Here is a 40433-nt window from a genome sequence, read left to right as displayed (position 1 = left end):
CCGGCGGGGCCGGCGGCCACGGCGGCTGGCTCTACGGGGTCGGCGGCACCGGGGGCACCGGCGGAGTCGACGGCGCGGGCGGCCCCGGCGGCGCGGGCGGCCTGTTCGGCCGGCACGGCGCCGACGGGTCCGCCGGCGGTCCGGCCGCCGTCCCGATGCGGCTCGACCAGAACCATCAACTGGAGGTCGACATCTCCATCGGCGGCGGAGCGAGTGCGCCCGTGCTGGTCGACACCGGATCGGTTGGCATCATCGTGACACCACAGAACGTCGTCGGCTCGACTCTCGGCGCGCCCACCGGAACGGGAACCGCCTCATACGGCAGCAGCGTCGAGGAGATCACCCTCGACTACACGACGTATTCGACGACGGTGAGTTTCGGCAAGGGAATAATCACCGCGCCCACGACGGTCGGTGTTGTCACGTCAGCGACGGACCTGAACGGTCACGCAATTCCCCTGTCGGACATACCCAACATCCTGGGGATCGGGGTGAACGCCGGGGGTCCGCTGTCCGCCGGACCCGTGCCGACGCTCCCCGGCACCCTGGCTCAGGGCGTGCTCATCGACGAACCCGCCGGCGAGCTGGAGTTCGGCGCCAACCCATTCACTCCCATCGCCTCGGTTCCCGGCGCGCCGCTCGCCAACCTGGTGGTGAAGGTCACGGGCAACGGGACAACCATCGCCGGGTCATTCACCGGCGCGACGATCGATTCCGGCGGCGTGAACGGATTCATTCCCAATGATTTCGTGCCGGACAACACCGGCCAGGTCGGCGTACCGGTGCCGGCGGGAGATGTCATCTCGGTCTACACCGGCGACGGGCAGACGTTACTGTATTCGCAGACAGTCGGTACGGGTTTCGACGCCCCTACCATCGTGACCCCCCAAGACGGGTTCAACACCGGGAACTTTCCGTACTCGCAGAGGCCGATCTACCTCTTGTACGGCGGTGACGGGACGTTGGTCTTCGACAACTGAGCACGCCTTAGCCGGTTTTCGGCAGCCCGCCTAGCTCGTCGAACGCCTGCGCCCAGCCCAGCAGGCGGTCGGTGGCCCCCACCAGGTCCGCGCGGTAGCGCTGCTGGGAGGCCGTCAGGCCGTCACCGCTGGCCGACGACACCAATTGCGCTGCGGCGGTGACCATCTCGTTGTACTGACGAACGCCGGCGCTCAGCTGCGCGGTGAACGCGTTGATCGTGGGAACCAGGTACGACCGCGACGACTCACTTGACTGCGCCGCGCGCTCCATCGACACCACCTCGGCGGCGGTGGCCGCCATGGCGGCCGAGCTCTTGGTGGCAGCCGCCGACAGGTCACGGATCTCGTCGGCCGGCAGCATCGAGCCCCGCTCGATCACCCCCAGCAGCGAGACGAAGCCGCGCTCGGAGGCCCCCAGCGCGTACATCGAGGGCCGGGCCGCGGAACCGGGCGGCGGCAGCCGGCGAGTGCCGGCGGGCCGCTGCGCCGGCAGCGGCTCGGAGCGCAACCAGCGGTAGCGGATGAGCAGGAGCGTGGCGGGGATCGCCATCAGGACGGCGACCGCGCCGGTGATCTCGAGCAGCAACGCGAACCAGCCCCACGCGGCCAGCAGGATCGTCACAGCCGCCCAGAACACGCACCCGGCGCCGAAGATGAGGCCCCAGCGCAGGGCGCGGCGGCGGCGCCGCAGCAGCCGCGCCCGCGGGTCCGCGGCGGCACTGACCCGCGCGGCCACCACGTCGAAAACGTCGGCCGCGGTGTCCAACCCCCGCTGCAGCACCGCGCGAAAGAGCCCGCGCTGCGTCGACTTGACCGCCATGGGAAGGTCGTCTTGCTACTGGCCGTAAGGCTTTTCGGTGATCGCGCCGCCGGCGGGCTCGGCGGGCGCCGGGCTGGCCCCCGCGGCGGGTGTGCCACCGGCCGGCAGGGCCTCGCCCCGCATCGAGGCGCGGATCTGCTCGAGCCGGGAATGACCGGCCATCTGCACGCTGGCCTGCTGCACCTCCAGCATGCGGCCCTGCACCGAGCCCTGCGCGAGCTCGGCCGCGCCGACCGCGTTGGCGTAGCGGCGCTCGATCTTGTCGCGCACCTCGTCGAGGCTGGGCGTGTTGCCCGGCGCGGCGATCTCGCTCATCGACCGCAGCGAGGCGCTGACCTGCTCCTGCATCTTGGCCTGCTCGAGCTGGCTGAGAAGCTTGGTGCGCTCGGCGATCTTCTGCTGCAACACCATCGCGTTTTGCTCGACCGCCTTCTTGGCCTGCGCGGCCGCCTGCAGGGCCTGGTCGTGCAGCGCCTTGAGGTCCTCGACGCCCTGCTCGGCCGTCACCAGCTGCGCGGCGAACGCCTCGGCGGCGTTGTTGTATTCGGTGGCCTTGGCGGCGTCCCCGGCGGCGGTGGCCTGGTCGGCCAGCGTCAGCGCCTGACGGACGTTGACCTGGAGCTTCTCGATGTCGGCCAGTTGCCGGTTGAGCCGCATCTCCAGCTGGCGCTGGTTGCCGATGACCTGAGCGGCCTGCTGGGTCAGCGCCTGGTGGGTGCGCTGCGCCTCCTCGATGGCCTGCTGGATCTGCACCTTGGGGTCGGCGTGCTCGTCGATCTTCGAGTTGAACAGCGCCATCAGGTACTTCCACGCCTTGACGAACGGATTGGCCATGACTTAGCTCCGCCTTCGCTTGTGTGTATGCCGGACTAGCGCCCTGTCGCTCAATTTATCGGGTCGGCGCCGATCGCCCCACCCCTACGGCCGATCGGCCGCGTGCTCAGGCCACCGCGAGAGGGGCAACGGGCGGGATGACGACCTTCGTGCTGACGTCGATGCTGGCACCGCCGGTCCGCGCGGTCTGGGCCGCGCGCTCCTCGTCGGCCATCCGTTCGCCGGCGTCGGTGAGGACCGACGACAGCGGGACCTCGAGCGCGTCGCAGATCGCGTTGAGCAACTCGCTGGACGGCTCCTTGCGGCCCCGCTCGACCTCGGAGAGGTACCCGAGGCTCACCCGCGCCGAATCGGAAATCTCGCGCAGCGTCCGGCCCTGCGACACCCGCGCCCGGCGCAGCACGTCGCCGATCACCTCGCGCACCAATGGCGCCATCCCGCTCTCCTTCGTCCCGTCGGCCCTGCTCAGCACGTGATGATTCGAATTCGCCCAAGGCCTACACGGGTTGAACGCCGGTGGCCCCAGGTTGGTTCCCGATCGGCCGGGGCAATTCGGCGGATTTCGGCTCAGCCGCGCGCCGTGCGGCGCACTTCCCTGACCGTCGAGGCCACGTAGTCGATGCCGGTGACGACCGTCAGCACGATCGCGGCGCCCATGACCACCGACGCCGCCACCAGAAACGGCCCGGTGGGGTGCAGGATGAACAGCCCGATCGCGGAGGCCTGCACCACCGTCTTGAGCTTGCCGCCCCAACTGGCGGGGATGACCCCGCGGCGGATGACGGCCAGGCGCAACAGGGTCACGCCCACCTCGCGGGCCATGATCACCACCGTGACCCACCACGGCAGCTCGCCGAGCATCGACAGCCCGATCAGCGCCGAGCCGATCAGCGTCTTGTCGGCGATCGGGTCGACGAACGCGCCGAACTCGGTGGCCATGCCGTAATTGCGGGCGAGCAGGCCGTCCAGCCGGTCGGTGATCACCGCGACCGTGAAGATTACGAAAGCCAGGACGCGAAAGGCGGTTTGGTGGCCGTCGCTCGCAAACAGCGCGAGCAGGAAGATCGGAACCAGCACCAGCCTGGACAGCGTCAGGGCATTGGCGAGATTGGCGATGCGGGCGCGCCCTGTCGGTCCCGTTAGCGGACCCGTCTGCGGCTGACCCGACACGGCATCAGAATAACGGTTGACCAGCACGGCCGTTCCCTCGCCGGCGACGACGCCGATACTGTTACCCGTGACCGAAAGCCCACCGGTGGTCCGCCGCGCGCGAACGTCCGACGTGCCGGCGATCAAGCAGCTCGTCGACACCTACGCGGGAAAGATCCTGCTGGAAAAGAACCTCGTGACGCTCTACGAGGCCGTGCAGGAGTTCTGGGTGGCCGAGTTTGACGGCAAGGTGGTCGGCTGCGGAGCGCTGCACGTGCTGTGGTCGGACCTCGGCGAGATCCGCACCGTCGCCGTCGATCCGGCGATGACGGGCCGCGGCATCGGGCACGCGATCGTCAACCGGCTCCTGGAGGTGGCCCGCGAACTGCAGCTGGAGCGGCTGTTCGTGCTGACCTTCGAGACCGAGTTCTTCGCCCGGCACGGGTTCACCGAGATCGAGGGCACGCCGGTCACCGCCGAGGTGTTCGAGGAGATGTGCCGCTCCTACGACCTCGGCGTGGCCGAGTTCCTCGACCTGAGCTACGTGAAGCCCAACATCCTGGGAAACTCCCGGATGCTGCTGGTGCTCTAGTCGATGACGGCGGACGCTATTCGGGCTCGCCGCCGTCGGCGTCGCTGCCGCCGCGGATCAGCGCCAGCGTCCCGGCCAGCTCGTCGGGCTTGACGAGCACCTCGCGCGCCTTGGAGCCCTCGCTCGGCCCCACGATGCCGCGGGTTTCCATCAGGTCCATCAGCCGGCCGGCCTTGGCGAACCCGACCCGCAGCTTGCGCTGCAGCATCGAGGTGGAGCCGAACTGGCTCGACACCACCAGCTCCACGGCCTGCAGGAACACATCCATGTCGTCGCCGATGTCGGGGTCGACGTCGGCGCGCTCACCGGTGGGCTTGGCGGTGGTGACGCCCTCGGTGTACTCGGGCTCGGCCTGGTCCTTGCAGGCGGCGACGACGGCCTGGATCTCCTCGTCGGTGATGTAGGCGCCCTGCAGCCGGATCGGCTTGCTGGCGCCCATCGGCAGGAACAGCCCGTCGCCCATGCCGATCAGCTTCTCGGCGCCGGCCTGGTCCAGGATGACGCGGCTGTCGGTGAGCGACGACGTGGCGAACGCCAGCCGGGAGGGCACGTTCGTCTTGATCAGTCCGGTCACGACGTCCACCGACGGGCGCTGGGTGGCCAGCACCAGGTGAATGCCCGCGGCGCGGGCCTTCTGGGTGATCCGCACGATCGCGTCCTCGACGTCGCGCGGCGCGGTCATCATCAGGTCGGCCAGCTCGTCGACGATCGCGACGACGTACGGGTAGGGCCGGTACTCGCGCTGGCTGCCCAGCGGCGCGGTGATGGCCCCCGAGCGCACCTTGTCGTTGAAGTCGTCGATGTGGCGCACCCGCGAGGCCTGCATGTCCTGGTAGCGCTGCTCCATCTCCTCGACGAGCCACGCCAGCGCGGCCGCCGCCTTCTTCGGCTGGGTGATGATCGGGGTGATGAGGTGCGGAATGCCTTCGTACGGCGTGAGTTCCACCATCTTCGGGTCGATCAGGATCATCCTGACCTCCTCCGGGGTGGCGCGCGTGAGCAGCGACACCAGCATGGAGTTGACGAAGCTGGACTTGCCGGAGCCGGTGGAGCCCGCGACCAGCAGGTGGGGCATCTTCGCCAGGTTGGCCGAGATGAAGTCGCCCTCGATGTCCTTGCCCAGGCCGATGACCAGCGGGTGGTGGTCGCGACGCGTGGTGGGCGCGGTCAGCACGTCGGCCAGCCGCACCATCTCGCGGTCGGTGTTGGGCACCTCGATGCCCACGGCCGACTTGCCGGGGATGGGCGCCAGCATGCGGACGCTCTCGGTGGCCACCGCATAGGCGATGTTCTTCTGCAGCGCGGTGATCTTTTCCACCTTGACCCCGGGCCCCAGCTCCACCTCGTAGCGGGTGACGGTCGGCCCGCGGGTGCAGCCGGTGACGGCGGCGTCGACCTTGAACTGGTTGAGCACCTCGCTGATGGCGTCGGCCATGACGGTGTTGGCGGCGCTGCGCTTCTTGGGTGGGTCGCCGGCCACCAGCAGGCTCAGCGGCGGCAGGGTGTACGGGCCCTCGACGACGCGGTCGAGCGGTGGTTCGCTCTTGCGCGACGAGCGGCGGCGCTTGGGCTCGGGGACCGTGGGCAGGTCGTCGACCAGTGGGGCGTCGGACTGCGAGGGCCAGGCGGCCGGTTGGTCGTCGACGGCCGCGTCGTAGTAGCCGTCGGAGAAGTCCTCTGCGGGGGTCCTGACGCCCTCGACCTCCTCGGTGTCCGCGTCGTCACCGGCGAAGTCGTAGGCCTCGTCGTGGTAGTCGTCATCCTGCCCGAACAGCCGGGTGCCGAACATGGAACGCACGACGTCGGGCACCTCGCGGATCGTGGTGCCGGTCAGCAACAGCAGGCCGAACATGAAGCCGATGAACAGCAGCGGAGCCGCGATCCACGGGGTCAGCCCGTCGGACAGCGGCCCACCGATCGCGAACCCGACGAAACCCGCGGCGCGGCGCCGCGCCTCGGGGTCCTCGGGCGAGCCGGACCACAGGTGGCGCAGCCCCAGCACGGACAGCGCCACCAGGCTGGCGCCCAGGATCAGGCGGGGCCGGGCGTCGGGATCGGGCTCGGTGCGCATCAACGCCACCGCGATCCCGGCTGCGACCAGGGGCAGCGCCAGCACCCCGGCGCCGATGAACGTCCGCAGCACGGTGTCGACCCACGCGCCGACCGGCCGGGCGGCGTGAAACCAGGAGCTCGCGGCGACGATCACCGAGACGCCGAGCAGCGCGAGCGCGATCCCGTCGCGGCGATGCCCGGGGTCGATGTCGTGCGCGCGCCCGATCGAGCGGGCGGCTCCCCCGGTTCCGCGGGCCGCCATCAGCCAGGCGGCGCGCGCGCCGCGAGCGCAGGTCAGGCCGGTCGCCACCAGCAGCGACCGCCTGCGCCGGCTGACGGGCCTGCCGGCCTTCCGGCGCGGGGGGGCCGGCCGCGCTTTCCGCGCCCCGGCCCGCGGAGTGGCCTTTGACCTGTTTGTTCGGGTTTTCGAGCGGGCGGCCGTCTTGTTAGCCATGTCGGCAAGCGTAGTCGCAACCGCCTCTTCGGCACCATCCGCCACACTGGTAACGCGCCGATATCGCGGGTCCACCCTCCCCGAGGCGTGAGTAGGGTGACAGGCGGTGACGAAAGTCATGCGCGTCACCCACCCCGAAACCCCAGGAGGCCCCAGCATGCCCGTCGTCGTCGTCGCCACCATGACCGTCAAGCCCGAATCGGTCGACACCGTCCGCGACATCCTGACCACCGCGGTGCAAGAGGTGCACGACGAGCCCGGCTGCCAGCTGTACTCGCTGCACCAGACGGGTGAGACCTTCGTGTTCGTCGAGCAGTGGGCCGACGAGGAGGCCCTCAAGGCCCACAGCACAGCCCCGGCGATCGGCAAGATGTTCAGCGCGGCAGGCGAGCACCTGGCGGGGGCGCCGGACATCAAGATGCTGCAGCCGGTCCCGGCCGGCGACCCCGACAAGGGCCAGCTGCGCCCGTGACGGGGGGGCCGCTCGAGGGCCGGGTCGCGTTCATCACGGGGGCCGCGCGCGGCCAGGGCCGCGCGCACGCCGTTCGTCTTGCCTCCGATGGCGCCGACATCATCGCGGTCGACCTGTGCGAACAGATCGCCAGCGTGCCGTACCCCTTGGCCACCGCTGACGACCTGGCCGCCACCGTCAAGCTGGTCGAGGACACGGGCGCCCGGATCGTCGCCAAGCAGGGCGACGTCCGCGACCGGGGATCGCTGTCCGCCGCGCTGAAGGCGGGCCTCGACGAGTTCGGCCGGCTGGACATCGTGGTGGCCAACGCCGGCATCGCTCCCATGCAGTCCGGCGACGACGGCTGGCGCGACGTCATCGACGTCAACCTGACCGGTGTCTACAACACGATCAAGGCCTCGATACCGACCATGGTCAAACAGGGCACCGGCGGATCGATCGTGCTGATCAGCTCGGCCGCCGGGCTCGCCGGCGTGGGCAGCCCGGACGCCGGTTCGGTCGGCTACGCCGCCGCCAAGCACGGGGTGGTCGGGTTGATGCGGGTATACGCCAATCTGCTTGCCGGTCAGAACATCCGGGTCAACTCGATTCATCCGACGGGCGTGGAAACGCCGATGATCAACAACGAGTTCACCCGGGAGTGGCTGGCCAAGATGGCCGCGTCGACGGACACGCCGGGGGCCATGGGCAACGCCCTGCCGGTGGAGGTGTTGCAGGCCGAGGACATCGCCAACGCGGTGGCGTGGCTGGTGTCTGACCAGGCCCGCTATATCACCGGCGTCACGCTGCCCGTCGACGCCGGCTTCCTGAACAAGTAGCCATTCATGGCGCGAAACCTTGTGGCGCAGACCGCCTTCGGCCCGATCGTGCTGACGGCCGTCGAGCAGAACGAGCCGCCCGACCGCCGGTTGCTGGACGACGACCTCGCCGCGTTGTTCCTGCCGACCCCGCTGCGGTGGCTCGTCACCGCCACCCGCTCGGGGCCCCTGCGCCGGTTGATGATCCGGGGATCGGAGTGGTCCGGCCGCGGGCTGTGGGTCAACCTGGCCTGCCGCAAGCGGTTCATCGGCGACAAGCTCGCCGGCGCGCTCGGTGACGTCGACGCCGTCGTCATCCTCGGCGCCGGCCTGGACACCCGCCCCTACCTGCTGACGCGGCAGGTCCGCATCCCCGTCTTCGAGGTCGACCTGCCCGTCAACATCGCGCGCAAGCTGCAGACGGTCCGCCGGGTGCTGGGCGGGCCGCCGCTGTCGGTGCGCCTGGTGGCCCTGGACCTGGAGCGCGACGACCTGCTCACGGCGCTGGCGGAGCACGGTTACCACACCGACTACCGGGCCTTCTTCATCTGCGAGGGCGTGACCCAGTACCTCAGCGAGCAGACCGTCCGCCGAACGCTGGAGGGCCTGCGCGCCGCCGCGCCGGGCAGCCGGCTGGTGTTCACCTACGTGCGCCGGGATTTCATCGACGGCACCAATCGGTACGGCACCCGGACGCTGTACCGCAGCGTCCGGCAGCGCCGCCAGCTGTGGCACTTCGGCCTGCAGCCCGACGAGGTGGCGGATTTCCTCGCCCCGTACGGCTGGCGGCTGGTGGAACAGGCGGGGCCCGACGACCTGGTCCGGCGCTACGTCGAGCCGACCGGCCGCAGGCTCAAGGCGTCACAGATCGAGTGGTCGGCCTACGCGGAGAAGGTATAGCGGCGGGGCACCGGGCCTCGCCGCCACGACACGTAAACGGTTGCGGCGACACGCCGAAAAACTCCGCAGCAGTTCACGTTTCGCGATGGCGAGCCGCCGAAGCGCTAGACCTCGATGACCGTCGGCACGATCATCGGCTGGCGGCGGTAGGTCTCCCCCACCCACTTGCCCACCGTGCGGCGCACCGCCTGCGCGATGCGGGCCGGGTCGGTGATGTGCTCGGCCAGCAGCGCTTCCAGTTCCGCCTCCACCTTGCGCACCGCCGGCTCGAGCGCCTTGGGATCTTCGGAGAACCCACGGGAGTACAGGTGTGGCACCGCGACCGGGCGTCCCGTGCCGCGGCCGACGACGACGGTCACCGCGACGAAGCCCGACGACAGGATGAGGCGCTCCCCCAGCGTGATGTCACCGACGTCGCCGGTGATCAGCCCGTCGACGAACATCTTGCCGACCGGCACCGCGCCCGCGATGGCGGCCCGTCCGGCCATCAGGTCGACGCTGACGCCGTTCTCGGCCAGCACGATCGACTCCTCGGGCACCCCGGCGCGGGCCGCGAGCTTGGCGTTGGCCCGCAGCATCCGCCAGGTTCCGTGCACTGGCATCACGTTGCGCGGCCGCACCCCGTTGTAGAGGAACAGCAGCTCACCGGCGTACGCGTGACCCGAGACATGAACGCGCACTTGTTGATTGGTGACCACTCGGGCCCCGATCTTCGCCAGCGAGTCGATGACGCCGTACACCGCCTCCTCGTTGCCGGGTATCAGCGACGACGAGAGGACCACCAGGTCGTTCGCGGTGAGCGTGATACTGCGGTGCTCGCCGCGCGACATCCGCGACAGCGCCGACATCGGCTCACCCTGGGTGCCGGTGGTGATCAGCACCACCCGCTCGGGCGCCATCATCTCGGCCGCGGCGATGTCGATCACGTCGGAGTCGTCGACCCGCAGGAAGCCCAGCTCCCGGGCGATCGCCATGTTGCGCACCATGGACCGCCCCACGAACGACACGCGCCGCCCCAATGCGACTGCCGCATCGATGATCTGCTGAACGCGGTCCACGTTGGAGGCGAAGCACGCGACGATGACGCGGCCGTCGGCGCCGCGGATCAGCCGGTGCAGGGTGGGCCCCACCTCGCTCTCCGACGGGCCGACGCCGGGGATCTCGGCGTTGGTGGAGTCGCACAGGAACAGGTCGACGCCGGCGTCGCCGAGCCGCGACATGCCGGGCAGGTCGGTGGGCCGGCCGTCGGGCGGGAGCTGGTCGAGCTTGATGTCGCCGGTGTGCAGGACGGTGCCCGCCCCGGTGTGCACCGCGATGGCCAGCGCGTCGGGGATCGAGTGGTTGACGGCGAAGTATTCGCACTGGAAGACGCCGTGGGTGCTGCGCTGTCCCTCGGCGACCTCGACGAACGCCGGCTTGATGCGGTGCTCGCGGCATTTCGCGGCGACCAGCGCGAGCGTGAACTTCGAGCCGACGACCGGGATGTCGGGCCGCAGCTTGAGCAGGAACGGAATCGCGCCGATGTGGTCCTCGTGTGCGTGCGTCAGGACCAGCGCCTCGATGTCCTCGAGCCGATCTTCGATGTGGCGCAGGTCGGGCAGGATCAGGTCGACGCCGGGCTCGTCGTGGGTGGGGAACATCACCCCGCAGTCGATGATGAGCAAGCGGCCGAGGTGCTCGAAAACGGTCATGTTGCGGCCGATTTCGTTGATGCCACCCAACGCGGTGACCCGCAACCCACCCGGGGACAAGGGACCTGGTGGGGTGAGGTCTTCGTTCACGCGCGGCTCACCGGAGCACTGACGCGGCGCGCATGTCGGCGGCAAGCTCGTCGAGTTGTTCTGCGGTGGCCGGCATTTGGGGCAGGCGCGGTTCGCCCGCGTCGAAGCCCTGCAGGCGCAGCCCTGCCTTGGACAGCGTCACCCCGCCGAGCCGGGCCATCGCGTTGCAGAGCGGGGCGAGGTTGTGATTGATCTTGCGGGCGGTGTCGACGTCTCCGGAACCGAACGCGGACAACAGCTCTCGCAGCTGACTCGCCGCCAGGTGGGAGATCACGCTGATGAAGCCGGTGGCGCCCATGGCGAGCCAGGGCAGGTTCAGCGCGTCGTCGCCCGAGTAGAAGGCCAGCCCCGTTTCGGCCATCAACTGCCCCCCGGCGTGCAGGTCGCCCTTGGCGTCCTTGATCCCGACGATGTTGGGGTGCACGGCCAGCGCCCGGACGGTCTCGGACTGGATCGGGATCACCGATCGCGGCGGGATGTCGTAGAGGAGGATGGGCAGCTCGGTCGCGTCGGCGACGGCCGTGAAGTGCGCGAGCAGCCCGGACTGCGGGGGCTTCGAGTAGTACGGCGTTACCACCAGGAGCCCGTGGGCTCCCTCGGCGGCGGCGGCCTTGGCCAGCCGAACGCTGTGAGCGGTGTCATAGGTGCCGGCGCCCGCCACGATCCGGGCCCGGTCCCCCACGGCCTCGAGTACGGCGCGCAACAGGTCGCGCTTCTCGTCGTCGGTGGTGGTCGGCGATTCGCCGGTGGTTCCCGAGATGACCAGCCCGTCGCAGCCGGCGTCCACCAGGTGGTTCGCCAACCGCGCCGCCGCGCCGGTGTCGAGGGTGCCGTCGGGTCGGAAGGGCGTCACCATCGCGGTGAGGAGGGTCCCCAGCCGTGCCGGGGCGTCGAATCCGACGGTGCTCACGGTCTTCAGGTTACCTGGCCACGGCAAGGCCATTTGTCAGCGGCGCGAAGGTGCGTGTTTGTCCGCGACACGCCGCGGCGAAGCGTACAACCGCGCACCCTCACGGCTCAGGCTCAGGCTTCGGTGGCGAGCGGGCTCGTGGCGACCTCGGTGCCGTCGGCCAGGGTGACCACCTCGAAGTCGGCGAACACCGCAGGTGCCACGCCGGCCAGCTGGCGCAGGCACTCGATGGCCAGCCGGCGGATCTCGACGTCGGCGTGCTCACTGGCCCGCATCGCGATGAAATGCCGCCACGCCCGGTAATTCCCGGTCACGACGATGCGGGTCTCGGTGGCGTTGGGCAGGACGGCGCGGGCGGCCTGGCGGGCCTGCTTGCGCCGCAGGATCGCGTTCGGCTGGTCGGCGAATTTGGCTTCCAGCCTGGCCAGTAGGTCGGTGTAGGTGGCGCGGCTGGCGTCGGCGGCCGCGGCCAGGATCTGCCGCAGCTCGGGATCGTCGTCCATGCCGGGCGGGACGACGATGTGCGAGTCGTCCTCCGGTACGTACCGCTGCGAAAGCTGCGAGTAGGAGAAGTGCCGGTGCCGGATCAGCTCGTGTGTGCACGACCGCGAGATGCCGGTGATGTAAAACGACACGCTCGCATGCTCGAGCACCGAGAAGTGGCCGACGTCGATGATGTGCTTGATGTAGCCGGCATTGGTCGCGGTCCTGGGGTTGGGCTTCGACCAGCTCTGGTAGCAGGCGCGGCCGGCGAACTCGACCAGCGCGGAACCGCCGTCGGCGTCGGTGGCCCACGGGACCTCCGGCGGGGCCAGAAACTCGGTCCTGGCGATCATTTGGACGCGCAGCGGCGCGGTCTGGGCCACGGCGCTCACCTTAGCCCGGCGACGATGCGCGCCACGCAGTGGCGCGAGGAGGAGGCGGGCAATCGGCCTAGCCCGGCGACGATGCGCGCCACGCAGTGGCGCGAGGAGGAGGCGGGCAATCGGCCTAGCCCGGCGACGATGCGCGCCACGCAGTGGCGCGAGGAGGAGGCGGGCAATCGGCCTAGCCCGGCGATCGTGGGGCCGCGGCCAGCTCCCCGGCCAGATCGCCACGGTCCGACACATCGATCCGGCCGAGTCCCAGCCATCCCGCCATCGACTCGAGCTGCGTGTTCAGCGCCGCGGCGACCGTAGCCCGCGGCACGTCCGGCTCGGCGAAGGCGCCGACCACCCGAAGCGTGCCGGCCGCCCGGTCCGCCTTGAGGTCCACCCGCGCGACCAGGTTGCCGTCGAGCAGGAACGGCCACACGTAGTACCCGTACCGCCGCTGGGCGGCCGGGGTGTAGATCTCGATGCGGTAGTGGAACCCGAACAGCCGCTCGACGCGGGGCCGGAAGAAGATCAGCGGATCGAACGGGCACAGCAGCGCGGTCCCGCCGTCGCGGCGCGGCACGGCGCGGCCGGCGTGCAGGTACGCCGGCGCGGGCCAGCCGTCCACCTCGACCCGCTCGATCTCACCGTCGGCCACCAGACGGGCGAGCGCCGGCTTGACCTGGGCGGCCGCGAGCCGGAAGTAATCGCGGATGTCGGCCTCCGTGGCGACGCCCAGGGCGGTGGCGGCGCGCAGCGCGAGCTCGCGGACGGCATCGTCGTCGTCGACCTCCCGGGCGAGCACGCTCGCCGGCAGCACGCGTTCCACCAGGTCGTAGTGCCGCGCGAAGCCCACCCGGGTGGCGGTGGTGAGCACCCCAGCCGCGAAGAGCGCCTCGGCCACCCACTTGGTGTCGGTGCGGTTCCACCAGGCGCCCTTGCGGCGGGGCGACCCCCTCTCGAGGTACGCCTCGATCTGGCCGGCCGTGCTGGGCCCCAACTCGGCGACGGCCGCGCCGACGTCCTCGGCGAGCCGGGGGTTCTCCTTGACGACGTGGGTGCGCCAGCGGCCGTGCCGGTACTGGCGCATGCGCCACCGCAGCAGGGGCCAGTCGTCGACGGACATCAGCGCGGCCTCGTGCGCCCAATATTCGGCCAACAGCCGCGACGGGCGCGGCCCCCAGGCGGCACGGTCCAGCACGTCGCGGTCGTAGGGCCCGAGCCGGCTGAACACCGGCGCGTAGTGGGCGCGCACCGCGACCGACACCGAATCCAGTTGCAGCACATGGACTCTGGAGATCAGCCTGCTCAGGTGCGCGCGGGTGACCGGGCCGCGCGGCCGCGGTTCGGTAAAGCCTTGTGCCGCAACGGCTATTCGCCGCGCCTGCGCGGCGGATAGCCGACGGCTGGGGAGCGACACGGCGCCGAGAATACCGGGCGCCGGGCCACCTTCCGCGGGCTTACCCGGTGCTGACCTTTTCCCCGAGCGGCACCACGACGTCGGCCTCGGGCGAGTTGCGGTGTTCCCGGTACGCCGCCTCGAGGGCGTCGGGAACCGGTTCCAGGTCGCGGTACACCCCCGTCAGCTGCTCGAGGATCCGGATGCGCTGCTCGCTGGCCTCGTCGGCCGCACGCCGCGCCTGCGCCCGGTAGTGGTCGGCCTCGCGCTTGGCGTCGCGCCACGACTCGTCGATCGCCGCCTCGGTTTCCGCGCGCATGCGGGCCAGCTCGGCCTCGAGGCGCTTCTTCTTCTCCTCGAATTCGGCCTCCACGGCTTCGCGCCGCGCGGCCAGATCGGCCATCTGCTCTTCGTGTTTCTGCCGGGCGGCCTCCGCCTCGGCCTCGGCCTCGGCGATCAGCGCCTCTGCTTCGGCGCGCGCCTCGGCCTGCATGGCCGACACCTCGTCGACCGCGCGCCGCAGCATCTTGGCCATCCGCTGTTGCATCGCGTGGGGCGCGGGCGAGGTGTCGGTGAGGACCGCAACCTCCTTGCGCAGCGCGGCCGCTTCGTCGCCGGCCGCCTTCAAGCGGGCCCGCAGACTCTCGACGTCGTCGATGAGCAGCTGCTGTTTGGTCGTCAACACCTCGATGTGGGCGTCGACCGCCGCTGGTTCGTAGCCCCTGAACGTGCGCGAAAACGTCTTCGCGGGTTCGGTTATCCCTGTCAATTTTCCCCCCTTCTTGCAAACGCCTGGTAGACCCGGTGTGACCGACCCCCCGCGTCCGAGTATGTCAGCTTGGGGGCAAGGCGCTCACGGCCGAACGTAGCTGTGGAAGCGATACCGCAGGCCAGAGCGGCTGATCTGCCACTCGCCCGTCTCGCCGATCCACGTCTCGTCGAGGACCGGCGCCAGCGCGTCGTCGTCGTCGCGCGGCAGGTCGATCTCGACCTCGGTGACCTCGCACCGGGTGGCGTGCGGCAGCCCGAGCGCGTAGACCTGCTCGCCGCCGATGATCCACGTGTCCGGGTCGGTCAGGGCGTCCTCGAGCGAGCCCATCACCTCGGCCCCGTCGGCCGCGAAGTCGGGCCGCCGGGACAGGACGACGTTGCGGCGGCCCGGCAGCGGCCGCACCGGCGCCGGCAACGACTCCCAGGTGCGCCGGCCCATCACGACCGTGTGTCCCATGGTCACCTGCTTGAAGCGGACCAGGTCCTCGGGCACCCGCCACGGGATGTCACCGCCGCGACCGATGACACCGGAGGTCGACTGAGCCCAGACCAGGCCCACGGACGAAGAAGACGTCATACAGCGACGGGCGCTTTGATGGCCGGGTGCGGGTCGTAATTCTTGACGACGACATCTTCGTACGTGTAGTCGAAGATCGAATCCCGCTGCGCCAGAACGAGTTCGGGGTACGGCCGGGCCTCGCGGGCCAGCTGCAGGCGCACCTGCTCGACGTGGTTGTCGTAGATGTGGCAGTCGCCTCCGGTCCACACGAACTCGCCGACCCCGAGGCCCGCCTGGTCGGCCATCATGTGGGTGAGCAGCGCGTAGCTGGCGATGTTGAACGGCACGCCGAGGAACAGGTCGGCGCTGCGCTGATAGAGCTGGCAGCTCAGGCGCCCGTCGGCGACATAGAACTGGAAGAACGCGTGGCACGGCGGCAGCGCCATCCGAGGAATGTCGCCGACGTTCCACGCCGAGACGATGATGCGCCGCGAGTCCGGGTCGGTGCGCAGCAACTCCAGTGCCGCGCTGATCTGGTCGACATGCTCGCCCGAGGGCGTGGGCCACGACCGCCATTGCACTCCGTAGACCGGGCCGAGATCGCCTGTGGGACTTGCCCATTCGTCCCAGATGGTGACGCCGTGCTCGTGCAGCCAGCCGACGTTGGAGTCGCCACGCAGAAACCACAGCAACTCGTAGACCACCGATTTGAAGTGCACCTTCTTGGTGGTCAGCAGCGGAAAGCCGGCCGACAGATCGTAGCGGATCTGCTGGCCGAACAGGCTGCGGGTGCCGGTGCCGGTGCGATCGGATTTGGCGGTGCCGCGCTCGAGCACCAGGCGCAGCAGGTCCTCGTAGGGGGTGGCGATCGGCACGCGGTCAGCTTAGCTTTTCAGGGCGGGAGTAGAACGGGTGCCATGCCGAAGATCACCGACACCATCACCACCCCCGACGGCACCTGCCCCGTCGGCCTGTTCACCCCCGAGGGGTCCGGGCCGTGGCCCGGGGTAGTCATGTACGTCGACGCCGGCGGGACGCGCGACACGTTCGACCAGATGGCCGCCAAGCTGGCCGGATTCGGGTACGCGGTGTTGCTTCCCGACGTGTACTACCGCAGCGGCGACTGGGCGCCCTTCGACATGGCGACCGTGTTCGGCGACGCCAAGGAGCGCAACCGGCTGTTCTCGATGATCGGCAGCATCACGCCGGACAAGATGGCGTCCGACGCGGGCGCGTTCTTCGACTATCTGGCGTCGCGGCCCGAGGTCTCGGGGGACCGTTTCGGCGTCTGCGGCTACTGCATGGGCGGCCGCACGTCGGTGGTGGTCGCGGGCCGCGTGCCGGAGCGCGTCGCCGCCGCGGCGTCGTTCCACGGCGGGGGCCTGGTGACCGACACCGACGACAGCCCGCACCTGCTCGCCGACCGCATGCGCGCCACGGTCTACGTGGGGGGCGCCGAGAACGACGCGTCGTTCACGGCCGACGACGCCGAGCAGCTCGAGAAGGCGCTGACCGCGGCCGGCGTGACCCACACGATCGAGTGGTACTCGGCCGGCCACGGGTTCGCGGTGCCGGACAACGGCCCCTACAACCCGGCCGCCGCCGAGCGGCACTGGGCGGCGATGAGGGACCTGTTCGGCGCCGCGTTACCGCGCTGACACCGGACCGGCGTCGGCTAGCTCGGCGGCAAGCCGACCAGCTCGCCCAGCCGCGAGCGGTGGCGGTAGGCGCTGCCCAGCGCCAGCTGGTCGCTCTTGGCGCGCTTGAGGTACAGGTGCGCCGGATACTCCCACGTCATCCCGATGCCGCCGTGCAGCTGCACGCATTCCTCGGCGGCGTGCACCGCGGCCCCGCTGCAGTACGCCTGGGCGGTGGCCGCCGCGACGCCTACGTCCTCACCGCGGGCGCACGCGTCGGCGGCGTACCGGGCGGCGGCGGTGGCCGCGCCGACCTCGAACCACAGGTCGGCGAGTCGGTGCTTGATCGCCTGGTAGGAGCCGATCAGCCGGCCGAACTGCTTGCGCTGCTTGGCATATGACAGTGTGGCGTCGAAGCACCAGCGGGCCACCCCGAGCTGCTCCGAGGCGAGCAGGGCCGCCCCGGTTTCGAGCGCCTCGTCGATGGCGGCGCCGGCGGGCCCCACCCGCGCGGACGCCGCACCCGAAAAGCTGACGTCGGCAAGGGGTCTCGTCATGTCCAGCGCGACCCGCGGCGAAATCTCCACGCCGGCCCCGTCGGCGGCGACCGTGTGCAGTTCGAGCCCGCCCGCTCCCGCGACGGGCACCACCAGGACGTCGGCCTGCGCGGCGCCGGCAACGCTGGTGACCGTTCCGGCGAGCCCGTCGGCGCTAATTGCCACGGCCGCAACGGAATCCCCCGGCGCGGCGGACAGCGGCACCACCAGCGCCGCCGTCAACTCTCCGCGCGCCAGCGCGGGCACGGTCTCGGTGTCACCGGCCCGCAGCAACGCGACGGTCGCGAGGACGGCGCTGGACAGGAAGGGCACCGGCGCGACCGCCCGCCCGATCTCCTCCATGACGACCGCCGTCTCGCGCGGCCCCGCACCGGCGCCGCCGAGGCCCTCGGGAACGAGCAGGCCGGCTACGCCCAATTCGGCGGCGAGCGTCCGCCAGAGCGCCGAAAAGTCTTGCGGCTCCGGGTCGTAGGCCCGTGCCACGGTCTCCGGCGGGCAGCGGTCGGCGAACAGTTCGCGAACGCTGTCGCGCAGCGCGTCCTCGGTGTCGGAGTACAGCAGGTCGGTCATCGGTTCAGGTCCTTCAGATCCTTCCACGCGACGTCCTTGTCGACGCGGTGTTCGCCCGGCAGGCCGAGGATCCGCTCGGAGATCGTGTTGCGCAGGATCTCCGAGGTGCCGCCCTCGATCGAGTTGCCGCGCGCCCGCAGGTAGCGATAGCCGGGCCCGCGCCCGACCAGGTCGACCACCTCGGTGCGCCGCATGGTCCAGTCGTCGTAGGCCAGCCCCGCTTCACCGTGCAGCTCGATCTCAAAACCCGAAATGGCCTGCGCCAGGCGGGCGAACGCCACCTTCATGCCGGCGCCCTCGGGCCCCGGTTGGCCTGCGCTGGCCTGCTGTCGCAGGCGCTCCCCCGCCAGGCGCAGCACCTCGGCGTCCACCCACAACCGCATCAGCTCGTCGTGCATCGCGGGATTGCGCAGCCCCGGATCGTCGCGCCAGGCGTCGGCGACCTTGCCGATGTGCCCACTCTCCCGCGGGGCGCCCGAGCGCGAGCCGATCGCGACGCGCTCGTTGTTGAGCGTGGTGGTCGCGACGCGCCAGCCGCCGCCCTCGGGGCCCAGCCGGTTGGCGTCGGGCACCCGGACGTCGGTGAGGAACACCTCGTTGAACTCCGCCTCGCCGGTGATCTGGCGCAGCGGGCGCACCTCGACGCCCGGTTGGGTCATGTCGCACAGGAAATACGTCAGCCCGGCGTGTTTCGGCACGGTCGGGTCGGTGCGGGCGACCAGGATGGCCATCTGCGCGTGCTGCGCCATCGAGGTCCACACCTTCTGCCCGTTGACGATCCAGTCGTCACCGTCGCGCACGGCGCGGGTGGCGACCCCGGCGAGGTCGGATCCGGCGCCCGGCTCGCTGAACAGCTGGCAATACACCTGCTCGCCGGTGAACAAGGGGCGCAGGAACTTTCGCTTCTGCTCGTCGGTCCCGAACGCCGCGATGGTCGGTGCCGCCATGCCCATCCCGATGAAGTTCTTGACGGTCCCGCGCACCGGGGCGCCCGCCGCGGCGAGGTGCGCGTCGACCGGCTCCTGGGCGCTGCGGGGCAGGCCGAGGCCGCCGAAGCCCCCGGGCAGGTGCACCCAGGCCAGGCCCGCGTCGTATTGCGCCCCAAGGAATTCGCGCGGGTCGCTGGTGGCCGGGTCGTGCTCGTCGAGCAGGGCCTTGACGCGGTCGTCCAGGTCGTCGGGGGTCATTGGGAGCCCCCGGGTTGCGACTGGAAGCCTTGCGCGGCGCCGAGCACCGTGCCGCCGTCGATCACCAGCGTCTCGCCGGTGATCCAGCTGGCGGCGTCGGAAACCAGGAAAGCGACCGCGTTCGCCACGTCGATCGGCTCGCCGATGCGGCCGAGCGCGATCGTCGACGCGAGCGGGTCCTCGTGGTCCTTCCACAGCGCCTCGGCCAGCCTGGTGCGGACCACCCCGGGGGCGATCGCGTTCACCCGGATCTTCGGCGAAAGTTCCAGGGCCAGTTGCTTGGTGACGTGGATCAGCGCGGCCTTGGTGGCGTTGTACATGCCCATGCCCGGCGACTGGTGCATGCCGCCGATGGAGGCGGTGTTGACCACCGAGCCGCCGTGCTCGCCCATCCACGACTTGACGGCGAGCGACGTCCACATCAGCGGCGCCCACAGGTTGACGTCGAAGATTTTGGTGAAACGCGCGTGGTCCTGGTCGATCAGCGGACCGAAGGCCGGGTTGGTTCCGGCGTTGTTGATCAGGATGTCGATGCGGCCGAAGGTCTCGAGGGTGAGGTCGACGCAGCGCCGCGCGGCGTCCTCGTCGACGGCGTGCGCACCCACGCCGAGCGCCTTCTGCCCGACCTGCGCAGCGGCCGCTTCCGCGGCCTCCTGCTTGCGGGCGGTGAGCACCACGTCCGCGCCGGCGGCCGCCAGTTGCTGCGCGATCGCCAGCCCGATGCCGCGCGAGGCGCCGGTGATGATGGCGGTCCGTCCGGTCAGGTCCAGTGGGGTCTTCGATGTGGTCACTGTGGGCGTCTCTTTCGTTGGGTGGGCGGCGAGATGTTTTGGACTGTCGATGCGTGGTACGCGGCGCCTATGTCGAAGAAATTAACCCTCATGAAATCGATCATGGTGAGCGGGGCGGTTGCCGCGGCGGTCGCCGCCGCGCCGGCCGACGCCTTCGCGGCCGCACCGGGCGCGGGCGCGCCGACGCATGTCATCGTCAAGGACGACCCGGGCGGCGGCGGCTGCGACGGGAACGGCAACTGCGGCTCCGGCGGCCAGAACAACGGCCCCGGCGGCGGCCCGGGCGGTCAGGGCTGCGTCCCGGGTGTCGGCTGCGGCTCCGGGGGCCAGAACGCGGGACCCGGCGGCGTGCCGGGCGGCCAGGCCTGCCTGCCCGGCGTCGGCTGCGGCGGCGGCCACGGTTAGCCGCCCGATCCCCCGGCGAGCCTGGTGATCCAGGCCCGGGAGTCGGCCGGGTCGATGACGTCGTCGAGCTCGAACGTCGTGGCGGATCGCAGCGCCTTGCCGTGCTCGTAGGCCGCCGCTACCAGCTTGTCGAACAGTTCCTGTCGCTCGGCCGGGTCGGCGACGGCGGCCAGTTCCTTGCTGAACCCAAGGCGCACAGCGCCTTCCAGACCCATGCCGCCGATCTCGCCGGTGGGCCAGGCGATCGTGAACTGCGGGGCGCGGAACGAGCCGCCTGCCATTGCCATCGCGCCCAGCCCGTATCCCTTGCGCAGGATGATCATGCCGAGTGGCACCGTCAGCCGGGCGCCCAGCACGAACATGCGGCCGAATCGGCGCACCGCCGCGTCCTTTTCGGCGTCTGGCCCGACCATGAAGCCCGGGGTGTCGCACAGCGAGATCACCGGCAGGCCGAACGACTCGCACAGGGCCAGGAAGTCGCCGGCCTTGTCGGCGGCCTCGGCGTCGATTGCGCCGCCCAGATGGTGGGTGCTGTTGGCGATCAGCCCGTATGCCACGCCCTCGACGCGCACGAGGGCGGTGACGATCCCGACCCCGTAGTCGGGCCGCAGCTCGCACGCGGAGCCCACGTCGACGATCGACTCGATGGCCCGATGTACGTCGTAGGCCCGTAACCTGTTCTGCGGCACGACATGCCGGGCGATCCGCGGATCCGGCGCCTCCCACTCGGCCAGCGGGCCCTGGAAGTAGGACAGGTACCGCTTGGCCAGCGACACCGCGTGCGCCTCGTCGCGGGCGACCAGGCCCACCACGCCGTTGCGCCGCTGCACGTCGATCGGGCCGATCGCCTCCGGGGGGTACACGCCCAGCCCGCCGCCCTCGATCATCGCCGGGCCACCCATGCCGATGTTCGCGTCCGGGGTCGCGATGATCACGTCGCACACCCCGGCCAGCGCGGCGTTGCCGGCGAAGCACCGGCCCGAGACGATCGACACCAGCGGCACCGTGCCGCTCAGCGCGGCCAGCATTCGAAAGGTCGGCACGTCCAGGCCCGCGTGGCCGCCGACGTCCGTGTCGCCGGGCCGGCCGCCGCCGCCCTCGGCGAACAACACGACCGGAAGGCGCCTTCGCGCCGCCAGCTCGAAGACGCGGTCGGTCTTGGCATGGTTGCGCATGCCCTGGGTTCCGGCGAGCACGGTGTAGTCATAGGACAGCACGGCCACCTCGGCCGCCGCCCGCCCGAAGCGTTCCGCCCCGATCGTCGCGAGGCCGGCGACGAGGCCGTCGGCCGGGGTGTTGGCGATCAGGTCCTCTTCGCTGCGCCGGCTGCGCTGCGCCGCGATGGCCAGGGCGCCGTATTCGACGAAGCTTCCCGGGTCGACCAGGTCGGCGATGTTCTCGCGGGCGGTTCGGCGGCCGCGCCCGTGCCGCTTGGCGACGGTCGCCTCACGGCCCTCGTCGAGGGTGAGCAGGTGCCGGTGCCGCACCTCGTCGAGGTCGGCGCGGGGCTTGTCGAGATCGACGGCTGCCGAGGCCGAATCGCGGTCGCCGCCGTCGGCGGTGCCGGTGAAGACCAGCAGCGGGTCCCCGGTGCCGACCACCTGGCCGACCCTCACCAGGGCACGGACCGTGCGCAGCGCCGCGGGCGCGATCAGCACGTGCTGCATCTTCATCGCCTCGAGCACCGCCAGCTGTGCCCCGGTGCCGAACTCGGCGCCGTCCGGCGCCACCTCGACGACGGTGCCCGCCAGGTGGGCGCGCAGGACCTCCTCGCCCGGGTAGAGCTCGACCGTGGCGACATGCACGTCGTGTTGGTGGGAGAGGGCCGCGGACGCGAACTCCGCGATTGCGCCGTCCAGGAAGTCGGTGGTCACCCATCCCGATTGAATCCTGTTGTCGGACAGGAGCTCCCGGAGAAATGCAATGTTGGTGGCGACACCCTCGATGGCGAACTCGCCCAGGGCGGTGCGCGCCTTGCGGACCGCCGCACTGAACGACGTACCGTGCACATGGGTGATGACCTTGGCCAGCAGCGAGTCGTACTGCGGGCTGGTGGCCAGCCCGGGCCTTCCGTAGGTGTCCACCCTGACGCCGGGTCCGCCCGGTGGGGAGAACACGGTCAGCGTGCCCGCCGCCGGCACGACCGACCCGTCGGCGGCGAACGTTTCCGTGTTGACCCGGGCCTGAATGGCGATGCCCCGGTGCGCGGCCGGTTCGCCGATGACCTCGGTGCCGTCCGAGGCGGTTCCGGCCGGCAGCCCCAGCCGGTAGTACGATGCGCCGCACGCGATCGCCAGCTGGACGGCCACCAGGTCGGTCCCGGTGGTCTCCTCGGTGACGGTGTGTTCGACCTGGATGCGCGGATTGACCTCGAGGAAGACGAATTCGTCTCCGCTGACGAGGAATTCCACGGTCGCCACGCCCCGCAGGCCGACGCGGGCGCACAGCCGGGCGGCGGCTTGGTGCAGGCCGCGGCGCAGCGCGTCGGAAAGCCCTTGCGCGGGCGCGATCTCGACGATCTTCTGGTAGCGCCGCTGCACGCTGCAGTCGCGGTCCCCCAGGGCCAGGGCGTGGGTCTGGTGCCCGGCCGGCGCGGCGACCACCTGCACCTCGATGTGCCGCGCGGCCCCCAGCGCGGCCTCGGCGAAGAGCGACGGATCGCCGAAGCCCAGCCGCGCCTCCGCGGCGCACCGCTGGTAGGCGGTGTCGATCTCCTCGGCGCTCAACACTTTTCGCATCCCGCGGCCACCGCCGCCGGCGAGGGCCTTGATCATCAACGGACCGCCGTGCTCGGCGAAGAATGCCCGGATGTCGGCCACGCTGCTCGGACCATCGGTCGCGGGCAGCACCGGGACCCCGGCGGCGATCGCCGCGGCCCGCGCCGCGGACTTGTTGCCGAGCAGGTCGAGGACGTCGGCGCCGGGCCCGACGAACGTGCGTCCGGCGGCGGCACACGCCCGGGCGAAGCCGGCATTCTCGCTGAGGAATCCGTAGCCCGGATGAATCAGGCCGGCGCCGGATTTATCGGCGGCCGTCAGCAGCGCCGTGCCCTCGAGGTAGGCCCTCGGGCCCGCACCGGCAAGCCCGACGGCTTCGTCGGCCGCGTGCACGTGGGGACTGTCCGCGTCGTCCTCGGCGTAGACCGCGACCGTCGCCATGCCCAGTTCCATGGCGGTCCGGATGATCCGGAGCGCGATCTCGCCGCGGTTGGCGATGAGCAGGGTCTGGGTCATCGCAACGGGTCGCCCCACCGAACCTGTTCGCGCAGCCTGCCCTTGAGCAGCTTGCCGCCGGCGTTGCGCGGCAGCGACTCGTCTACCACGGTGATGTACTGCGGAACCTTGAAGTCGGCAAGCCGGGCGCGGCAGTGGTCGAGCACGGCGGCGACGTCGACTTCTCCTGCGTCGCCGACCAATACGGCGCCGACCTTTTCGCCCATGACCTCGTCGGCAACCGCCAGCACGCACGCGTCGGCCACGGTGGGCGCCGCGAGCAGCACCGCCTCGACCTCGACGCTCGAAACGTTCTCCCCGCCGCGGTTGATGATGTCCTTCAGCCGGTCGACGATGTGCACGCGACCGTCGTCGTCCACGCGGACGACGTCGCCGGTGTGCAGCCAGCCGTCCACGATGGTGGCGGCCGTCGACTCGGGGCGATTCCAGTAGCCGGCGGTCACATTGGCGCCGCGGACCACCAGTTCGCCCTCGGACCGGTCGGCACCGAACGGCACCAGGCCGAGATCCACCGAAGGAACCGCATATCCCACGGAATCGGCGTGCTCGAGGGCGTCGGAGTCGGGCAGCACGGTCATGAGCGACGCGGTCTCCGTCATGCCGTAGCCGTTGAACACCGTCGCGCGCGGAAACGCGTCCTTCACCGACTGAACCAGCGACGGGGCGATCGGCGCGCCGCCGTAGCCCACCCACTGCACGCCGCTGACGTCGACCGTTTGTAGTCCCTTGTGCCGCAACAAGAGCGCGTAGACGGCGGGCACCGTCACCATCACCGAGATCCGCTCGCCGGCAAGCGTGGCGATCAGCTCGTCGAGGTTGAGCGCGGGCATGATCACCGACGCTCCCCCCAGGCGTGTCGCGGCGAGAAGCTGTGAGTTGCAGCCGGTTACGTGGAACAGCGGCACGGAGATCAGCGTGCGCATGCCCTCGCCCAGGTCCCTGGGCTGCTCGAGGCACCGGATCCCGTTCTCGGTGTTCGTCAGGAACGCCTCGTGGGTCGTGGGGACGCCCTTCGGGTGGCCGGTGGTGCCGGAGGTGTAGAAGAGCGCGGCGATGTCGTCGCGGTCGAGTTCCCCCGTCACGTAAGGCTGTCCGTCCGGCAGTGGCGTGTCGGGGGCGAGGTCGACGTGGGCGCCTGAGTCGTTGAGCACGAACTCGACCTCGGGTTGCGCCGAGCGGGTGTTGACCGCCACCGCAACGCCGCCCGCCATCACGGTGCCCCAGAAGGCCAGCACCCAGTCGAGCCCGGCCGGGTAGCGCACGGCGACGCGCTCCCCCGGTCTGAGGCCGTCCTCGCGCAGGCCCCCCGCCACGCGGGACGCGCGATCCCACAGCTGGCGGTAGGTCAGGCGGCCGGCGCCCAGTTCGACCACGGCCTCGCTGTCGGGCCGGGCGTCGACGTGCTCGGCGAGCATGTCCAGCAGCGTCTCCGGCAGGTCGTCGTAGTGCGGAACGCCGGCTGAGTCTCGGGTGACACCGGTCGTGGCGAATGGGTTGTGGTCGCGCGGTATTTCGATCACCGGAGGCATGCGCGGGATCCTCCTGTCCTAAGGTGTGAGCGATGACGATCGAGGATTCCGCCATCATGCCCGAGGCGTACTTCGCCGTCGACGGCGACTCCTATCTCCCGGCCGCGATCACCCAGGGGCCGTGGGGTGCGGTGATGGGTGGTCAGAACGTCGGCGGCCTCCTGGCGTGGGGCATCGAGCAATCGGGCATCGATGCGGGCCTGCAACCGGCCCGGCTGACCGTCGACCTGTTGCGTCCGGCGCTGATGGAGCCGGTGCAGATCCGGACCGAGGTACAGCGGGAGGGTCGGCGCATCAAAATTGTCGACGGCACCCTGCTGCAGGACGGAAAGGTCGTGGCGCGGGCTAGCGCGCTCTTTCTGCGCCGCGGTGAGCATCCCGACGCGCGGGTGTGGTCGACCCCGGTGGCTATGCCGCCGCCGCCCACCGACTCCGCCGGCTTCCCGCCCGAAATGCCGTTTCACATCTGGAGCTATGGCGGCGACGTTTCGGGGGGTACCCCCGGGATGGCCGAGTGGGAACAGGGGAAGTCCCAGAAGTTCGCGTGGACGCGGATCTTCCGTCCGATGGTCCACGGCTATCCGCTGACACCGTTCGTGCGCCTGGCCTTCGTCGGTGACATCACGAGCTCGCTGACGCATTGGGGCACAGGCGGTTTGCGCTTCATCAACGCCGACTACACCGTCACCGCCGCCCGGCTCCCCGACGGCGAATACCTCGGCCTCGCGGCGATGAGCCACTATGGCGCGGCGGGCGTGGCCACCGGCACGGCGACGCTGTTCGACCGGCACGGACCGTTGGGCACCGGCACCGCGCTGGCCCTCGCCCAACCCGCCGAGGCGTTCCAGCCGTCGTACCGATAGCCGGCTACTGCCGCGACGGTTGTCACGACAACCCTTCTAAGTCCCGTTGATCGGCGAGAGCGAAGGCAGCGTCCACGTGCCGGCGAAGAATTCCTCGCGCGGGCGATACAACCGAACCAGGTAATTCCATCCTTCGGGTGTGATGATGCAGTTCGCTGGGGGGTTCTCGCCGGGATCGGCTGTGAAGTGCACGGTGATCGAGCCGTCCGCTCCCGGCACCCCCGTCACGCTGTTGACCGTATAAAGTCCGTGCGGGTTCGGCTCGAAGAAGCCGGCGGCGTTGTACACCGAAACGGACCAGAACGCGTCCACCGGAACGTCTTTGAACGTCAGCTCGTACGATCCGGGCGGTACCCCAGGGTCGACACCGACGTAGGAGGCTTCGGAAGTCGGCAGCCCTCCCCACCCGGCGGCCGTACCGATCAGATGGTGCACGGGGTCCACCTCGTCCGGACTTCCGAACGTCCGCTCGAAGGAAGTCAAGCCGCTCGCCAGCGCGAGGAGGGCGTCGCGGGTTTTGTCGAGACTGGTTGTGTCGTATTCCGGAGCGGCGAACTCGTCGGAACTCGACTCGAGCGTGATGCGGTCTTGGAGGGCGCCGACGGCGGCGACGTCATCGGGGTCCAACGGATCGACCAGGATACGCACGCCCACCAGGACGTAGCGGGACCCACATCGCTGTCGGGTCAACTGATGCCGCCCCGACGCGTGGAGGATCACGTTGATGTAGTGGTCCTCATTCACGACCATTGCGGACATATACCGGCCACCGGGGTCTGGGAGCGACAGCCAGGCCGTCTCGGCCAAGTCGACGATAGCGAAGCTGTACAGCGTATCCCGGTTCATCCGTATGACGGTCTGCTCGTCGATCGATGTCGGCTGCCGATTATGGCGGAACCTCCCGACGCCGCCCGCGGCACGCTGGATGTCCGTGAACATCCGATGCGTTTCAGCCCGGACGAAGTTGTCGACGTTGACGATGATGGCCATTCACGTTGTCCCGTCCGCCGATCCACGAGTGTGGCGCTTCATTCCATCAGTTGCGCGGCGACCGTGGCGCCGAGTTCCCAGCACTGTTCCAGGTCTTCCTTGTTCGGTTTGCCCGAAACAACCACCGTCTCAGCGGCTTTCGCCCAACCCAAGCCGGTGGTGATCGACATGACGCCGCGCTCGGCACCCTCGGTGCCCTCGTTGCCGTGCAGGTACAGGCCGAACGGCCGGCCGCGCGTGGCGTCGAGGCACGGGTAGTAGCAGACGTCGAACGCGTGCTTGAGGGCGCCGCTCATGTAGCCGAGGTTCGCGGGGGTGCCCAGGACGTAGCCGTCGGCGTCGAGCACGTCGGCCGGCGACAGCGTCAGGGCGGGCCGGCGCACGACCTCGACCCCTTCGATCTCGGGGTCGGTGGCGCCGGCGACGACGGCCTCCAGCATTTCCTGGCAGTGCGGCGACGGCGTGTGGTGCACGATCAGCAGCGTCTTGCTCACGGGCGGCCTTGCAGCAGCACGGCCGTCTTCATGGCTTCCCGCGCGCGCCGCCGGTCCCCCGCGTAGTCGTAGGCGCGTGCCAGCCGGTACCAGCGGCGCCAGTCGTCGGGGTCGGTCTCCACCTCGGTGCGCACCTCGGCGAAGAGGGCGTCGGCCGCGTCGCGGCTGATGCGGCCCGACGGGCGCCGCGGCAGCGCGCCGGTGTCGAGTTCCATTCCGTCGGCCGCGATCAGCCGTGCCAGCCTCTGGTGGGCGAACCCGGCCCGCAGCGTCGCGATCATCGCCCACAGGCCGATGACGGGCAGTATCAACACGGCGAGTCCCAGACCGACGGCGGCGGTCCTCCCCGAGCCGATCATCGCGAAAGCCATGCGCCCCAACAACACGAAATACGTCAACATCGCCACACAGAGGAAGGCGATCACCAGCTGGATGCGTACGACGGCGTTCATTTCATTGCAGGTCGAGCAGGGGCTCCAGGCCCACCGTGAGACCGGGACGCTCCCGGATCCGCCGCACCGCGAGCAGCACGCCAGGCACGAACGAGGTGCGGTCCAGGCTGTCGTGGCGGATGGTCAGCGTCTCACCCGCGGTGCCGAACAACACCTCCTGGTGCGCGACCAGTCCCGCGAGGCGCACCGAGTGCACCGGGATGCCGTCGACGTCGGCGCCGCGCGCGCCGGGCAGGCTGGTGCTGGTGGCATCGGGATTGGGCGGCAAGCCTTTTCGCGCCCCAGCGATGAGCCTGGCGGTGCGGGTGGCGGTACCCGAGGGCGCGTCGGCCTTGTGGGGGTGATGCAGTTCGATCACCTCGGCGGAGTCGAAGAATCGCGCGGCCTGCTGCGCGAAATGCATGGAGAGCACCGCGCCGATCGCGAAGTTGGGCGCGATGAGGACCGCCGTGTCGGGGGCGTCGGCCAGCCACGATTGCACCCGCTCCAGCCGTTCGGCGGTGAAGCCGGTGGTGCCGACGACGGCGTGTATGCCGTTGCCGATGAGGAACTCGAGGTTGTCCATCACGACGTCGGGGTGCGTGAAGTCGATGACGGCCTCGGTGTCGCCGTCGGTCAGCAGGCTGAGCGGGTCGCCGGCGTCGACCTCCGCCGACAGCGTCAGGTCGTCGGCGTCCTGCACCGCCGCGACCATCGTCGACCCCACCTTGCCCTTGGCCCCCAGCACGCCTACCCGCATGGTTCTCACCCTAGACGCGGTTGTCTCGCGCCGATCAGGTGTGGACGACAAAGCCCGCTTCGGCGTAAGGAGCGGCCTGCTCGGGATCATTGACCGTGACATACAGGTCGCCCGCCGTCGGCATGACGAAGCCGACGAAGCCGTGGGCGCTTTGCCCGTCGTGAAGGCCGCCCGATTGCAGCGGGGGCATCTTGCCGAGCCTCTGGAAGTCGACGGCAAGCGTTGCCGGCCGGAACGCATCGTCGGGATGAGTCCACGGCTGGCTCCCGCCCCCGTATCCGGCAAACATGTTGAAATGGTTGAACTTAAAGAACTGGTGGGACGTTGCGGTGATGGTCATTTCAACGACGTTGCACGCGGCGCCGGGCGTCGGACTCGCAAAATGCGACGCGCACCCCGGCGGGAACCACGTCGCACTGTTGACAGTGATGTCGGCGGTCGCACCGCTGGCCGCCCGCGCGTGCACGGGCACGCCCATCTGACCGATCGGGAACGGTGAACCCTCGGACGTGGGTTCGGCCGAACCGGTGGGACACGTGCATCCTGCGCCGAGCACCGCGGCCACGGTGACCGCGGTTGCCGCGACTCCAGATCTCGCGCGCACCTCACGAGAATATCCGCAGCGCTGCCCCGAGAAACAGTCCAGCGGGATCATCTTCGCGCCGGCCCTTATCCACAGTCGCGCATCCATCCACAGAAGCGGGATCGGGGCCGGCCGAAACGGGGCACCGCGCTCTATTATTCGAACATGCGTTCGATACAGGGTCCGTCCGATGTGGATGCGGCACTCGACGCGCTCGACACGGCCGTCGCCCAGATCGGCACGCTGAACTTCGACGCGCTCAGCCCCGTCGTGCGGCTCCGGGCGCTGGAGCGGATGGAGAGCTCTCGCCGTAGGCAGATCGCGGTCAACCACGACGTCATCGCGGGCCTGGACAAGGAGGAAGCCGCGGACGTCGGCGGCCCCGTCCACAAGGTGATCGCCGATTGGCTGCGCATCAGCCCGGCCGAGGCGAGCCGTCGGGTCCGAGACGTCAGGCAGCTGTCCAAGCGCCTCACCCTCACCGGGGAGGAGCTCCCGCCGGAGCTGCCGGCCACCGCGAAGGCTTGGCGCGACGGCATGCTCGACGGGCAGCACCTGCGGGTGATCCAGACGTTCGTCCGCGACCTGCCGGACGGCATACCCGTCGACGCGGTCGCGAGGGCCGAGCGGTTCCTGGCCCGGCAGGCCACGAAGCTGCGCCCGGATCAACTGGAGAAAACCGCGAACCGGTGCGCGCTGCAGCTGAATCCCGACGGGAAGTTCTCCGACGCCGACCGTGCCCGTCAGCGCGGGTTCACGTGGTGCGGCCAGCGCGCCGACGGCATGAGCGTCGGAAAGCTGGTTGCGTCGCCGGAGCTGCGCGCCAACATCGATGCGTGGCTGGCGCGGTTCGCCGCTCCGGGCATGTGCAACCCCGACGACGAAAAACCCTGCGTCGACGGGGAACCGGGCGACGAGCTCGCCAGCAGGGACACCCGTAGCCACGCCCAGCGCCAGCACGACGCGCTCAACGCGCTGGTGCGCGGACAGCTGGGCGATCCAAAGCTCGGCCAGCATAACGGCTTACCGGTCACCGTCATCGTGTCCACGACGCTTCAGGAACTGACCGCGGCGACCGGTCGGGCGGTGACGGGCGGCGGGACCGTGTTGCCGATGCGCGACCTGATCCGGATGGCGAGCCACGCGTATCACTATCTCGCCGTGTTCGACAAACACTCGAACCGTCCGCTGTACCTGGGCCGGACCCGGCGCATCGCGTCACCGGACCAGCGCGTCGTGATGTATTCACTGCACCGCGGCTGCACACATCCGGGCTGCGACGTGCCGGGCTACTGGGCGGAAGTGCACCATGTCACCGAATGGGCTGCCGGCGGCCTCACCGATGCCGACAACCTGACGTTCGCCTGCCCGCCCTACCACAAGCTGATCGACGAGGGCTGGCGGACAAGGAAACTCCCGGACGGGCGCACCGAGTGGATACCGCCTCCGCACTTGGACCGCGGGCCGCGCACCAACGACTACCACCATCCGGAGCGCCTCTTCGAGGACGACGATGACGACGTTCCCTGACCCGTCGGCCCTAGATCTTGAACCGCCCCGCGAACCCGCGCAGCGGAAGATCGGCGCTGGTGATGAGTCCCGGCCGCGCCGCCACCACCGACTTGATCGACGCCAGCGCCGGCATGCCGGTCACGGTCATGCCGATGGAGGCGAAGTTGTCGGGGTTGGAGAGGTCGACGCCCGGACGGGGGAAGATCATGTGCTTGTTGTAGACGCACGGGTCGCCCTTGATCTGAGTGATGTAGCAGCCCTTGATGTTCCAGCTCGGATCGGTGTGCGGGGTCATCTGCCACTCGAGGTGGGTCTCGACGCGCGGCACGCCGTCGACCATGCCCTGGTACTTGATGTAGTTGCCGCCCAACGACCCCTTGGGCAGCGTGTACCAGCCCAGGTCGACGTCCTTGGTGCAGGCGCCCAGCTCGTAGCTGAACGTGACCTCGTCGAGCGGCAGGTCGAAGCAGTCGGCCATCATCAGGACGCTGTCGGCGAAGACGCGGGTGTACTTCTCGAGCTTGGACGGGATCTCCGGGTCATCCACCGGCTGCCCGTAGCCCACCTCGATCCAGGTGTCCTTGGAGTGGTGGCACGACACGTCGACCGACTCGATGGTGGTGACGTTCTCGATCTCGGCGACGTCGGCCGAGCACACCACCCCGAGGATTTGGTTGAGCCCGGGGTTCATGCCGGTGCCGTAGAACGTCGACCCGCCTCGCTCGCACGCCTCGGCCAGGAGTTGGGTCACCGGCTTGCCCGACGGGTGCGGGTGATTCTTGTCGCGGTGCCACCCGGTGATCCAGTCGGCGGTGGTCACGACGTTGATCCCGTTCTCGAGCACCGTGACGTAGAGGTCCTCGTCGGGGAACACCCCGTGGAAGGTGAGCACGTCGGGCTTGGCCGCGAGGATCTCGTCGACGGTGCCGGTCGTGGTCACCCCATTGGGCGGCAGCCCGGCGATCTCGCCCGCGTCCCGTCCGACCTTCTCGGGCGAATAGCAATGCACGCCAACGAGTTCCAGGTCCGGGCGCGAGGCGATCCGCTTGATCATCTCCTTGCCGACGTTTCCGGTGGCCACCTGGAAGACGCGGATCGGTGCACTCATTCCGGTCAGCCTTTCTGGGATGCGGGTTGCGGATAGAACTGCTTGGCCCAGGCGCGGATCGCGGTGAAGCCCTCGTACTCGTCCGCGGCGAGCGCGGGCGGGTCGGAGTAGCGCTGATGCCGCCAGATCTCGATGTCCTGGGTGAACTGCCGGATCACCTCGCGCCCGAACTCGGCCGCCTTGGCCTCGGCGCGGGCGGGGTCCCTGGCCGGATCGCCGGCCGGTCGCCGGCCTATGTACACCATGAACCGGACGTCGGAGGTGGACTCGTCGACGGGGGTGACCGCGGAGATCGTCCGGTTGTCGACCATGCCCCAGCTCTTCGTCACCGCGATACCCAGCCCGCCGTTGACGGCCTCCACGCCGCTCTTGACGTCCTCGATCTTCTGGCCGTCGTCGCCCTCGAAGGTGATGGTGAAGTCGACGAAGGACACGGCGTCGCCGAAGTCGTGGCGGGTAAAGACCGGCACGATCGGAGTCTGGTGCACGAACTTGAAATGCGCGAAGTCCACGCCGTTTTCGAGCACGTACTGGGGGTGCAGCTCCAGCCGCTCCCGGTACAGCCGCTGCTGGGGGTAGTAGTCGTGCGGACCGCTGCCGTCGTGAAAGGCGCCGAACACGTCGGGCGCGTCGAAGTAGGGCTCGCGGCGCTCGACGTCGTGCCAGATGTAGACGGACTCGTTGCGTTCCACGACGGGATAGGTGCGGATCCGCCTGCCGCGGTTGGGGTGGTCCTGGTAGGGGATGCAGACGTTGCGCCCCTCGCCGCTCCACTGCCAGCCGTGGAACGGGCACTGCAGCACCTCGCCGACGACCGTGCCGCCGTAGCCGAGGTGCGCGCCGAGATGTTCGCAGTAGGCGTTCATCACCGTGAGCCGGCCCGACTCGGACCGCCAGGCGACCATCTCCTGGTCGAAGTACTTCATCGTGTGGACGTCACCCACGCCGATCTCGTCGGACCAGGCGACCTGGAACCAGCCGGTCGGTTTCATCGGCAGCGGCGGCTTAGCCATGCCAGGAGTCCTCCACGCGCCAAAGAATAACAGTACCCTCTATGAAAATGGTAGCCTGAGCCGGTGACGGGCAACGACGTCGCGGGACTGCGTTCCAGCCGGCGACCCAACCGGCGCGGCCACGCGACCCGGGAGAGCATGCTCGAGGCCGCGCTCAAGTCGCTGGCATCGGGCGAGCCGGGCTCGGTGTCGGCCAATCGCATCGCCAAGGACATCGGCGCCACCTGGGGCGCCGTTCAGTACCAGTTCGGCGACACCGACGGATTCTGGGCCGCGGTGTTGCACCGCACCGCCGAGCGGCGGGCCGAGACGTTCGCCGCCCTGTCGACGCCGGTGCGCCCGGACGCGCCGCTGCGCGAACGCGTCGGCGCGATCGTGGACACCCTGTACCGCGGCCTGGCCGCCCCGGATTCCCGCGCGATCGAGAACCTGCGCGCGGCGCTGCCCCGCGACCCGCGGGAACTCGAGCGCCTCTACCCGCGCACCGCCGCCGAATTGGTGTCCTGGGGCAAGAGCTGGCTGGAGACCTGCCGTCAGGCCTTCGCCGGGCTCGACGTCGACCCGGCGCGGCTCCGCGAGGTGGCCGCGCTGATCCCCGGCGCGATGCGCGGTCTGGTGTCCGAGCGCCAGCTGGGTTCCTACGCCGACCTCGACATGGCGCGGCGGGGCCTCACCAACGCCCTGGCCGCCTACCTCGAGTCACGCCCGTGACCGACATCGCGCTCCGGCAGGCCGAGCCGGCCGACTTCCCCCGCGTCGCCCAGATGCATTACGCGGTCTGGCGGAGGTCGTGGGCGGGGATTCTGACGCCGCCGCTCCTCGACCTGCTGGGGCCGGCACGACGCTGGGTGGCGCAGGTCTATCCGCAGACCCTCAACCGCCCGGGGTGGGCGATGTGGATCGCCGAAGACGTCGGCCGGACGGTGGGCGTGACGATCTTCGGGCCCGACGAGGACGCCCCGGACGCGCTGCAGATCGACGCCCTCTACATCGCCGAGGACAGCCAGCGGCACGGGATCGGTGGCCGCCTGCTCGGGGCGGCGCTGGACGCCCACCCGTCGGGCGACGCGATCCTGTGGGTCGCCGAGCAGAACGCGAAGGGCCGACGCTTCTACGAGAAGAACAACTTCGAGGCCGACGGCCGAACGCTGACGTGGGAGCCGCTGCCGGGCATCCAGGTGCCGCACCTGGGTTACCGGCTCAGGCGTCGATGACGAGCCGTTCGCCGCGGGCCCGCGACACGCAGACGAGCATCTCGTCGTCGCCCACCGCCAGCCGGCCCCGGTGATCAACCTGCCCCGCAAGCACTTTCACCTTGCACGTCCCGCAGAATCCCTGGCGGCACGAGTAGGGCGCGGTCGGGTCGCGATCGAGCAGCACCTCGAGCGCCGACCGGTTCGCCGGAACGCCGAGCACCTCACCCGACCGCGCCAGCTCCACCTCGAACGCGACGCCGTCGACCACCGGCGCCGGGCTGAACCGCTCGTAATGCAATGGGGCACAAGCATGCTCGTCGCGCGCCCGGCGCACCGACTCGAGCATGCCGCTGGGCCCGCACACGTAGACGGCGGTCGCCGGACCCGCGCCGGCCAACAGGTCGTCGACGCCGGCGAAGCCGCCGCGCTCGTCGTCCGCCCACACCGTCACCCGATCCGGGTCCGCCGACACCACCTCGTCCAGGAACGGCATGTACTCGCGGCCGCGCCCGGCATAGACGGCGCGCCAATCCATTCCGCGCTGCGCGGCGGCCCGGATCATCGGCAGGATCGGCGTCACGCCGATGCCGCCGATGACGAACAGGACGTCGCGCTCTGCGGTGCCGAGGTAGAAGGCGTTGCGGGGCCCCTCGAACACGAGGGTATCACCCACGCGGTAGGCCTCGTGCATCTCGACGGACCCGCCGCCGCCGTCGGCGATGCGCCGCACGGCGATGCGGTAGTCGGTGCGCCGGCCGGGCGGGCCGCACAGCGAGTACTGCCGGCGCCGGCCCGACGGCAGCAGCACGTCGATGTGGCCACCGGGCGTCCACGACGGCAGCAGGCCACCGCCGGGGTCGGCGAGGGTCAGCGCGACGACGTCGGGGGCGACGAGTTCGCGTGCGGTGACGACCGCGGACAGTCCCCGCGGCACCGGAAGCACCCGCGACGGCGCCCACCGCGACGCCGCGGCGAACCCGCCGAACAGCGCCCGCATGCCCCACAGCGCCGTGCCGAGGCGGTCGCGGTCGCGCCGGCCGTACAGGTCGCCGGGCCGGCTCGCCCAGATGCTCTGCCGCTCAACCACACTCAACCCTGACGAATGTCGAGGCGGGCGAACAGGCGCAGCGCCGAGGGACTGATGCGCCGCATCGCGTAGCCGACACGGGATTCGGCCGCGATCGGCACCACCGGCGCCCCGGTCTCGACGGCCTTCGCGATCGCCTTGGCGACCGCCTCCGGGGTGAAGTTGCGGCGCCGGTAGGCGGCGTCGGCCTTCTGCCGGGCCCGCTCCTGCTGTTCGTCGGTCATGCCGGCGTAGATCGTGCTCTTGGCGATGTTGGTGTTGACAAATCCCGGGCAGACGGCGGTGACGGTGATGCCATCGTCGGCGAAGTCGGCGCGCAGCGCTTCGCTGAACGCGAGCACCGCGGCCTTCGTCGTGCCGTAGGCCACCATGGACTTCGAGGGGATGAACGCCGCGGCCGACGCCAGGTTGATGATGGTCCCGCCCTGTCCGCGCTCGACCATCTGCGCCCCGAACGCCCTGCTGCCGGCGATGACGCCGCGGACGTTGACCGCGATGATGTCGTCCCAGTTCTCCGGGCTGGTCTCCAGGAACCGCCCGGCCATCCCGATGCCCGCGTTGTTGACCAGGATGTCGACCACCCCGTGTTCGGAGCGCACCTGCGCCGCAAGGTCGTTCATCGCCTTCTCGTCGCGCACGTCGACCCGGTACGCCGCCGCAAGCGCGCACGCGGCGCGGACGGCGTCGACGCCGACGTTGGCGGCGTCGAGGTCGCGGTCGACGATCACGACCTTGCGGGCGCCGCGGCGCGCGAACTCCACCGCGGTGGCCCGGCCGATGCCCGCTCCCCCACCGGTGATCAGGGCCAACTTCCCCGTGATCTCGCGCGTGCTCCCCGCCGTCGCGGCGGAAGCGCTTGCGCCGCCTTCGATTTGGTCGACCCATTCGGCGGTGAGGCGGGCGATGACGTCGGGGCGCGAGGTGACCACCCAGTGTCCGCCCTCGATCTCGACCACCCGGCCGGCCGCCGGGACCGCGCCGGTGAAGCGCTGCAGGGCCGGCGTCACGAACAGGTCCGCGCGCGGCACCACGGTCTGCACCGGGACGGTGGTCTCGGGCAGTCGCGGCCCAGGCGAGATCATCGGGCCGGGCATGTTCTCCCGGTAGAGCCCCAGCCCGTTGACGTAGTCGCCGATGGACCGCGGCGTCGCGCTCCGCCGGCTGCGGGCGCTCGACCGGCCGATGCGTTCGAGCGCCTCAACGAGTTTCACGCCGACGCGGGACCGGAAGGCGAGCTCGGGCACGCCCGGACACAGGAAGAAGGCGATGTAGAGCGATCCGAGCAGCTGCCTGGCGACCCCTCCCCCGGCGCGCGGGTTGCGCGCCGACCGCAGGAAGCGGCCCGCATACCGCAGGTGCGGTCCCGAAACGGAAGTGAACGACGCGACCTTCGCCATCACCGACTCGTCGGTCACCGCGTCCCACGCCGCGATCGACCCCCAGTCGTGAGCCAGCAGGTGAACCCGCCGGACGCCGAGGCTGTCGATCACCGCGCCGAGGTCGGACGTCAGCCGGGCGAACGAGTAGCCGGATCGCCTTGCCGGCCGGGATGATTCGCCGGCGCCGCGGACGTCATAGGCGACGACGTTGTAGCGGCCGGGGTACGCCTCGCCCAGGTGCTCGGCCACGCCGTCCCAGACGTGGTGGTTGTCGGGCCAGCCGTGAACGGCGAGCACCGTCGGGCGGCGCGGGTCGATCTCGGTGTAGCGGTGCACGGCCAGCGTGACACCGTCGGACGTCGTGACGCTCGTCTTGGAAGTCACGGCTCAGTGGGCCGCACGCGCTGCGGGCGAGACGGCCAGGTAGTCGACGGCCGGACCCAGGCCGCCCAGCTGGGAGGGGTGGAAGCCGGGCCGGTAATAGTCGCCGACGACCCGGACGAAGCGCAGCGGGCCGGGCAGCAGCCCGCGCCGCGCCGCCCGGAAATAGTCGCGCCAGCGCGGCTTGGCCCCGGGCGGCAGCTCGGGATCCACCGAGTACAGGAACCGCACGCCGCGGATCCACAGCAGCGCCATCGCCGGGGTGACCACCAGTTGCGCGCGGGCCCGGCGCCAGTACCCGGCGCGCAGGTGCTTCATCGTGTCGAAGGCGACGGCCTTGTGCTCGACCTCCTCGGCGCCGTGCCAGCGCAGCAGGTCGAGCATCACCGGGTCGGTGCCGATGGCGTCGTGGGCGGGAGTGTTCAGCACCCACTCGCCGAGGATCGCGGTGTAGTGCTCGATGGCCGATACCAGCGACACCTGCTCGAGCAGCCAGCTGTGCCGCCGCCGCGGGCTCCAGCCCGGCCTGGACCCCAGCAGCTTCTCGAACAGCCAGCGGATCTGGTCGGTGTACGGGGTGACGTCGACGCCGTGGGCGGCGAAGTGATCGAGGACTTTGGCGTGGGCCCGCGAATGCACGGCCTCCTGGCCGATGAAGCCCTGCACGTCGAGCCGCAGCTGGTCGTCCTTGATGAATGGCAGGGCATTCTTGAACGCGTCCACGAAGAACTCCTCGCCCGCGGGCAGCAGCATGTGCAGGACGTTGAGCATGTGGGTGGTGAATGGTTCGCCGGGCACGTAGTGGAACGGCAGCGTGGCCCAGTCGAAGTCGACGTCGCGCGGCTCGAGCACGATGCGCTCGTGGTCCAGCGATCGGTCGTGCGGACCGGCGGCCCGGTCGTCGACAGTGGACATCGCGACCCCCTCCCCCTTCGAGTGCTCAGAAGTATAGAACCACCCCGTCACCCGGCGGCCCCGCCGCCGAGCGCTCGATGCCGGGTTTCAGCCGGCTGTGGCGTGCCGGCGCAGGTCGTACTGCCCGGCGTCGACGTCCGCCAGCATGGCGCGGTGCGCGGCCGGGGTGAAGGGCCACACCTCGGGCACCCCGTCCTTGTTGAGGTACCAGCTGTCGCAGCCGGTGGTCCACACGGTGTCCGGCATGGCCGCGCGAAGCCGCGCGTTGAACCGCTCGGTCGCCGCGGCGGTCGGCTCGATGGTGTCGAAGTCGCCTCGGCGCCAACGCTTTATCCACCCGACGATGTGGTTGGCCTGCGACTCGGCCACGGCCGTCAGCGCGTAGTTCCCGACCGGGCTGTGCGGGCCCAGCATCATGAAGAAGTTCGGGAAGCCCGGCAGCGCGACCGTCTGGTAGGCCATCGGCCCGTCCCGCCACACGTCGTCGGCGGCGATCCCGTCGCGGCCGGTGAGCCGCATCGGCCGGAAGAACGCGTGGGTGTCGAACCCGGTGGCGAGCACGATGATGTCCGCCTCGTGCAGGACGCCGTCGTCGGTGACGATTCCGCGGCGCTCCACGTGGTCGATTCCAGCGGTCACCAATTCGACGTCGTCGCGCTGCATCGCCCGGTAGAACCCGCCCGCGACCACCAGCCGTTTGCACATCGGTTGGTAGCCCGGGGTGAGCGCGCGACGCAACCCCGGGTCGCGCACCCGGCGCAGGTTGGCGCGGCACAACGCCCCCATGAACCGTCGCCGCAGGCCCGGCTTGGTGAGCCCGCCGGCGAAGGTCTCGAAGAAGAGGCTGTATGTCCGGTAGGCCACCCGGTCAAGCCACGGAACGGCCCGGTAGGCGCTGCCGACCAGGCGGGAGTAGCGCGGGTTCGGCATCGGCACCACCCACTGCGCGGTGCGCTGGAACAGCATGACCCTGCCCGCCACACCGGCCAGACCGCAGACGAGCTGCACGCCGGTCGATCCGTTGCCCACGATGGCGATGCGGCGACCCCGCAGCTCGACGGAGTGATCCCACCGCGCGGAATGGAAGGCATGCCCGCCGAAGTCGTCGAGTCCGGCGATCGACGGCATCCGCGGATGGTGCAGGACGCCCGTGGCCGAGATCAGGAAGTCGACCGTCGACTCCGCCCCGGAGTCGGTGCGCAACGTCCACCGCCCGTCTTCGAAACGGGCGTCGACGATTTCGGTGCCGAACCGGATGCGCTGCCGCAGCCCGAAGCGGTCGGCGACACCGCGGAAGTAGTCCTGGATTTCGCCGCCGGGCGAGAACAGGTGCGTCCAGTCCGGATTCCGGGCGAAGGTGTACTGGTAGACCCGCGAGGGCACGTCGCAGGACAGGCCCGGGTACGTGTTGTCGCGCCACGTGCCCCCGACGTCGGGGGCCTTCTCGTAGACGGTGACGTCGGTGATCCCGTTGCGCAGCAAGGCAATCGCCACACAGATGCCCGACATGCCGGCCCCGACGACGGCGACGCTCGGGTCCCGCGCGGTCATCGCCCGCGGGCCTCGGCGCGCTGCTTGAGCCGCTGCAGGGTCAGCCGGATGTGTTCGGCGTTCGCGGCCGGCCGGTCGCTCACGCCGGTGGCCCGGCCGGCGAACCGGCGGAACCACCCCGGCCTGCGGTCCCACGTGCTCTCGGTAACCCGACAACCACCGTCGGCCTCGACCACGTCGTACTGCCAGCGCGCGATGGGGATGAAGGCATACCGCACGTCGAACCCGAAGCGATGGCCCGGTTCGGCGTCGGTCACCGTGCAGGTGGTGGTCCAGCTGTGCCCGCCGTTGCGGTTGTGGCCGGTGAACACCGCCCCCGGCCGGGCGGCATCACCCTTGCGCCACGTCATCGAGACCGCCTCCTCGGCGAGCGAGGCCAGCGTCGGCAGGTCGGTGAGGAGCCGGTACACCTCGTCGGGGCGGGCGTCGACATGAACGGCGGCCGCCACGCACGGATCGGTCATCGGCCGATCATAGCCAGCAGATGCGGCCGGGCGAGCCTACTCTGGAACCCGAAGCTCGAGGCTAGGGGAAGCATGCGAGTCGGCGTTCCGACCGAGACCAAGAACAACGAGTTCAGGGTGGCGATCACCCCGGCCGGCGTCGCGGAACTGACCCACCGCGGCCACGAGGTGATCGTCCAGGCGGGCGCCGGCGAGGGGTCGGCCATCCCGGACGACGAGTTCAAGGCGGCGGGCGCCCAACTCGCCGCCACCGCCGAGCAGGTGTGGGGCGAGGCCGACCTGCTGCTCAAGGTCAAGGAGCCGACGCCCCAGGAGTACGGGCTCCTGCGGGGCACCCAGGTGCTGTTCACCTACCTGCACCTGGCCGCCTCCCGCGCGTGCACCGACGCGCTGTTGGCGTCGGGCACGACGTCGATCGCCTACGAGACCGTGCAGACCGCCGACGGCACGCTGCCGCTGCTGGCGCCGATGAGCGAGGTCGCCGGCCGGCTGGCAGCGCAGGTGGGGGGCTACCACCTGATGCGGACCGAGGG

40 protein-coding genes and 1 pseudogene are annotated in these 40433 nt (G+C 70.3%); 12 read left to right on the top strand and 29 right to left on the bottom strand.

What is annotated here, in order from left to right; translation table 11 throughout:
• Window positions 1-980 (top strand): PecA family PE domain-processing aspartic protease (locus GPY60_RS26710; RefSeq protein WP_197283773.1); only part of this gene is annotated, 980 nt, incomplete at its 5' end.
• Window positions 981-987: 7 nt separating this feature from the next.
• On the opposite strand, the gene pspM is transcribed toward GPY60_RS26710, so the two are convergent.
• From pspM to pgsA, 4 genes are all read right to left on the bottom strand, one after another.
• The gene (gene pspM, locus GPY60_RS20965) at window positions 988-1800 is read right to left on the bottom strand and encodes a phage shock envelope stress response protein PspM (RefSeq protein WP_156689616.1); all 813 of its coding nucleotides are present in this window, start codon (window positions 1798-1800) and stop codon (window positions 988-990) included.
• A gap of 15 nt (window positions 1801-1815) precedes the next feature.
• Entirely contained in the window at window positions 1816-2634 is an 819-nt protein-coding gene (gene pspA / locus GPY60_RS20960) for a phage shock protein PspA (protein WP_156689615.1), read from the bottom strand.
• Window positions 2635-2740: 106 nt separating this feature from the next.
• Window positions 2741-3070 carry a transcriptional regulator ClgR gene (gene clgR, locus GPY60_RS20955; RefSeq protein ID WP_156689614.1) on the bottom strand — a complete coding sequence of 110 codons (330 nt, stop codon included), beginning with the start codon at window positions 3068-3070 and terminating at the stop codon, window positions 2741-2743.
• A gap of 131 nt (window positions 3071-3201) precedes the next feature.
• Window positions 3202-3804 (bottom strand): CDP-diacylglycerol--glycerol-3-phosphate 3-phosphatidyltransferase, encoded by a 603-nt coding sequence (gene pgsA / locus GPY60_RS20950; protein ID WP_156689613.1) that lies wholly within the window; start codon window positions 3802-3804, stop codon window positions 3202-3204.
• A 55-nt stretch (window positions 3805-3859) separates the two neighbouring features.
• Between pgsA and GPY60_RS20945 the strand changes: the two genes are divergently transcribed.
• Entirely contained in the window at window positions 3860-4375 is a 516-nt protein-coding gene (locus GPY60_RS20945) for an amino-acid N-acetyltransferase (protein WP_156689624.1), read from the top strand.
• A gap of 16 nt (window positions 4376-4391) precedes the next feature.
• Here the strand turns inward: GPY60_RS20945 and GPY60_RS20940 are convergent, their stop codons facing one another.
• Window positions 4392-6881, bottom strand: a complete 2490-nt coding sequence (locus tag GPY60_RS20940) for an FtsK/SpoIIIE family DNA translocase (protein ID WP_156689612.1) — start codon at window positions 6879-6881, stop codon at window positions 4392-4394.
• A 157-nt stretch (window positions 6882-7038) separates the two neighbouring features.
• Here GPY60_RS20940 and GPY60_RS20935 point away from each other — a divergent pair, with 157 nt between their 5' ends.
• From GPY60_RS20935 to GPY60_RS20925, 3 genes are read left to right on the top strand one after another with little or no spacing between them, the layout of a single operon-like run.
• Window positions 7039-7353, top strand: a complete 315-nt coding sequence (locus GPY60_RS20935) for a putative quinol monooxygenase (protein ID WP_156689623.1) — start codon at window positions 7039-7041, stop codon at window positions 7351-7353.
• The gene (locus GPY60_RS20930) at window positions 7350-8171 is read left to right on the top strand and encodes a mycofactocin-coupled SDR family oxidoreductase (protein WP_156689611.1); all 822 of its coding nucleotides are present in this window, start codon (window positions 7350-7352) and stop codon (window positions 8169-8171) included. The genes GPY60_RS20935 and GPY60_RS20930 overlap by 4 nt, the downstream gene beginning before the upstream one ends.
• Before the next feature lie 6 nt (window positions 8172-8177).
• Window positions 8178-9050, top strand: coding sequence for an SAM-dependent methyltransferase (locus GPY60_RS20925; RefSeq protein WP_156689610.1), 873 nt, complete (start codon window positions 8178-8180; stop codon window positions 9048-9050).
• A gap of 104 nt (window positions 9051-9154) precedes the next feature.
• Here the strand turns inward: GPY60_RS20925 and GPY60_RS20920 are convergent, their stop codons facing one another.
• The 7 genes from GPY60_RS20920 to GPY60_RS20890 all read right to left on the bottom strand — a co-directional run bounded on the left by GPY60_RS20920 (window position 9155) and on the right by GPY60_RS20890 (window position 16139).
• A complete protein-coding gene (locus GPY60_RS20920) occupies window positions 9155-10831 on the bottom strand; it encodes a ribonuclease J (protein WP_156689609.1) in 1677 nt (558 codons plus the stop codon).
• A gap of 7 nt (window positions 10832-10838) precedes the next feature.
• Window positions 10839-11741, bottom strand: a complete 903-nt coding sequence (dapA, locus tag GPY60_RS20915) for a 4-hydroxy-tetrahydrodipicolinate synthase (protein ID WP_156689608.1) — start codon at window positions 11739-11741, stop codon at window positions 10839-10841.
• Between the two features lie 113 nt (window positions 11742-11854).
• Window positions 11855-12607 (bottom strand): FAD-dependent thymidylate synthase, encoded by a 753-nt coding sequence (gene thyX, locus GPY60_RS20910; RefSeq protein ID WP_156689607.1) that lies wholly within the window; start codon window positions 12605-12607, stop codon window positions 11855-11857.
• Window positions 12608-12788: 181 nt separating this feature from the next.
• Complete coding sequence (locus GPY60_RS20905; protein WP_156689606.1) at window positions 12789-14015, bottom strand: winged helix-turn-helix domain-containing protein; 1227 nt, start codon at window positions 14013-14015, stop codon at window positions 12789-12791.
• A 40-nt stretch (window positions 14016-14055) separates the two neighbouring features.
• On the bottom strand, window positions 14056-14763 hold the full coding sequence (locus GPY60_RS20900; RefSeq protein WP_156689605.1) for a DivIVA domain-containing protein: 708 nt from the start codon (window positions 14761-14763) through the stop codon (window positions 14056-14058).
• 84 nt (window positions 14764-14847) lie between these two features.
• Window positions 14848-15342 carry a dihydrofolate reductase gene (locus tag GPY60_RS20895; RefSeq protein ID WP_156689604.1) on the bottom strand — a complete coding sequence of 165 codons (495 nt, stop codon included), beginning with the start codon at window positions 15340-15342 and terminating at the stop codon, window positions 14848-14850.
• Window positions 15339-16139, bottom strand: coding sequence for a thymidylate synthase (locus GPY60_RS20890; RefSeq protein WP_156689603.1), 801 nt, complete (start codon window positions 16137-16139; stop codon window positions 15339-15341). The genes GPY60_RS20895 and GPY60_RS20890 overlap by 4 nt, the downstream gene beginning before the upstream one ends.
• Before the next feature lie 42 nt (window positions 16140-16181).
• On the opposite strand from GPY60_RS20890, the gene GPY60_RS20885 reads away from it, so the two are divergent.
• Window positions 16182-16922 (top strand): dienelactone hydrolase family protein, encoded by a 741-nt coding sequence (locus GPY60_RS20885; protein WP_156689602.1) that lies wholly within the window; start codon window positions 16182-16184, stop codon window positions 16920-16922.
• 17 nt (window positions 16923-16939) lie between these two features.
• On the opposite strand, the gene GPY60_RS20880 is transcribed toward GPY60_RS20885, so the two are convergent.
• The 3 genes from GPY60_RS20880 to GPY60_RS20870 are packed head-to-tail and all read right to left on the bottom strand — an operon-like array spanning window position 16940 to window position 20006.
• A complete protein-coding gene (locus GPY60_RS20880) occupies window positions 16940-18028 on the bottom strand; it encodes an acyl-CoA dehydrogenase family protein (protein WP_156689601.1) in 1089 nt (362 codons plus the stop codon).
• Entirely contained in the window at window positions 18025-19215 is a 1191-nt protein-coding gene (locus GPY60_RS20875; RefSeq protein ID WP_156689600.1) for an acyl-CoA dehydrogenase family protein, read from the bottom strand. Before GPY60_RS20875 ends, GPY60_RS20880 begins: the two co-directional genes overlap by 4 nt.
• Window positions 19212-20006: an SDR family oxidoreductase gene (locus GPY60_RS20870; protein ID WP_370462784.1), complete on the bottom strand. Its 795-nt coding sequence runs from the start codon at window positions 20004-20006 to the stop codon at window positions 19212-19214. The genes GPY60_RS20875 and GPY60_RS20870 overlap by 4 nt, the downstream gene beginning before the upstream one ends.
• Window positions 20007-20096: 90 nt before the next feature.
• Here GPY60_RS20870 and GPY60_RS20865 point away from each other — a divergent pair, with 90 nt between their 5' ends.
• Window positions 20097-20411 carry a PE-PGRS family protein gene (locus GPY60_RS20865; protein ID WP_156689599.1) on the top strand — a complete coding sequence of 105 codons (315 nt, stop codon included), beginning with the start codon at window positions 20097-20099 and terminating at the stop codon, window positions 20409-20411.
• Here GPY60_RS20865 and GPY60_RS20860 read toward each other — a convergent pair.
• Both GPY60_RS20860 and GPY60_RS20855 read right to left on the bottom strand, forming a co-directional pair.
• The gene (locus tag GPY60_RS20860) at window positions 20408-23644 is read right to left on the bottom strand and encodes an acetyl-CoA carboxylase family protein (RefSeq protein ID WP_156689598.1); all 3237 of its coding nucleotides are present in this window, start codon (window positions 23642-23644) and stop codon (window positions 20408-20410) included. The genes GPY60_RS20865 and GPY60_RS20860 overlap by 4 nt on opposite strands.
• Window positions 23641-25173, bottom strand: a complete 1533-nt coding sequence (locus tag GPY60_RS20855) for a class I adenylate-forming enzyme family protein (RefSeq protein WP_197283771.1) — start codon at window positions 25171-25173, stop codon at window positions 23641-23643. The genes GPY60_RS20860 and GPY60_RS20855 overlap by 4 nt, the downstream gene beginning before the upstream one ends.
• Before the next feature lie 32 nt (window positions 25174-25205).
• Here GPY60_RS20855 and GPY60_RS20850 point away from each other — a divergent pair, with 32 nt between their 5' ends.
• Entirely contained in the window at window positions 25206-26036 is an 831-nt protein-coding gene (locus GPY60_RS20850; protein WP_156689597.1) for a thioesterase family protein, read from the top strand.
• Between the two features lie 36 nt (window positions 26037-26072).
• On the opposite strand, the gene GPY60_RS20845 is transcribed toward GPY60_RS20850, so the two are convergent.
• Genes GPY60_RS20845 through GPY60_RS20825 form a run of 5 tightly spaced genes read right to left on the bottom strand, consistent with a single transcriptional unit; the run spans window position 26073 to window position 29366 of the window.
• Window positions 26073-27026 (bottom strand): DUF1214 domain-containing protein, encoded by a 954-nt coding sequence (locus GPY60_RS20845; RefSeq protein WP_156689596.1) that lies wholly within the window; start codon window positions 27024-27026, stop codon window positions 26073-26075.
• Between the two features lie 38 nt (window positions 27027-27064).
• Window positions 27065-27466 carry a flavodoxin family protein gene (locus GPY60_RS20840; protein ID WP_197283774.1) on the bottom strand — a complete coding sequence of 134 codons (402 nt, stop codon included), beginning with the start codon at window positions 27464-27466 and terminating at the stop codon, window positions 27065-27067.
• A 50-nt stretch (window positions 27467-27516) separates the two neighbouring features.
• A complete protein-coding gene (locus tag GPY60_RS20835; RefSeq protein WP_156689594.1) occupies window positions 27517-27972 on the bottom strand; it encodes a hypothetical protein in 456 nt (151 codons plus the stop codon).
• Window position 27973: 1 nt separating this feature from the next.
• The gene (gene dapB, locus GPY60_RS20830) at window positions 27974-28711 is read right to left on the bottom strand and encodes a 4-hydroxy-tetrahydrodipicolinate reductase (protein ID WP_156689593.1); all 738 of its coding nucleotides are present in this window, start codon (window positions 28709-28711) and stop codon (window positions 27974-27976) included.
• A 34-nt stretch (window positions 28712-28745) separates the two neighbouring features.
• A complete protein-coding gene (locus tag GPY60_RS20825) occupies window positions 28746-29366 on the bottom strand; it encodes a hypothetical protein (protein WP_231639758.1) in 621 nt (206 codons plus the stop codon).
• Window positions 29367-29459: 93 nt separating this feature from the next.
• Between GPY60_RS20825 and GPY60_RS20820 the strand changes: the two genes are divergently transcribed.
• Window positions 29460-30824: an HNH endonuclease signature motif containing protein gene (locus GPY60_RS20820; RefSeq protein ID WP_156689592.1), complete on the top strand. Its 1365-nt coding sequence runs from the start codon at window positions 29460-29462 to the stop codon at window positions 30822-30824.
• Window positions 30825-30834: 10 nt separating this feature from the next.
• On the opposite strand, the gene GPY60_RS20815 is transcribed toward GPY60_RS20820, so the two are convergent.
• Both GPY60_RS20815 and GPY60_RS20810 read right to left on the bottom strand, forming a co-directional pair.
• Window positions 30835-31914 carry an NAD(P)H-dependent amine dehydrogenase family protein gene (locus GPY60_RS20815; RefSeq protein WP_156689591.1) on the bottom strand — a complete coding sequence of 360 codons (1080 nt, stop codon included), beginning with the start codon at window positions 31912-31914 and terminating at the stop codon, window positions 30835-30837.
• Window positions 31915-31919: 5 nt separating this feature from the next.
• The gene (locus GPY60_RS20810; RefSeq protein WP_156689590.1) at window positions 31920-32927 is read right to left on the bottom strand and encodes a Rieske 2Fe-2S domain-containing protein; all 1008 of its coding nucleotides are present in this window, start codon (window positions 32925-32927) and stop codon (window positions 31920-31922) included.
• 138 nt (window positions 32928-33065) lie between these two features.
• Between GPY60_RS20810 and GPY60_RS20805 the strand changes: the two genes are divergently transcribed.
• Together GPY60_RS20805 and GPY60_RS20800 are read left to right on the top strand one after the other, a co-directional pair.
• On the top strand, window positions 33066-33638 hold the full coding sequence (locus GPY60_RS20805; RefSeq protein ID WP_156689619.1) for a TetR/AcrR family transcriptional regulator: 573 nt from the start codon (window positions 33066-33068) through the stop codon (window positions 33636-33638).
• A gap of 53 nt (window positions 33639-33691) precedes the next feature.
• Window positions 33692-34141 carry a GNAT family N-acetyltransferase gene (locus GPY60_RS20800; protein ID WP_156689617.1) on the top strand — a complete coding sequence of 150 codons (450 nt, stop codon included), beginning with the start codon at window positions 33692-33694 and terminating at the stop codon, window positions 34139-34141.
• Here GPY60_RS20800 and GPY60_RS20795 read toward each other — a convergent pair.
• The 5 genes from GPY60_RS20795 to GPY60_RS20775 all read right to left on the bottom strand — a co-directional run bounded on the left by GPY60_RS20795 (window position 34128) and on the right by GPY60_RS20775 (window position 39900).
• Window positions 34128-35210 (bottom strand): PDR/VanB family oxidoreductase, encoded by a 1083-nt coding sequence (locus GPY60_RS20795; protein WP_156689618.1) that lies wholly within the window; start codon window positions 35208-35210, stop codon window positions 34128-34130. The two genes, GPY60_RS20800 and GPY60_RS20795, sit on opposite strands and share 14 nt — an antisense overlap.
• A 2-nt stretch (window positions 35211-35212) precedes the next feature.
• A complete protein-coding gene (locus tag GPY60_RS20790) occupies window positions 35213-36973 on the bottom strand; it encodes an SDR family oxidoreductase (RefSeq protein WP_156689589.1) in 1761 nt (586 codons plus the stop codon).
• Between the two features lie 3 nt (window positions 36974-36976).
• Window positions 36977-37885 carry a metal-dependent hydrolase gene (locus GPY60_RS20785; protein ID WP_156689588.1) on the bottom strand — a complete coding sequence of 303 codons (909 nt, stop codon included), beginning with the start codon at window positions 37883-37885 and terminating at the stop codon, window positions 36977-36979.
• A gap of 87 nt (window positions 37886-37972) precedes the next feature.
• Window positions 37973-39436, bottom strand: coding sequence for a flavin-containing monooxygenase (locus GPY60_RS20780; RefSeq protein WP_156689587.1), 1464 nt, complete (start codon window positions 39434-39436; stop codon window positions 37973-37975).
• On the bottom strand, window positions 39433-39900 hold the full coding sequence (locus tag GPY60_RS20775) for an SRPBCC family protein (protein WP_156689586.1): 468 nt from the start codon (window positions 39898-39900) through the stop codon (window positions 39433-39435). The genes GPY60_RS20780 and GPY60_RS20775 overlap by 4 nt, the downstream gene beginning before the upstream one ends.
• Before the next feature lie 72 nt (window positions 39901-39972).
• Here GPY60_RS20775 and GPY60_RS20770 point away from each other — a divergent pair.
• Window positions 39973-40433: pseudogene (locus tag GPY60_RS20770) on the top strand (alanine dehydrogenase); the annotation flags it as partial.

The organism is Mycobacterium sp. Marseille-P9652 (genome assembly GCF_902652685.1).
GTDB lineage: Bacteria > Actinomycetota > Actinomycetes > Mycobacteriales > Mycobacteriaceae > Mycobacterium.
This window is presented reverse-complemented; position numbering and strand designations above follow the sequence as displayed.

Coding starts and splice junctions, on each gene's coding strand:
- pspM (WP_156689616.1), bottom strand. CDS start 1,800: ATGGCGGTCAAGTCGACGCAGCGCGGGCTCTTTCGCGCGGTGCTGCAG.
- pspA (WP_156689615.1), bottom strand. CDS start 2,634: ATGGCCAATCCGTTCGTCAAGGCGTGGAAGTACCTGATGGCGCTGTTC.
- clgR (WP_156689614.1), bottom strand. CDS start 3,070: ATGGCGCCATTGGTGCGCGAGGTGATCGGCGACGTGCTGCGCCGGGCG.
- GPY60_RS20940 (WP_156689612.1), bottom strand. CDS start 6,881: ATGGCTAACAAGACGGCCGCCCGCTCGAAAACCCGAACAAACAGGTCA.
- GPY60_RS20935 (WP_156689623.1), top strand. CDS start 7,039: ATGCCCGTCGTCGTCGTCGCCACCATGACCGTCAAGCCCGAATCGGTC.
- GPY60_RS20925 (WP_156689610.1), top strand. CDS start 8,178: ATGGCGCGAAACCTTGTGGCGCAGACCGCCTTCGGCCCGATCGTGCTG.
- GPY60_RS20895 (WP_156689604.1), bottom strand. CDS start 15,342: ATGACGTCTTCTTCGTCCGTGGGCCTGGTCTGGGCTCAGTCGACCTCC.
- GPY60_RS20885 (WP_156689602.1), top strand. CDS start 16,182: ATGCCGAAGATCACCGACACCATCACCACCCCCGACGGCACCTGCCCC.
- GPY60_RS20880 (WP_156689601.1), bottom strand. CDS start 18,028: ATGACCGACCTGCTGTACTCCGACACCGAGGACGCGCTGCGCGACAGC.
- GPY60_RS20875 (WP_156689600.1), bottom strand. CDS start 19,215: ATGACCCCCGACGACCTGGACGACCGCGTCAAGGCCCTGCTCGACGAG.
- GPY60_RS20865 (WP_156689599.1), top strand. CDS start 20,097: ATGAAATCGATCATGGTGAGCGGGGCGGTTGCCGCGGCGGTCGCCGCC.
- GPY60_RS20860 (WP_156689598.1), bottom strand. CDS start 23,644: ATGACCCAGACCCTGCTCATCGCCAACCGCGGCGAGATCGCGCTCCGG.
- GPY60_RS20855 (WP_197283771.1), bottom strand. CDS start 25,173: ATGCCTCCGGTGATCGAAATACCGCGCGACCACAACCCATTCGCCACG.
- GPY60_RS20850 (WP_156689597.1), top strand. CDS start 25,206: ATGACGATCGAGGATTCCGCCATCATGCCCGAGGCGTACTTCGCCGTC.
- GPY60_RS20845 (WP_156689596.1), bottom strand. CDS start 27,026: ATGGCCATCATCGTCAACGTCGACAACTTCGTCCGGGCTGAAACGCAT.
- GPY60_RS20840 (WP_197283774.1), bottom strand. CDS start 27,466: ATGCTGGAGGCCGTCGTCGCCGGCGCCACCGACCCCGAGATCGAAGGG.
- GPY60_RS20835 (WP_156689594.1), bottom strand. CDS start 27,972: ATGAACGCCGTCGTACGCATCCAGCTGGTGATCGCCTTCCTCTGTGTG.
- dapB (WP_156689593.1), bottom strand. CDS start 28,711: ATGCGGGTAGGCGTGCTGGGGGCCAAGGGCAAGGTGGGGTCGACGATG.
- GPY60_RS20825 (WP_231639758.1), bottom strand. CDS start 29,366: ATGATCCCGCTGGACTGTTTCTCGGGGCAGCGCTGCGGATATTCTCGT.
- GPY60_RS20820 (WP_156689592.1), top strand. CDS start 29,460: ATGCGTTCGATACAGGGTCCGTCCGATGTGGATGCGGCACTCGACGCG.
- GPY60_RS20815 (WP_156689591.1), bottom strand. CDS start 31,914: ATGAGTGCACCGATCCGCGTCTTCCAGGTGGCCACCGGAAACGTCGGC.
- GPY60_RS20810 (WP_156689590.1), bottom strand. CDS start 32,927: ATGGCTAAGCCGCCGCTGCCGATGAAACCGACCGGCTGGTTCCAGGTC.
- GPY60_RS20805 (WP_156689619.1), top strand. CDS start 33,066: ATGCTCGAGGCCGCGCTCAAGTCGCTGGCATCGGGCGAGCCGGGCTCG.
- GPY60_RS20800 (WP_156689617.1), top strand. CDS start 33,692: ATGCATTACGCGGTCTGGCGGAGGTCGTGGGCGGGGATTCTGACGCCG.
- GPY60_RS20785 (WP_156689588.1), bottom strand. CDS start 37,885: ATGTCCACTGTCGACGACCGGGCCGCCGGTCCGCACGACCGATCGCTG.
- GPY60_RS20780 (WP_156689587.1), bottom strand. CDS start 39,436: ATGACCGCGCGGGACCCGAGCGTCGCCGTCGTCGGGGCCGGCATGTCG.
- GPY60_RS20775 (WP_156689586.1), bottom strand. CDS start 39,900: ATGACCGATCCGTGCGTGGCGGCCGCCGTTCATGTCGACGCCCGCCCC.